This window comes from Mesorhizobium sp. B2-4-18, assembly GCF_006441385.1.
Lineage (GTDB): Bacteria > Pseudomonadota > Alphaproteobacteria > Rhizobiales > Rhizobiaceae > Mesorhizobium > Mesorhizobium australicum.
Genome location: NZ_VFUW01000002.1, coordinates 1 through 55,920, shown reverse-complemented (window position 1 = coordinate 55,920; position 55,920 = coordinate 1). Strand labels below are relative to the sequence as shown.

58 protein-coding genes, 1 tRNA gene and 1 pseudogene (1 of these 60 only partly in view) are annotated in these 55,920 nt (G+C 62.0%); 41 read left to right on the top strand and 19 right to left on the bottom strand.

Annotated features, from left to right (window positions below; all coding sequences use genetic code 11):
* Positions 1–1,218, bottom strand: partial view of a YcjX family protein gene (locus FJ527_RS03835; RefSeq protein ID WP_140821796.1) — the 5' portion only. It extends 261 nt beyond the left edge of the window; only the first 1,218 of its 1,479 coding nucleotides appear in the window; its start codon is at positions 1,216–1,218; its stop codon lies off the left edge, out of view.
* A 76-nt stretch (positions 1,219–1,294) separates the two neighbouring features.
* Positions 1,295–1,798 carry a histidine phosphatase family protein gene (locus FJ527_RS03830; protein ID WP_140821794.1) on the bottom strand — a complete coding sequence of 168 codons (504 nt, stop codon included), beginning with the start codon at positions 1,796–1,798 and terminating at the stop codon, positions 1,295–1,297.
* A 275-nt stretch (positions 1,799–2,073) separates the two neighbouring features.
* Here FJ527_RS03830 and dksA point away from each other — a divergent pair, with 275 nt between their 5' ends.
* Positions 2,074–2,490: an RNA polymerase-binding protein DksA gene (gene dksA, locus FJ527_RS03825; protein ID WP_015317688.1), complete on the top strand. Its 417-nt coding sequence runs from the start codon at positions 2,074–2,076 to the stop codon at positions 2,488–2,490.
* A gap of 148 nt (positions 2,491–2,638) precedes the next feature.
* On the opposite strand, the gene FJ527_RS03820 is transcribed toward dksA, so the two are convergent.
* A complete protein-coding gene (locus FJ527_RS03820) occupies positions 2,639–3,391 on the bottom strand; it encodes a flagellar biosynthetic protein FliO (RefSeq protein ID WP_140821792.1) in 753 nt (250 codons plus the stop codon).
* A 328-nt stretch (positions 3,392–3,719) separates the two neighbouring features.
* On the opposite strand from FJ527_RS03820, the gene FJ527_RS03815 reads away from it, so the two are divergent.
* Together FJ527_RS03815 and FJ527_RS03810 are read left to right on the top strand one after the other, a co-directional pair.
* Positions 3,720–6,296: an ATP-binding protein gene (locus tag FJ527_RS03815; RefSeq protein ID WP_140616513.1), complete on the top strand. Its 2,577-nt coding sequence runs from the start codon at positions 3,720–3,722 to the stop codon at positions 6,294–6,296.
* A gap of 86 nt (positions 6,297–6,382) precedes the next feature.
* The gene (locus tag FJ527_RS03810; protein ID WP_140821790.1) at positions 6,383–7,096 is read left to right on the top strand and encodes a DeoD-type purine-nucleoside phosphorylase; all 714 of its coding nucleotides are present in this window, start codon (positions 6,383–6,385) and stop codon (positions 7,094–7,096) included.
* Here the strand turns inward: FJ527_RS03810 and FJ527_RS03805 are convergent.
* A complete protein-coding gene (locus tag FJ527_RS03805; RefSeq protein WP_015317692.1) occupies positions 7,093–7,392 on the bottom strand; it encodes a ribbon-helix-helix domain-containing protein in 300 nt (99 codons plus the stop codon). The two genes, FJ527_RS03810 and FJ527_RS03805, sit on opposite strands and share 4 nt — an antisense overlap.
* A gap of 246 nt (positions 7,393–7,638) precedes the next feature.
* Between FJ527_RS03805 and FJ527_RS03800 the strand changes: the two genes are divergently transcribed.
* The 3 genes from FJ527_RS03800 to FJ527_RS03790 all read left to right on the top strand — a co-directional run bounded on the left by FJ527_RS03800 (position 7,639) and on the right by FJ527_RS03790 (position 10,261).
* Positions 7,639–8,034: a VOC family protein gene (locus FJ527_RS03800; RefSeq protein WP_140664242.1), complete on the top strand. Its 396-nt coding sequence runs from the start codon at positions 7,639–7,641 to the stop codon at positions 8,032–8,034.
* A gap of 78 nt (positions 8,035–8,112) precedes the next feature.
* Positions 8,113–8,643, top strand: a complete 531-nt coding sequence (locus tag FJ527_RS03795; RefSeq protein ID WP_015317694.1) for a hypothetical protein — start codon at positions 8,113–8,115, stop codon at positions 8,641–8,643.
* Positions 8,644–8,689: 46 nt separating this feature from the next.
* The gene (locus FJ527_RS03790; RefSeq protein WP_140821788.1) at positions 8,690–10,261 is read left to right on the top strand and encodes a GMC family oxidoreductase; all 1,572 of its coding nucleotides are present in this window, start codon (positions 8,690–8,692) and stop codon (positions 10,259–10,261) included.
* Between the two features lie 156 nt (positions 10,262–10,417).
* On the opposite strand, the gene FJ527_RS03785 is transcribed toward FJ527_RS03790, so the two are convergent.
* The gene (locus FJ527_RS03785) at positions 10,418–10,825 is read right to left on the bottom strand and encodes a hypothetical protein (protein WP_140664236.1); all 408 of its coding nucleotides are present in this window, start codon (positions 10,823–10,825) and stop codon (positions 10,418–10,420) included.
* 344 nt (positions 10,826–11,169) lie between these two features.
* Here FJ527_RS03785 and urtA point away from each other — a divergent pair, with 344 nt between their 5' ends.
* The 6 genes from urtA to FJ527_RS03755 all read left to right on the top strand — a co-directional run bounded on the left by urtA (position 11,170) and on the right by FJ527_RS03755 (position 17,365).
* Positions 11,170–12,450: an urea ABC transporter substrate-binding protein gene (gene urtA / locus FJ527_RS03780; RefSeq protein ID WP_224528120.1), complete on the top strand. Its 1,281-nt coding sequence runs from the start codon at positions 11,170–11,172 to the stop codon at positions 12,448–12,450.
* Between the two features lie 110 nt (positions 12,451–12,560).
* Positions 12,561–14,177 (top strand): urea ABC transporter permease subunit UrtB, encoded by a 1,617-nt coding sequence (gene urtB / locus FJ527_RS03775; protein WP_140716860.1) that lies wholly within the window; start codon positions 12,561–12,563, stop codon positions 14,175–14,177.
* Positions 14,174–15,409 (top strand): urea ABC transporter permease subunit UrtC, encoded by a 1,236-nt coding sequence (urtC, locus tag FJ527_RS03770; RefSeq protein ID WP_140821786.1) that lies wholly within the window; start codon positions 14,174–14,176, stop codon positions 15,407–15,409. The genes urtB and urtC overlap by 4 nt, the downstream gene beginning before the upstream one ends.
* A 6-nt stretch (positions 15,410–15,415) precedes the next feature.
* Entirely contained in the window at positions 15,416–16,162 is a 747-nt protein-coding gene (gene urtD, locus FJ527_RS03765; protein WP_015317700.1) for an urea ABC transporter ATP-binding protein UrtD, read from the top strand.
* 69 nt (positions 16,163–16,231) lie between these two features.
* Positions 16,232–16,927, top strand: a complete 696-nt coding sequence (gene urtE, locus FJ527_RS03760) for an urea ABC transporter ATP-binding subunit UrtE (protein ID WP_140616298.1) — start codon at positions 16,232–16,234, stop codon at positions 16,925–16,927.
* Positions 16,928–17,188: 261 nt separating this feature from the next.
* A complete protein-coding gene (locus FJ527_RS03755; protein WP_013531844.1) occupies positions 17,189–17,365 on the top strand; it encodes a hypothetical protein in 177 nt (58 codons plus the stop codon).
* A 37-nt stretch (positions 17,366–17,402) separates the two neighbouring features.
* Here the strand turns inward: FJ527_RS03755 and FJ527_RS03750 are convergent, their stop codons facing one another.
* The 8 genes from FJ527_RS03750 to FJ527_RS03715 all read right to left on the bottom strand — a co-directional run bounded on the left by FJ527_RS03750 (position 17,403) and on the right by FJ527_RS03715 (position 25,487).
* Positions 17,403–18,551, bottom strand: coding sequence for a GGDEF domain-containing protein (locus FJ527_RS03750; protein WP_140821784.1), 1,149 nt, complete (start codon positions 18,549–18,551; stop codon positions 17,403–17,405).
* 182 nt (positions 18,552–18,733) lie between these two features.
* The gene (locus tag FJ527_RS03745; protein WP_140664221.1) at positions 18,734–19,540 is read right to left on the bottom strand and encodes a DUF72 domain-containing protein; all 807 of its coding nucleotides are present in this window, start codon (positions 19,538–19,540) and stop codon (positions 18,734–18,736) included.
* A gap of 28 nt (positions 19,541–19,568) precedes the next feature.
* Positions 19,569–20,078, bottom strand: coding sequence for a GNAT family N-acetyltransferase (locus FJ527_RS03740; protein WP_181166273.1), 510 nt, complete (start codon positions 20,076–20,078; stop codon positions 19,569–19,571).
* Complete coding sequence (gene uvrA / locus FJ527_RS03735) at positions 20,078–22,999, bottom strand: excinuclease ABC subunit UvrA (RefSeq protein ID WP_140664219.1); 2,922 nt, start codon at positions 22,997–22,999, stop codon at positions 20,078–20,080. Before uvrA ends, FJ527_RS03740 begins: the two co-directional genes overlap by 1 nt.
* A gap of 697 nt (positions 23,000–23,696) precedes the next feature.
* A complete protein-coding gene (locus FJ527_RS03730) occupies positions 23,697–23,996 on the bottom strand; it encodes a hypothetical protein (RefSeq protein ID WP_140821783.1) in 300 nt (99 codons plus the stop codon).
* Positions 23,997–24,084: 88 nt separating this feature from the next.
* The gene (locus FJ527_RS03725) at positions 24,085–24,690 is read right to left on the bottom strand and encodes an ATP-dependent Clp protease proteolytic subunit (protein ID WP_140821781.1); all 606 of its coding nucleotides are present in this window, start codon (positions 24,688–24,690) and stop codon (positions 24,085–24,087) included.
* Positions 24,691–24,714: 24 nt separating this feature from the next.
* Complete coding sequence (locus FJ527_RS03720) at positions 24,715–25,176, bottom strand: SRPBCC domain-containing protein (RefSeq protein ID WP_140616308.1); 462 nt, start codon at positions 25,174–25,176, stop codon at positions 24,715–24,717.
* On the bottom strand, positions 25,173–25,487 hold the full coding sequence (locus tag FJ527_RS03715; RefSeq protein ID WP_140821779.1) for a metalloregulator ArsR/SmtB family transcription factor: 315 nt from the start codon (positions 25,485–25,487) through the stop codon (positions 25,173–25,175). Before FJ527_RS03715 ends, FJ527_RS03720 begins: the two co-directional genes overlap by 4 nt.
* 225 nt (positions 25,488–25,712) lie before the next feature.
* Between FJ527_RS03715 and FJ527_RS03710 the strand changes: the two genes are divergently transcribed.
* Both FJ527_RS03710 and FJ527_RS03705 read left to right on the top strand, forming a co-directional pair.
* Entirely contained in the window at positions 25,713–26,237 is a 525-nt protein-coding gene (locus tag FJ527_RS03710) for a single-stranded DNA-binding protein (protein ID WP_023773877.1), read from the top strand.
* A 127-nt stretch (positions 26,238–26,364) separates the two neighbouring features.
* Positions 26,365–26,790, top strand: a complete 426-nt coding sequence (locus FJ527_RS03705; RefSeq protein WP_140821777.1) for an OsmC family protein — start codon at positions 26,365–26,367, stop codon at positions 26,788–26,790.
* A 5-nt stretch (positions 26,791–26,795) separates the two neighbouring features.
* On the opposite strand, the gene FJ527_RS03700 is transcribed toward FJ527_RS03705, so the two are convergent.
* The 3 genes from FJ527_RS03700 to FJ527_RS03690 form a co-directional block, all read right to left on the bottom strand.
* Positions 26,796–27,425, bottom strand: a complete 630-nt coding sequence (locus tag FJ527_RS03700; protein WP_015317712.1) for a MarC family protein — start codon at positions 27,423–27,425, stop codon at positions 26,796–26,798.
* An 81-nt stretch (positions 27,426–27,506) separates the two neighbouring features.
* Positions 27,507–27,899: a VOC family protein gene (locus tag FJ527_RS03695; RefSeq protein ID WP_140821775.1), complete on the bottom strand. Its 393-nt coding sequence runs from the start codon at positions 27,897–27,899 to the stop codon at positions 27,507–27,509.
* A gap of 32 nt (positions 27,900–27,931) precedes the next feature.
* Positions 27,932–28,465, bottom strand: a complete 534-nt coding sequence (locus FJ527_RS03690) for a hypothetical protein (RefSeq protein ID WP_140821773.1) — start codon at positions 28,463–28,465, stop codon at positions 27,932–27,934.
* 85 nt (positions 28,466–28,550) lie between these two features.
* Between FJ527_RS03690 and FJ527_RS03685 the strand changes: the two genes are divergently transcribed.
* Together FJ527_RS03685 and gyrA are read left to right on the top strand one after the other, a co-directional pair.
* Positions 28,551–29,381 carry an AraC family transcriptional regulator gene (locus FJ527_RS03685; RefSeq protein ID WP_140821772.1) on the top strand — a complete coding sequence of 277 codons (831 nt, stop codon included), beginning with the start codon at positions 28,551–28,553 and terminating at the stop codon, positions 29,379–29,381.
* Between the two features lie 235 nt (positions 29,382–29,616).
* On the top strand, positions 29,617–32,415 hold the full coding sequence (gene gyrA / locus FJ527_RS03680) for a DNA gyrase subunit A (RefSeq protein WP_140821770.1): 2,799 nt from the start codon (positions 29,617–29,619) through the stop codon (positions 32,413–32,415).
* 65 nt (positions 32,416–32,480) lie between these two features.
* Here gyrA and FJ527_RS03675 read toward each other — a convergent pair whose 3' ends face one another.
* A complete protein-coding gene (locus FJ527_RS03675) occupies positions 32,481–32,633 on the bottom strand; it encodes a hypothetical protein (protein ID WP_015317717.1) in 153 nt (50 codons plus the stop codon).
* Positions 32,634–32,827: 194 nt separating this feature from the next.
* On the opposite strand from FJ527_RS03675, the gene coaD reads away from it, so the two are divergent.
* Genes coaD through tgt form a run of 7 tightly spaced genes read left to right on the top strand, consistent with a single transcriptional unit; the run spans position 32,828 to position 37,407 of the window.
* Positions 32,828–33,328 carry a pantetheine-phosphate adenylyltransferase gene (coaD, locus tag FJ527_RS03670; RefSeq protein WP_015317718.1) on the top strand — a complete coding sequence of 167 codons (501 nt, stop codon included), beginning with the start codon at positions 32,828–32,830 and terminating at the stop codon, positions 33,326–33,328.
* Between the two features lie 15 nt (positions 33,329–33,343).
* Positions 33,344–33,931, top strand: coding sequence for a peptidylprolyl isomerase (locus tag FJ527_RS03665; RefSeq protein WP_140616324.1), 588 nt, complete (start codon positions 33,344–33,346; stop codon positions 33,929–33,931).
* Between the two features lie 28 nt (positions 33,932–33,959).
* On the top strand, positions 33,960–34,472 hold the full coding sequence (locus FJ527_RS03660) for a peptidylprolyl isomerase (protein WP_015317720.1): 513 nt from the start codon (positions 33,960–33,962) through the stop codon (positions 34,470–34,472).
* Positions 34,473–34,483: 11 nt separating this feature from the next.
* Positions 34,484–34,933 carry a DMT family transporter gene (locus FJ527_RS03655; protein WP_023773870.1) on the top strand — a complete coding sequence of 150 codons (450 nt, stop codon included), beginning with the start codon at positions 34,484–34,486 and terminating at the stop codon, positions 34,931–34,933.
* A 6-nt stretch (positions 34,934–34,939) separates the two neighbouring features.
* Entirely contained in the window at positions 34,940–36,025 is a 1,086-nt protein-coding gene (gene queA / locus FJ527_RS03650; protein WP_140821768.1) for a tRNA preQ1(34) S-adenosylmethionine ribosyltransferase-isomerase QueA, read from the top strand.
* Positions 36,015–36,284: a hypothetical protein gene (locus FJ527_RS03645; RefSeq protein ID WP_140821766.1), complete on the top strand. Its 270-nt coding sequence runs from the start codon at positions 36,015–36,017 to the stop codon at positions 36,282–36,284. The genes queA and FJ527_RS03645 overlap by 11 nt, the downstream gene beginning before the upstream one ends.
* Positions 36,277–37,407, top strand: a complete 1,131-nt coding sequence (gene tgt / locus FJ527_RS03640; protein ID WP_140821764.1) for a tRNA guanosine(34) transglycosylase Tgt — start codon at positions 36,277–36,279, stop codon at positions 37,405–37,407. The genes FJ527_RS03645 and tgt overlap by 8 nt, the downstream gene beginning before the upstream one ends.
* Positions 37,408–37,413: 6 nt before the next feature.
* On the opposite strand, the gene FJ527_RS03635 is transcribed toward tgt, so the two are convergent.
* Positions 37,414–37,833 carry a DUF4864 domain-containing protein gene (locus FJ527_RS03635; protein WP_015317725.1) on the bottom strand — a complete coding sequence of 140 codons (420 nt, stop codon included), beginning with the start codon at positions 37,831–37,833 and terminating at the stop codon, positions 37,414–37,416.
* 319 nt (positions 37,834–38,152) lie between these two features.
* Between FJ527_RS03635 and FJ527_RS03630 the strand changes: the two genes are divergently transcribed.
* From FJ527_RS03630 to FJ527_RS29890, 17 genes and pseudogenes are all read left to right on the top strand, one after another.
* Positions 38,153–38,389, top strand: a complete 237-nt coding sequence (locus FJ527_RS03630; RefSeq protein WP_010909609.1) for an Lrp/AsnC family transcriptional regulator — start codon at positions 38,153–38,155, stop codon at positions 38,387–38,389.
* A 171-nt stretch (positions 38,390–38,560) separates the two neighbouring features.
* Positions 38,561–39,973, top strand: a complete 1,413-nt coding sequence (locus FJ527_RS03625; RefSeq protein WP_181166272.1) for a circularly permuted type 2 ATP-grasp protein — start codon at positions 38,561–38,563, stop codon at positions 39,971–39,973.
* Positions 39,974–40,114: 141 nt separating this feature from the next.
* Positions 40,115–41,056, top strand: a complete 942-nt coding sequence (locus FJ527_RS03620; protein WP_140821762.1) for an alpha-E domain-containing protein — start codon at positions 40,115–40,117, stop codon at positions 41,054–41,056.
* 64 nt (positions 41,057–41,120) lie between these two features.
* Positions 41,121–41,912, top strand: coding sequence for a transglutaminase family protein (locus tag FJ527_RS03615; RefSeq protein WP_140821761.1), 792 nt, complete (start codon positions 41,121–41,123; stop codon positions 41,910–41,912).
* Between the two features lie 31 nt (positions 41,913–41,943).
* On the top strand, positions 41,944–42,675 hold the full coding sequence (locus tag FJ527_RS03610) for a peptidase (RefSeq protein WP_023773863.1): 732 nt from the start codon (positions 41,944–41,946) through the stop codon (positions 42,673–42,675).
* Between the two features lie 114 nt (positions 42,676–42,789).
* The gene (locus FJ527_RS03605; protein ID WP_140821759.1) at positions 42,790–44,202 is read left to right on the top strand and encodes a pyridoxal-dependent decarboxylase; all 1,413 of its coding nucleotides are present in this window, start codon (positions 42,790–42,792) and stop codon (positions 44,200–44,202) included.
* A gap of 127 nt (positions 44,203–44,329) precedes the next feature.
* The gene (locus FJ527_RS03600) at positions 44,330–45,097 is read left to right on the top strand and encodes a DeoR/GlpR family DNA-binding transcription regulator (protein ID WP_015317731.1); all 768 of its coding nucleotides are present in this window, start codon (positions 44,330–44,332) and stop codon (positions 45,095–45,097) included.
* A 126-nt stretch (positions 45,098–45,223) separates the two neighbouring features.
* Positions 45,224–46,750 (top strand): glycerol-3-phosphate dehydrogenase, encoded by a 1,527-nt coding sequence (gene glpD / locus FJ527_RS03595; protein ID WP_140616337.1) that lies wholly within the window; start codon positions 45,224–45,226, stop codon positions 46,748–46,750.
* A 41-nt stretch (positions 46,751–46,791) separates the two neighbouring features.
* Positions 46,792–47,871 carry an ABC transporter ATP-binding protein gene (locus FJ527_RS03590; protein ID WP_140821757.1) on the top strand — a complete coding sequence of 360 codons (1,080 nt, stop codon included), beginning with the start codon at positions 46,792–46,794 and terminating at the stop codon, positions 47,869–47,871.
* Positions 47,872–47,881: 10 nt separating this feature from the next.
* The gene (locus FJ527_RS03585; RefSeq protein ID WP_140821755.1) at positions 47,882–48,949 is read left to right on the top strand and encodes an ABC transporter ATP-binding protein; all 1,068 of its coding nucleotides are present in this window, start codon (positions 47,882–47,884) and stop codon (positions 48,947–48,949) included.
* The gene (locus FJ527_RS03580) at positions 48,950–49,816 is read left to right on the top strand and encodes a sugar ABC transporter permease (protein WP_027044598.1); all 867 of its coding nucleotides are present in this window, start codon (positions 48,950–48,952) and stop codon (positions 49,814–49,816) included. It begins immediately after the preceding gene.
* A gap of 1 nt (position 49,817) precedes the next feature.
* Positions 49,818–50,735, top strand: coding sequence for a carbohydrate ABC transporter permease (locus FJ527_RS03575; protein WP_140821753.1), 918 nt, complete (start codon positions 49,818–49,820; stop codon positions 50,733–50,735).
* 2 nt (positions 50,736–50,737) lie between these two features.
* On the top strand, positions 50,738–51,025 hold the full coding sequence (locus FJ527_RS03570) for a DUF2160 domain-containing protein (RefSeq protein WP_015317737.1): 288 nt from the start codon (positions 50,738–50,740) through the stop codon (positions 51,023–51,025).
* Positions 51,026–51,104: 79 nt separating this feature from the next.
* Positions 51,105–52,832, top strand: a complete 1,728-nt coding sequence (locus FJ527_RS03565) for an ABC transporter substrate-binding protein (RefSeq protein WP_015317738.1) — start codon at positions 51,105–51,107, stop codon at positions 52,830–52,832.
* Between the two features lie 91 nt (positions 52,833–52,923).
* On the top strand, positions 52,924–54,417 hold the full coding sequence (gene glpK / locus FJ527_RS03560) for a glycerol kinase GlpK (protein ID WP_140821751.1): 1,494 nt from the start codon (positions 52,924–52,926) through the stop codon (positions 54,415–54,417).
* A 32-nt stretch (positions 54,418–54,449) separates the two neighbouring features.
* Positions 54,450–54,614, top strand: a pseudogene (locus FJ527_RS29895) (DUF6882 domain-containing protein); the annotation flags it as partial.
* A gap of 40 nt (positions 54,615–54,654) precedes the next feature.
* On the top strand, positions 54,655–54,927 hold the full coding sequence (locus FJ527_RS29890) for a DUF6882 domain-containing protein (protein ID WP_348642612.1): 273 nt from the start codon (positions 54,655–54,657) through the stop codon (positions 54,925–54,927).
* A gap of 105 nt (positions 54,928–55,032) precedes the next feature.
* On the opposite strand, the gene FJ527_RS03550 is transcribed toward FJ527_RS29890, so the two are convergent.
* Complete coding sequence (locus FJ527_RS03550) at positions 55,033–55,503, bottom strand: BA14K family protein (protein WP_015317740.1); 471 nt, start codon at positions 55,501–55,503, stop codon at positions 55,033–55,035.
* Between the two features lie 255 nt (positions 55,504–55,758).
* Here FJ527_RS03550 and FJ527_RS03545 point away from each other — a divergent pair.
* Positions 55,759–55,834: transfer RNA gene (locus tag FJ527_RS03545), tRNA-Lys, on the top strand.
* The last annotated feature ends 86 nt before the right edge of the window (positions 55,835–55,920 follow it).

Genomic DNA, 55,920 nt, shown 5'->3' with positions numbered 1-55,920 from the left:
GATCGGCGTGCCGATGATAACAGGCAATGTCTCGCGGCCCTGCTTGACGGTGCCTTCGCGGGTGGCGCGCACCGCCGCCATGGCGACGACGTCGACATCGGCGCCGGTGAAATTTGCCCGCGCCACGGCGCGGTCGGCAAGGCGCCGTACGATCGCCTGCAACCGGTCATGGCTTTCGTGGTGCAGATGATCGGCCTTGGTCGCCGCGACCAGGATGCGGTCGATACGCCGGGAGAACAGGTCGGTTATGAAGCTGCCCCGGCCGGGGCGAAAACAGCTGAGGATCTCGGTGACGGCGCGCTCCAGGTCGGCCATGGCACCAGGCCCGGCGTTCAGCGCCTGCATGGCATCGATGAGCACGATCTGGCGGTCCAGGCGCGTGACGTGCTCGCGGAAGAACGGTTTGACGACATGCGTCTTGTAGGCCTCGTAGCGCCGTTCCATCATGGCGTGCAACGAGCCGTTGCGCGCGCGCCTGTCGCCCAGGCCGGCCAGCGGCGCGAAAGTCAGCGCGGGCGAGCCTTCGAGATCGCCGGGCATCAGGAAACGGCCGGGCGGCAAGGTCGAAAGCGCCCGTTCGTCGAGCTTGCATGCCTTGAGATAGGCGGCGAAGCTTTCAGCCAGCCGGCGCGCCGTCATTTCCTCGGCGTCGGCATTCGGGTCGATTTCCGCCGAGATCGCTCGCCAGGCCAGCGAAAGATCCTCGCGCACCGGCAGCGTGGCCATTTCGAGGGCTTCGCGCGAAAAATCGGCGAAGGATTTGCCGAGCAGCGGCAGGTCGAGCAGCCATTCGCCGGGGTAGTCGACGATGTCGACCGACAGCTTGCCCGACGAGAACATGCGGTTCCAGCCGGAAGCCGATTCATATTCGATCGTCAGCCGCAGTTCCGAAATGGCGCGGGTCGAGTCCGGCCAGACGCGATCGTTGACCAAAGCGGCGATGTGGTCCTCGTATTGAAAACGCGGCACGGCGTCATCGGGCTGCTGTTCGAGGAAGGCGCGCGCGATACGCCCCGATTTCTGCGCCTCGAACAGCGGCAGACGTCCACCGTGGATCAGATTGTGGACGAAGGCCGAGATGAAGACGGTCTTGCCGGCGCGGGAGAGACCCGTGACACCCAGACGCAGCGATGGAGAAAAAAGTCCGGTGGCACGTCCCGACAATGTGTCGAGGGCAATTCTTGCCTCGTCGGTGAAGGTGGTCAGCGATGATGCCAAAATATGATCTCTCGGGCTTGCGTCCGCCCGATATAGGCGCTGGAACCCGGCTTTGAAATGGCGCTGGAAATCGGCATCAGGGATCGGCCGGTGTCAGGAACGCTTCGAGATAGCCCGCTCCCTGGGTCGCTTTCGCCAGATCGCCGGGGAAACGGACGACCGCAAGGCCCGAGGTTGGAAAGCCGTGATTGAGCATTGCCCGCTCCGCCTCGCCGCCATCGCCCGAAACCGCCATGGCGAGATCCTCCGTCATCGGGTTGTGCCCTATGACCAGCAATGAACCGGGCCCGCCATGATCCCGGACGAGGCGGAGATAGCAGGCCGCGTCCTCGCTGTAGAGCGCATCGAAAAACAGCACCTTGCCTGTGTCGGTCTGGCCGGCCAGACCCTCGAGGGTTTCCCTGGCGCGTTTGGCGTTGGAGCACAGCGTCAGGTCCGGCACATAGGAGCGGGAACGCATCGCGGTCCCCATTTTTTCGGCATCGGCGCGGCCGGATGCGTCCAACGGACGATCGAAATCACGCATGCCCGGCACGGCCCAACCGGCCTTGGCGTGTCGCAACAGATAAAGCCTGCTCACCCAACCTCCAACGGTGCCCGAGAGCTGAAGTCCTGCCGCGATTAGCCACGAGAAAAGCCGCACGCACAATGGTGCGCGTGCTTCAGCGCGGCGAATCACTTGCAGGGCGATGGGCGAGGATAGTCGTACTTTCGCCATCAAAAGAGATTTATGCCGCTCCGGAGAAGGCTGGAGACGCACTTTAACAATTGCGTGAGTCGGTGGCTGATTGCGCTTGTGCAGGCGTCTGGTGGCGAATATATAGGCGCCAAATTTGGGGCTGTTGGGTGAGTCGAATGAACGACATCGTTACCGCCGATTACGTACCCTCCGAAGACGAGCCGTTCATGAACGAACGGCAGAAATCCTACTTCCGCCAGAAGCTCGTCACCTGGAAAAATGACATCTTGCGCGAGGCGCGCGAAACCCTCGAAATCCTGCAGCAGGAAAACGCCAACCATCCCGACCTCGCCGACCGCGCCTCTTCGGAAACCGACCGCGCCATCGAGCTCAGGGCCCGCGACCGTCAGCGGAAACTCATCTCAAAGATCGATTCGGCGCTGCAGCGCATCGATGAAGGCACTTACGGCTATTGCGAAGAAACCGGTGAGCCGATCGCCTTGAAGCGGCTCGACGCGCGCCCGATCGCCACCTTGTCGATCGAAGCGCAAGAACGGCATGAGCGCCGTGAAAAAGTCTATCGCGACGACTGATGGACCGCCTTTGCATTGATTTCCAAATGGCCGGTTATCCGGCCATTTCTGTTCGATGCGTGCCACCTTCAATAGATTTGAACACGCTTGAACGCCGGCCAGCCTAGTCACTGGCAGGCGACAGTTCATCTCTTGACCTAGGCGCAGTTCATCTCTTTTGGCTTGAAAGTTCGCCCAACAGCCTGGTCATTTCATCGTCGAGCGAGGGCGGCGCCTTGGCTGCCGGTTTGCCCACCGGGCCGCCGGAGCGGGGCTGGTCGAGCGAAACCTCGAGTTCTTTCATCAGCGTGTCGTCGATGCTGTCCTGCGTCGGCGGTGGCGGCGTGTGCCTGGCGGCATTGACGTTGGCGGAGCCATAGGCAGGCAGCGGCGTGACATTGGTCGATTGATAGGTTTGCGCCGCTGGTTTCGGTGCGGGCGCCGGAGCCGGTGGTGGCGCCGCCGGACGCTGGCGGGCAGGCTGTGCCATGGCCACCGGCTGCGGAGCGGGTGCTTGTCTCGGAGGCACGGGAGCGGGCTGCGGCGACCGAGGCTTCGCAGCCGGGGCGGCGGCCGCCGGGACAGGCTGCAGGCCGCCATCTCCAGTCAACGCCGGACGGCGCGGCGCGGCGAGGCGGATGTCGCGTTCGACAACGACGTCGGTCGGGCCGCCGATCAGAAGCAGATGTTCGATGTCGTCGCGTCGCACCAGCACCAGTCGGCGATGGCTGTCGACGGCGGTTGCGTCCATGACGGCGAGCCGCGTCTTGCGGTTGCGGCCGCCGGCGACAAACGTGCCGAAGGTCAGGTTGCGCACGAGCCTGACGATGATGAGAACGATGACCAGCAGGATCAGCGCCGCGAAGGTCCACAGGAGTGCCGCCGCATAACCGGGACCCGCCACGCTATCCAGCCACTGCATTGGTTTCCCCCGAACGGTTTGGAAAGTGACGCGACACTAGACCGTTGCGACTGGCTACCGCAAGTTGCCTTTCACGCATCGTGAACAGCTTGAAACACAGGGAAGGCCAGCCGACAGCATTTTTATCCGACATTTGCGGCCCGGGCCTTTTCCAGACCAGGAGAATGTGATTCAACCGGCTAAAGCGCGTCGCGCTGAAACGGATTCATGCGACGCGTTTCAGGTCCGTGTTTTTCATGCATGTCGTTTTCCCAAAACCGAAGTCATTTTTGGGCGACATGCATTGGGGGCGGGTGTCGGAACATCGGATTTCATGAGCAGGGGGCATATGGCCAAGGAAGCGCGCGGCGATTTCTATCCGGCACCGATCGTCGACCAGAATACGCGACCGGGCGCGGTCACCCGGCTTATCATCTTCATCGTCGTCCTGACGGGCGCCGCAATCGTCTTCGGCCTTTTCCGCGAGCGCCTCGGCGATCCGTTCCTGCTCGGCATGCTCGGCGTACTGGCGATGATCGGTGTCGGCTTCCTGTTCGCGACCGCGATCGGCTTCGTGCAGATCACACCGCGCTCGACGGGCGACGAACTGTCCAAGGCCTTCGTCGATTCGATGTCGCAGGGCCTGCTGGTCACGGACACCAAGGGTCGCGTCGTCTACGCCAACCGCGCCTATGCCGATATGACCGGCGCCTCATCGGCCGCTGACCTGAAGACGGTCGAAGGATTGCTCTCCGATGTCCCCGAAGCCTCGGTGACCATTTACCGGCTGGCGTCCGGCTTGCGTGACGGGCAGCCGGGCGACGGCGAGTTCCGGCTCGCGCAATCGATCCGGCCCGGCGCCGAACCGGGCGCGCGCTGGTACCGGGCACGCGCCCGCGCGTTCAGCGTCCCGGGCCAGCGGCTGCCGATGCTGGCCTGGCAGCTCGCCGACATTTCGCAAGAGCGGGCCGAGCAGGAGCGTTTCTTCCTCGATCTGCAGAAGGCAATCGACCACCTCGACCACGCGCCGGCCGGCTTCTTTTCGGCCGACCAGGACGGCCGCGTCACCTACATCAACGCCACGCTCGCCGGATGGCTGGGCATCGATCTCGCCAGCTTCACCCCCGGTGCCGTCGCCTTGCCCGATATTGTTGCCGGCGACGGCATGGCGCTGGTGCGCTCCGTCAAGGCGGACCCCGGCACGACGCGCAATGCGGTCATCGATCTCGACTTGACGACGATGACCGGCGAGGCGCTGCCGGTGCGCTTCATGCATCGCGTTTCGGCCAGCCGTGAGGGCGTCGGCGGGCCAACCCGCACCATCGTGCTCAACCGCACACAGGGCGAGGATGCCTCGGCCGACCTGCGCGCCTCGGAAGTGCGCTTCACCCGCTTCTTCAATTCGACGCCGATGGCGATTGCCGGTGTCGATGCCAGCGGGCGCATCCTGCGCACCAACGCACCGTTCCTGTCGCTGTTTTCCTCGGTCGTCGACCGCGATGCCGTGGATCGCCGCGTGCGGCTCGACACGGTGATCCATGACCGCGACCGGCCGGCCTTTGCCGCGGCTTTCGAGAAAGCCCGGCAGCGGCAGGCCGACATTGATCCGATTGAGACCGTGCTGCCCGGCAATGATGAGCGGCATATCCGTTTCTACGTCAACGCCGTGGCCGATGGCACCGGCGGCGAAGGAGCCGAGGAAGCGGCCATCGTCTACGCCGTCGAGACGACCGAGCAGAAGGCGCTCGAAGGGCAGATGGCGCAAAGCCAGAAGATGCAGGCCGTCGGCCAGCTCGCCGGTGGCATCGCGCACGACTTCAACAATGTGCTGACCGCCATCATCATGGCGTCCGACCTGCTTTTGACCAATCACCGGCCGTCGGATCCGTCCTTCCCCGACATCATGAACATCAAGCAGAACGCCAATCGCGCGGCCTCCCTGGTCAGGCAGTTGCTGGCCTTCTCGCGCAAGCAGACGCTGCGGCCGGAAGTGCTGAACCTCACCGACGTGCTCGCCGATCTCAGGATGCTGCTTGCCCGCCTGGTCGGCAACGACATCAAGCTCAAGGTCGATCACGGCCGCGACCTGTGGCCGGTCAAGGTCGATATCGGGCAGTTCGAGCAAGTGGTGGTCAACCTGGCGGTCAACGCGCGCGACGCGATGCCGGCGGGCGGCGATCTCACCGTGCGCACCCGCAACGTGACCGCCGAGGAATGCAAGAGCTTTCCCTACCGCGAACTCGCGGCCGCCGACTATGTGGTGGTCGAAGTCGAGGATACTGGCTCAGGCATCGCGCCCGACGTGCTGAAGAAGATCTTCGAGCCGTTCTTCACCACCAAGGAGGTCGGCAAGGGCACGGGCCTTGGCCTGTCCATGGTCTACGGCATCATCAAGCAGACCGGCGGTTTCATTTTCTGCGATTCCGAAGTCGGCAAGGGGTCCACCTTCCGCATCTTCCTGCCGCGTCACATCGTGGAAGCGAAAACGGCAGCCGAAGCCGGTGAAGCGCCGGCGGCAGCGGCAGTCAAACTGGCCGATAGCACCAAGGATCTGTCCGGGTCGGCGACGGTCCTGCTGGTCGAGGATGAGGATGCCGTGCGCATGGGCGGCATGCGGGCACTGACCTCGCGCGGCTATACCGTTCACGAGGCATCCTCGGGCGTCGAGGCGCTGGAAGTGTTCGAAGCGCTGGGCGGCAAGGTCGACATCGTCGTTTCCGACGTGGTGATGCCGGAAATGGACGGGCCGACCCTGCTCGGTGAGTTGCGCAAACGCCAGCCGGACATCAAGTTCGTTTTCGTCTCCGGCTATGCCGAGGACGCTTTCGCCAGGAACCTGCCGGCGGAGGCGCATTTCGGCTTCCTGCCAAAGCCGTTCTCGCTCAAGCAACTGGCCACGATCGTCAAGGATGTCCTTGAATCCTAGGTGCTTCCAATGCCGCGCTCTTGCACAACGCCGTAACAACGCCATGATTGTTGAAAATACAGCAGGCGGGCTTGGGGGAGCGGCTGTTGACGCCACACATCGAGGCAGGCAAGGGCGATTACGCCGACACGGTTTTGTTGCCGGGCGACCCGCAGCGCGTGGAGTGGATGGCGCAGACATTCCTGGACGCGCCGCGCTGCGTCAATCGCCGACGCGGCGCTCTCGGCTTTACCGGCTTGTTTCGCGGCAAGCCCGTCAGCATTCAGGCGACGGGCATCGGCGTTTCATCCTTCCTGATCTACGCCCATGAACTGCTTGACTTTTATGGCGTCCGAACACTGATCCGCACCGGTACCTGCGGCAGCCTGAGCGCCGAGGCAAAGCTGCGCAGCCTTGTGATCTCGCAATCGGCACGGCCTGAAAATACCGAGAGCGGTCGAGTTTTTGGCCTTTACGTAGCCGATGTTGGCCCGGATCCGGCGCTGCTGGCTAGCGCATTGAGCAAGGCAGCCGCACTTGGCATCGACCACCACGCCGGCCTGACAGCCTGCACCGATATATTCTACCATCCTGAAGCGCGTGCCCGTTATGCCGACGCAAGGGCGCTCGGGGCGCTGGCGGTAGACATGGAAACCAGCGCTCTCTATCGCATATCGGCCCATTTCGGCGCGAGGGCGTTGTCGCTGCTGACCGTCGTCGACAATCTGCTTACCGGCGAACAGACCGACTATTCCGAACGCCAGGCGCTTTTCACCGACATGAGCCGGCTCGCGCTCGAAGTCGCCACGGAAGGGCGCTAGGCGGCCTCTCGCTTCAACACCTCCTCCATGGATGGTCGGTGGCCGCGTAGATAGAGTGCGCAAGTGGTGCGCAGCATCGACGCGAAATTAGGGATCTCGCCGTTGATCTCGATGGCTTCGTCGTAGAGCTTCGAGATGAATTTCGGCGTCGTCAGGTTCTGGCTTTCGGCGATTTCGTCGAGCAAGGCCCAGAACGTGACCTCGAGCTGGATGCTCGTCGAATGTCCGTCAATGCGGATCGACCGGTTGATCTGACGATAGCCTTCCGGATCCTGTGCGGCAAAGACTCTGCACATCGTTACCTCCCGTTTTTGTTGGTCTTGGGCGCCGACGGGGCGGTCGGTGCCTTTTGAACACTGCCTGCGGTTTCATCATCGACCGGAAGGTCGTCAACGGCAATCAGACTTTCGTCCTTGGCAGACTTACGTCCTTGGGATGGGCATATCCGTTTTTCCAACCCCATGCGTGGTAGTCGGCTGCCACCACCTTTCTTCACCGGCGCGCATAATCACCTTCGAAAGCATGAAGCTGCGGAGTCTGATTTGGCGAAGGCAATCCACACCATGATCCGGGTTCTCGACGAAGCCCGCTCCATCGATTTCTACACCAAGGCATTCGGCCTTGAGGTCGCCCAACGACTGGACTTCGAGACCTTCACGCTGGTCTACCTCAGCAATGCCGATGCGCCTTTCGAGGTTGAGTTGACCGTCAACAAGGGGCGCGCGGAGCCCTATGCGCTGGGCGACGGCTATGGTCACCTCGCGGTCTCGGTCGCCGATCTCGACAGCGAACATGATCGGCTCGGCGCACTCGGCCTCAATCCGAAGAAGATTGTCGAATTCAGCCGCGACGGGTCGCTCATCGCCCGCTTCTTCTTCATCGAGGACCCCGACGGCTACAAGGTCGAGGTCCTGCAGCGCGGAGGGCGCTTCCAATAGGGACAACCGGCCGCGCGGACCGGCGCGGCGCCAGCAACGGCACTCTTTCGAGTGCGAACAGCAAGCAGGGAGGAAAACATGGTCACGATCCACGAGGGGAAGCCCGGGCTTTCACGGCGCGAACTTCTCAAACGCGGCGGCGTCGGCGCGCTGCTCGTCATTTCCGGCAGCGCCGTCATCAGTCCGCAACATGCCTGGGGGCTGGAAACCTCGGCTCTGAAGCCCGAGACAATGGCGACGCTGATCCAGCTGGCGCGCGATATCTACCCGCATGACCAAGTCCCTGACAAATATTACGCCGTCGCGGTCAAGGGCCATGATGAGATGGCCGCCAAGGACAAGGCTCACAAGGAGCTTATCGAAAACGGGATCGCCGATCTCGACAAGAGAGCCGGCGAGGGCGGTTATCGCGGGCTCGGCTGGGAAGAGCAGCGGGTCGCGTTGCTCAGGGACATTGAGGGTACGGCCTTCTTCCAGGCGGTTCGCGGCGGTCTTGTCGTCAGCCTCTACAACCAGAAGGAGGTCTGGCCGATCTTCGGCTACGAGGGCGAATCCTATTCCAAGGGCGGCTACATCGCGCGGGGATTCAGCGACATCGAGTGGCTCTGACCCGCTTCGCCTCAACCGCATTCAGTTGATTTCATGGGAGGAAACCATGGCAGCAGCATTTGATCTGAAAAACGACGGCGTGGTCGTCATCATCGGCTCCGGCGCCGGCGGCGGCACGCTCGGCAACGAACTGGCGCAGAAGGGCATCGATGTCGTCATCCTCGAGGCCGGTGCCCGCCACGAATATGAGGACTTCATCAACGACGAGTGGGATTCGTTCGCTCAGCTCGCCTGGACGGACAAGCGCACCACATCCGGCGATTGGCGCGTGGCCAAGGATTTTCCCAACCTTCCGGCCTGGATCGTCAAGTCGGTCGGCGGCTCGACCACGCACTGGGCAGGCGCATCGCTGCGCTTCCAGGAGCATGAGTTCAAGACGCTGTCGACCTACGGCAAGCTGGAAGGCGCCAACCTTTTGGATTGGCCGGTGACGCTGGCCGAGATGGAGCCCTATTACGCCAAGGCGGAAGCCAAGATGGGCGTCACCGGCACCAATGGCTGGCCGCGCCTGCCGGGCAACAACAATTTCAAGGTGCTAAAGGCCGGCGCCGACAAGCTCGGCTACAAGGAATGCCATACCGGCAACATGGCGATCAACTCGGTGGAGCGCGACGACCGCAATTCCTGCCAGCAGACCGGCTTCTGCTTCCAGGGCTGCAAATGGGGCGCCAAATGGTCGACGCTCTATACCGAAATCCCGAAGGGCGAGGCGACCGGCCACCTCGAGGTCCGGCCGAACGCCATGGCGATCAAGATCAACCATGACGCCTCTGGAAAGGTCACCGGCGTCGTCTATGCCGACAAGGACGGCAAGCTGCAGGAGCAGAAGGCCCGCATCGTGGCGGTCGCCGGCAATTCGATCGAGAGCCCGCGCCTGCTGCTCAATTCCGAATCAGCCAAGTTCCCGCACGGCCTTGCCAACTCGTCGGGGCAGGTGGGCAAGAACTACATGCGGCATACCACGGGATCGGTCTATGCCATCTTCGACAAGCCAGTGCACATGTATCGCGGCACCACCATGGCCGGCATCATCCGTGATGAGGCGCGCCATGATCCGTCACGCGGTTTTGTCGGCGGTTACGAGTTCGAGACGCTGTCGCTCGGCCTGCCCTTCATGGCTGCCTTCCTGAACCCTGGCGGCTGGGGGCGTTCCTTCACCACCGCGCTCGACCACTACGACCACATGGCCGGCCTGTGGATCGTCGGTGAGGACATGCCGCGCGAGGAGAACCGCATCACGCTGCATGGCGACGAGAAGGACGAGCACGGCATGCCGATCGCCGATGTGCATTTCGACGACCATGCCAACGACACGGCGATGCGCAATCATGCCTACAAGCAGGCCACCGCGCTTTACGATGCGGTCGGCGCCACACGCACCTTCCCGACGCCACCCTATCCCTCGACGCACAATCTCGGCACCAACCGGATGAGCGAGAAGGCCGCCGACGGCGTCGTCAACAAGCATGGCCAGGCACACGACATCAAGAACCTGTTCGTGTCGGACGGCAGCCAGTTCACGACGGGTGCGGCCGAAAACCCGACCCTGACCATCGTGTCGCTGGCGATCCGCCAGGCCGACTATATCGCCGCGCAGATGTCGGCGAAAACCATCTGACCTCCCGACTGCCTGCTGGCGCGGAACTTGACCAGTTCCGCGCCTTTTTTTCATGGCCTCAGGCGCCGACCGGCTGGCGGTCCTTCGGCAACATCCAGATGAGATGAGAAGACGGGCAGGGTTGCAGACCGAGGCGGTGTCATTGCCAGGGAAGATCTATTGATTGCTTCCCCTGGTGCAGGTCGTGGCGGTGAAGGCGCCGTCGGGCTGCTTCATGATGATGTCGAAGGAGGGCGGACTCTGGCCGTCCAGCGTTGCCTGGGTGAGCGAGAGCGAGTTGCCGCCAGTGGTGTAACCGCCAACTGGTCCCAACCAGGAGATCACGCCGTTTGCATCCATCTGGTAGTTGTAGCCCTGCTGCGCGGTCCCGAACGTGACCGGGCCGCTATAGACGTTTCCCTTGATGGTGATGTCGCCGAGGTTGAGGAACATGCCGAGCAGGTAGGCCTCGCAGTGATAGATGCCGTCGGGCATCCTGCCGTCGCTGAAGTCGGCTCGGGCCGCTCCGGTTGCCGCCGCCAGAGCCACTATGCCGATGAATATGCGTGAAATGGCTGATGTCATGATGCCGTCCGCTTGAACGACCAAGCTTGCCCTATTTTTGCGCCGCGCCGCAACATTTGCCGTCGGCGATCTGCCTCCAAGATCAAAATATAGGCATCTAGAGAAAATGGGCAAAGCTTAGGCATATGCCTTGTGCATTGCGCAAATTTCCCTCAATCAATTTTTAACCGGCTCTCTTTGTTTCGTTCAATCTAATGTAGCAACGCACTGATAACATGTGTCTATTTTGCGCTTTTCCGCATGCCTTCAGCGGTTGGCACGGGGGTTGCATTGCATAGTTGCGGTGCAATCAAACCAGCTTGGGAGTCTTCCGCATGAGGGGTAATTTCTCGACAATAGCAAAAATGTTCTCGGCGAGCGTAGTTGCCGCCGGCCTGGTGATGTCTGCTCCGGCCAGGGCCGCCGATGATACGATCAAGGTCGGCATTCTTCATTCGCTGTCGGGCACGATGGCGATTTCAGAGACGACGCTGAAGGACGCCATGCTGATGCTCATCGACGAGCAGAACGCCAAGGGCGGCCTGCTCGGCAAGAAGCTCGAAGCGGTCGTCGTCGATCCGGCTTCCAACTGGCCGCTGTTCGCCGAAAAGGCGCGTGAGCTGATCTCGAAGGACAAGGTCGCCGCGGTGTTCGGCTGCTGGACCTCGGTGTCGCGCAAGTCGGTGCTGCCGGTGTTTTCCGAACTCGACAATATCCTGTTCTATCCGGTCCAGTATGAGGGCGAGGAAAGCGAGCGCAATGTCTTCTACACGGGTGCCGCGCCGAACCAGCAGGCCATTCCGGCCGTCGATTACCTGATGAGCGAGGACGGCGGTTCGGTGAAGCGCTGGGTGCTCGAAGGCACCGACTACGTCTATCCGCGCACCACCAACAAGATCCTCGAAGCCTATCTGAAGGCCAAGGGCGTCGCGGCCGAAGACATCATGGTCAACTATACGCCATTCGGCTTCTCCGACTGGCAGACCGAAGTCTCGGCGATCAAGAAATTCGGCTCGGCCGGCAAGAAGACCGCCGTCGTCTCGACCGTCAATGGCGATGCCAACGTGCCGTTCTACAAGGAACTCGGCAACCAAGGCATCAAGGCCGAGGACATCCCGGTCATGGCCTTCTCGGTCGGCGAGGAAGAGCTGGCCGGTCTCGACACCGCGCCGCTGGTCGGCCATCTCGCCGCCTGGAACTATTTCGAGAGCGTCGATACGCCCGAGAACAAGAAGTTCATCGCCGACTGGCACAAGTTCATCAAGAGCGACAAGCGCACCACAAACGACCCGATGGAAGCTCATTATATCGGCTTCAACATGTGGGTGAAGGCGGTTGAGAAGGCCGGCACCACCGATCCGGACAAGGTCATCGACGCCATGATCGGCGTTTCTGTGCCAAACCTGACCGGCGGCTACTCGACGATGATGCCGAACCATCACATCACCAAGCCGGTGCTGATCGGCGAAATCCAGGCCGACGGCCAGTTCGAAACGGTTTCGCGCACGCCCGGCCTTGTGATGGGCGACGAATGGTCCGACTACCTGCCGGACTCCAAGGATTTGATCTCCGATTGGCGCAAGCCGCTGTCGTGCGGCAACTTCAACGTTGCCACCGGCAAGTGCGGCGGCAAGGGCACAAACTGATCCTCCCCGGGCTGGGCCTTCATGCCAAGCCCAAGACCGCACGCGTCCGGACGGTTTCCTCCACTGTCCGGACGCGCCCATTTCAAATCTTCAAGGGTTAACTCAAGCCGATGACCTTGATCCGCACGATTGGCCTGACGCTGTTGTTCCTGCTGGCGACACTGTCGTCGTCGGGCGCAGGCGAAGCCGATCTGCGCGCCATCATCGCCAAGTTCGCGACCGCCAAGGGCTTTTCCGAGACCGGAGCCGTCGTGCATGACCTCGCCGCCACCGGCGATCCCTTGGTCGAACACCCGCTTTCGGCACTCGCCGATGGCAATCTCTATATCCGCAAGGCGGATTCCCTGGTCTTCGTCGGCAAGGAAACCGGCGAAAGCCTCCAGCTTTTCGATCCGCTCAGCAGCGAAGCATCCGGCGAGGCGGCCAAGGGCGACGTCGCCAAGATCAAGGTCAACAACACGCTGCGCCGCGTCATCCGCGATGCGCTCGGCACGCTGACGCTTGGCGCCAAGGATCCGGCCGTGCGGCTGGCAGCCGCCCGCACCATGTTCAAGACGCCCGACGCAGCCAACATCGAGCCACTCGACACGGCAATCGCCAGCGAGACCGTGGCCAGCGTCAAGGCTCTGCTCGAACAGGCCCGCGCGGCCTCGGTGCTTGTTTCCGACAGGCCCGAGGCCGACAAACTCGCCGCGGTCGCCCTGATCGGCGCGCGTGGCGACCGCGACGCGGTTTCGCTGCTCACTTCGGTCGAGGGCAGTGCCTCCGGCGCGGTCAAGGACGCGGCGACCGCAGCGATCGCCAACATCAATTCGACGCTGGCCTTGTGGGATGCCGGACAGAACATCTGGTACGGGATTTCGCTGGGTTCGGTGCTGCTGCTGGCAGCGATCGGGCTTGCCATCACCTTCGGCGTCATGGGCGTCATCAACATGGCGCATGGCGAGATGGTGATGCTTGGCGCCTATACGACCTTCGTCGTCCAGCAAGTGATCCGGACGTCCTTTCCCGGCCTGTTCGACTGGTCGCTGGTGATCGCGCTGCCGCTCGCCTTCCTGGTCGCGGCATTCGTCGGTCTCGTCATCGAGCGCGGCGTGATCCGGTTCCTCTACGGCCGGCCGCTGGAGACGCTGCTGGCAACCTGGGGCGTCTCGCTCATCCTGCAGCAGGCGGTGCGCTCGATCTTCGGACCGACCAACCAGGAGGTCGGCAATCCGTCCTGGATGTCCGGCTCCTTCGACGTCGGACAATTGGCCATCACCTGGAACCGGCTGTGGATTCTGGTGTTCGCGCTCACGGTGTTCGGCATGTTGCTCTATGTAATGAAGCGCACGCCCTGGGGGCTGCAGATGCGCGCCGTCACCGCCAACCGGCGCATGGCCGCCTCGATGGGCATCAGGACGCCCTGGGTCGACGCGCTGACCTTCGCGCTGGGATCCGGCATTGCCGGTATCGCCGGCGTCGCGCTCAGCCAGATCGACAATGTCTCGCCCAATCTTGGTCGCGGCTACATCATCGACAGCTTCATGGTGGTCGTCTTCGGCGGTGTCGGCAATCTCTGGGGTACATTGGTCGGCGCCTTTTCGCTCGGCATCGTCAACAAGGTTCTCGAGCCCTATGCCGGCGCGGTGCTCGGCAAGATCGTCGTGCTGGTGCTGATCATCCTGTTCATCCAGAAGCGCCCGCGAGGCCTGTTCGCGCTCAAGGGCAGGGCGGTGGAAGCATGATATCGGGACGCTTCTTTGCCGCCGGCGCGGATCGCCGCATCGCCATCACCATCTTCATCCTGCTGGCGGTGGCTATAATCGTGCCGGTGCTTAACCTGGCCGTCTCGCCGACAAGCGCCTTCTACATTCCGTCCTACATCGTGGCGCTGACCGGCAAATATCTCTGCTATGCACTGCTGGCGCTCTCGCTCGATCTGGTCTGGGGCTATTGCGGTATCCTCTCGCTCGGCCACGGCGCCTTCTTCGCGCTCGGCGGCTATGCGATGGGAATGTATCTGATGCGCCAGATCGGCTCGCGCGGCGTCTACGGCAACCCGATCCTGCCCGATTTCATGGTGTTCCTGAACTACAAGGAATTGCCCTGGTTCTGGACCGGTTTCGACCATTTCTGGTTCGCCGCTATCATGGTGCTGGCGGTGCCCGGCCTGCTTGCCTTCATCTTCGGCTGGTTCGCCTTCCGCAGCCGCGTCACCGGTGTCTACCTCTCCATCATCACCCAGGCGATGACCTATGCGCTGCTGCTTGCCTTCTTCCGCAACGACATGGGTTTCGGAGGCAATAACGGCCTGACCGATTTCAAGGATATTCTGGGCTTCAACGTGCAGGCCGATACCACCCGTTCGGCACTGTTCGCGGCCAGCGCGGTGATGCTGGCACTCGCCGTTTTCATCACCTGGGCGATCGTCGGCTCCAAATACGGCAAGCTGCTGATGGCCGTGCGCGACGCCGAGAGCCGCACGCGCTTCCTCGGCTGGCGGGCGGAGAACGTAAAGCTGTTCGCTTTTACCGTTTCGGCTGTCATGGCAGGCATTGCCGGCGCGCTCTACGTGCCGCAGGTCGGCATCATCAATCCAGGCGAATTCGAGCCGGCCAATTCGATCGAGGTGGTGATCTGGGCGGCGGTCGGCGGCCGCGGCACCATTGTCGGGCCGATCATCGGCGCGTTGCTGGTCAATGCCGGCAAATCCTGGTTCACCGGCGTGCTGCCGGAATTCTGGCTGTTCGCGCTCGGGGGCCTGTTCGTCGCCGTCACCTTGCTCCTGCCCAAGGGCATCATCGGCATGTGGGACAGCTGGCGCGGCAATGCCAGGGCGCTGCGCGTGGCGTCCCTCGCTGAAGAAGCCGGCGCCGAGGTTGGCATCGCGTCCGCGACCTCGAAGCCCGCTCGCTCGCCGGCGAGAAACCCAGGCGAGTGGTCCTGGTCCGACCCCGAACCGCAGGCGGCGGAGTAAGCGACCGTGAGCAAATCCAACACTATCCTCTATCTCGACGGCGTCTCGGTGTCCTTCGATGGCTTTCGCGCCATCAACAATCTGTCCCTGGTGCTCGACAAGGGCGAGATGCGCGCCATCATCGGCCCCAACGGCGCCGGCAAGACGACGATGATGGACATCGTCACCGGCAAGACGAGGCCGGATGAAGGCGAAGTGTTCTTCGACGGCCAGGTGGACCTGACCAGGCATGACGAAGCCGAGATCGCCATGATGGGCATCGGCCGCAAATTCCAGAAGCCGACCGTTTTCGAAAGCCACACGATCGAAGAAAACCTGATGCTGGCGCTGAAGGGACCGCGTTCGATCTTCCCGGCGCTGTTCCATCGCCAATCGCCCGCCGAGGCGCGGCAGATCGATGACATCCTTGGCATCATCCGGTTGGGCGACAAGCGCCGCGAACTCGCCGCCAATCTTAGCCACGGCCAGAAACAATGGCTCGAGATCGGCATGCTGCTGGCGCAGGACCCGAAGCTGCTTCTGGTCGACGAGCCGGTGGCCGGCATGACCGATGCCGAGACCGAGGAAACCGCGCGGCTGCTCAGGGATATCGCCCGTGACCACTCGGTCATTGTCGTCGAACACGACATGCATTTCGTCCGCGAACTCGGCGTCAAGGTTACCTGCCTGCATGAAGGCTCGGTGCTCTCGGAAGGGACGCTCGATTTCGTTTCGGCCGACGAGCGCGTCGTCGAAGTCTATCTGGGGAGATGAGCATGCATTGGCGGGTTCAATTCCATCGCTTCGATCTGTCTTTGCTGAGGTTCTGGAGAAGGCGCTGACATGCTCGAGGTTTCCAATGCCACGCTGCACTACGGCGCCGCCCAGGCGTTGCGCGGCGTATCGCTGAAGGCGGGCGCCGGCAAGATCACCTGCGTGCTCGGCCGCAACGGCGTCGGCAAGACCAGTTTGATGAGATCGATCGTCGGCCACCACAGGCTGACGAGCGGAAGCGTTGCCTTCGAGGGGAAGGCGCTCGACCGGAGCGCGGCGTATGACCGCGCCCGGTCGGGCATCGCATTCGTTCCGCAGGGCAGGGAGATCTTTCCGCTGCTCAGCGTGCGGGAAAATCTCGAATCCGGCTTCGCGCCCTTGAAGCGCGCCGACCGCAACGTGCCGGCGCACGTCTTCGAGCTGTTTCCGGTGCTGAAGCAGATGCTTGGCCGCCGTGGCGGCGATCTTTCCGGCGGCCAGCAACAGCAGCTCGCCATCGGCAGGGCACTCGTGATGCGGCCGAAGCTGCTGGTGCTCGACGAGCCGACCGAAGGCATCCAGCCCTCTGTCATCAAGGATATCGGCCGCGCCATACGCTATCTGCGCGACCAGGCCGGCATTGCGGTGCTGCTGGTCGAACAGTATCTCGATTTCTGCCGCGAACTCGCCGACGAGGTCAACATCATGGATCGCGGCCAGATCGTCCACACCGGCCCGGCGGAAGATTTAGACCGGGCCGATGTCCGCAAATTCCTCACGGTCTAGAATCGGTGCCAGACTTCATTGAAGATTTGAAGTTATTGGCAAGTCCAATATTTCCTACATCCATCATCTGCGTCTCTGGCACATGCAATATCGCATGCTAGTCTTTCCGTGGCTTTGTGAGTCGGCCGTTTCCGTATCAGTCTGGTTATCGCAGATCGCGGCGCGGCAAAGGCCCTGCAAGTTCCACGCAAGCAAGGCTTCCTAGCTTCCCGATCTGATTGTCGTTCAAACGCGTTTGGGCACACAGGCTAAGGGACAGCCATGGAACGTTACGTCGAGGACTACCAGAAGCGGCGGCTTACCGAACGCGTCGACATCATCGCCGCCATCAACATTCTGAGGTCACAGGGCTGTGACTACGACGACCTGATCGAGGAGATCACCAAGGTCTTCTATGTCGATCTCGATACCTTCAATGAAATCGTCATGGCGGCCTAATGCATGTCGCCCGGCGGGCTTGGCATGATACGCGCGTTTAGCTCGCGCGTCGGAATGGCGAGGCGGTGACGCGGTTGCGACCTCCCCGCTTGGCGTCATAGAGCGCCTTGTCGGCGGCGCTGAGCACCTTGTCCAGGCTGATGCCCTCTTTGCTGCCAAACGCAAATCCGGCGCTGACCGTACAGGTGAGGGAACCGGTTTCGGTTTCTATCAGTCGCGTCGCGAAAGCCGCCCGGATACGCTCGGCTGCTTCCTCGACCGCCTCCGGCAGCGTGCGCTTCAGTACCAGCGCGAATTCCTCGCCGCCCATGCGCGCGGCGACGTCGGCCGGTCGAAGGTTGGCTGCCAACTCGTTGGCGAACACCCTCAGCACTTCATCGCCCGCCGCATGGCCGAATTCGTCGTTGATGGTTTTGAAGTTGTCGAGGTCGAAGACGACCACCGCGGTAAAGGCGCCGACCGGGACATGGCCATGCATGTCGAACAGCGCGCGCCGGTTGAGCAGGCCGGTCAGGGAATCCGTCTGGGCGTTGCGATGGTGATGCCTCGCCAGACGCCCCTGATTGAGGGCAAGCGACAGCGCGCCAATACCTGTCATGCTGGCGATAACCACGATGAGACTGAGCTCCTCGGCCCAGTTGCTTGGTGCATGTCCAAGCACCAGTTTTCCTTCCCAGGCGAGAACCATGGCGCAGAGCCCGAACGAGGTGGCCGTGGCCGAATAGAGCGCGGTGATGCCGATCGTCAGCGCGGGTGCCTCATCACGGCCCTTCCAGTATTCGAACGCCGTAGCGAACAGGAGCACGGCGGCAAACATGTTCTCCGCCATGAAGCCGAGGCCATCATAACCCAGAGCCATGGGGGGCAACGCTATCGCCAGGGAATAGCAACCCCACAGGGCCCGCGGCAGTGGCGAGCCGCCGGTTCGGAACTGATAGGCCGCACCCAGCATGGTCGAAAAGCCGATCAGCAGAAACGCCGAGGTGGCGATGCCGAGCAGGCGTCCCGGCATCCCGATATAGGCGTCATAGACAAAAATATCGCCGACCACGAACACCAGGCTGATCGCCCATGTCAGCAGGAATTTTTCCGAGCGGGCGGTCAGCCACATGCCGAACAATGTCAGGCTGAGGCAAGCGGCCGAGAAACCGACGGCCAGCAGAAGTGACGTGTAGTCGAGCGACATGCCCTCTTTCCCTGCCGGCGGCGGTCCCAGCTCTGCGGCTTGGCGTCGGCGCATTCATGCGGCAAGGAAGTGTCGATAAGGTTACGATCGTGGCGAAGATGCCCAGGAACAGGCGCTTTGCTACGCTCAATACGCCGGGCGATGTGCTTATTGTGTGCAGCTGGAAACCGACTGACGCCTTTTCAGTCGGCTACGCGCCTCATCAATGCCATCGCCCCGAACGGCGCCCGCACCTTGCCCTCGGTGATGAAGTAGACGAACACGTCGCGTGGCTGGACCGGGGCGTCGCTGGCGGGGTCGGCGCGCCGCAGATCCGCCGGCTGCTTGCCTTGCGCCCAGATCTTGGCCCGCGCCGCCCACTCGTCGAGGCCCTTTGGCGTGTAGCAGTCCGGATTGTCATCCGAGCCGGTCTGCAGCCGGGCGTAGATGAAATCGCCAGTGATGTCGGCGATGTCAGGATATTTGGCATGGTCGGCATAGACGATCGCCGCCTTGTATTTGCGGGCGAGCGCTGGGAATTCCGGCACGATGAAACTGTCGTTGCGCACTTCCAGCGCGTGGCGCAGCGCGACACCATCCTGCTTTTCCGGCAGCAGCTTCAGAAACGCCTCGAAATCGTCCGGATCGAACTTCTTGGTCGGAGCGAACTGCCACAGGATCGGTCCCAGCTTGTCGCCGAGCGCGGCAACGCCGGAACCCAGGAAACGCATCATCGATTCACCGGCCTCGCCCAGCACGCGCCGGTTGGTAACGAAGCGGTTGCCTTTCAGCGAATAGACGAAATTGTCAGGTGCTTCGTTGGCCCATTTGACGAAGGTCGGCTCCTTGAAGCTAGAATAATAAGTGCCGTTGACCTCGATGCTCGGCACCTGCCGGGTAGCGTATTGCAGTTGCTTGGCCTTCGACAGTTTCTCGGGGTAGAAGGACGTGTCCCAGGGTTCGAAGGTCCAGCCGCCCATGCCGGCGCGGATTGTTCCCGATTTGCTCATTGTCGTCCTCCCAGATTTCTAGTGGCGATCAGGCCGTGGTGGACCTGTTGTCGACGGGTTTGGCCATGTCGACGAGTATCCACCCTGGCCGGTAGGGATTGGGCCGGCGACCCGTTTCGCGATAGCCGTAAGCGAGATAGAGCGCGATGTTTCGTTCCATTTTCGCATTGGTGTAGAGCCGTATCTCCGGCAGGCCCCACTGCCGCGCCTGCTCGTCAGCGTGCTTCAGCAATGCAATACCGAACCCCTTGCCCTGGAAGGCAGGCGACACCGCGACGGAGAAGATCATCGCGTGATCTTCATGCCGCTCCAGCGTGATCACTCCGGCAAGTTCATCACCGCTCTCCAGCAGCCAGACCTGGCCCTGGGCAATACGCGGCGCGTAGTCCTCGGTAACCGGGATCGGCGGTGCATCGAGTATGGCATTGTAGGGAGCGTAGGCGGCTTGCGTCAGCGCGATGATTGCGGCGAGATTTTCGGGGCCGGCAAGCCTCACCCCAAAGCTGCTCTGGACCGTGATGAGATCATCCTTACCCATCACTCCGCCGCTTCGCGTTTGCCTCCGGGGCGTCGCTCCAGCAGTTCCTTCAGGAACTGGCCGGTGTAGCTGCGCTTTTCGCGCACGATCGCTTCCGGCGTGCCCGAGGCGACCAGTTCGCCGCCGCCATCACCGCCCTCGGGGCCAAGGTCGAGCACCCAGTCTGCGGTTTTTATCACTTCGAGATTGTGCTCGATGACCACCACCGTATTGCCTTGGTCGACCAGTTCGTGCAGCACTTCCAATAGCTTGGCGACGTCATGGAAATGGAGACCGGTGGTCGGTTCGTCGAGGATGTAGAGCGTCTTGCCGGTCGCCTTGCGCGACAGTTCCTTGGCGAGCTTGATGCGCTGCGCTTCACCGCCGGACAGCGTCGTCGCCTGCTGGCCGATATGGATGTAACCAAGGCCGACCTGCTTCAGCGTCTCCAGCTTGTCGCGTACGCCGGGTACGGCGGCGAAGAAATCGACGCCTTCCTCGACGGTCATGTCGAGCACGTCGGCGATCGACTTGCCCTTGAACAGCACGTCGAGCGTCTCCCTGTTGTAGCGCTTACCGTGACAGACGTCGCAGGTGACGTAGACGTCGGGCAAAAAGTGCATCTCGATCTTGATGACGCCATCGCCTTGGCAGGCCTCGCAGCGGCCGCCCTTGACGTTGAAGGAGAAGCGGCCCGGCTGATAGCCGCGCGCCTTCGCTTCCGGTAGCCCGGCGAACCAGTCGCGGATCGGCGTGAAGGCGCCGGTATAGGTGGCGGGGTTCGATCGCGGCGTGCGGCCGATCGGCGACTGGTCGATGTCGATGACCTTGTCGAGGAACTCCAATCCCTCGATGCGGTCATGCTCGGCCGGATGCTCGCGCGAGCCCATGATGCGGCGCGAGGCCGCCTTGAACAGCGTCTCGATCAGGAAGGTCGACTTGCCGCCGCCCGACACGCCGGTGACGGCGGTGAAAGTGCCGAGCGGGATTTCGGCGGTGACGTTCTTCAGATTGTTGCCGCGCGCGCCGACGATCTTCAGCCGCCGGTTTTTCTTCGCCTCGCGACGCACGCCGGGCGTTGCCACTTCGAGCGCGCCCGACAGATATTTGCCGGTGATCGAATTCGGGTTGGCCATCACCTGCTGCGGCGTGCCCTGGGCGATGATCTCGCCGCCATGGATGCCGGCGGCCGGACCCATATCGACGACATAGTCGGCATGCAGGATGGCGTCCTCGTCATGCTCGACGACGATCACGGTGTTGCCGATGTCGCGCAGGTGCTTGAGCGTGTCGAGCAGGCGGGTATTGTCGCGCTGGTGCAGGCCGATCGACGGCTCGTCCAGCACGTAGAGCACGCCGGTCAGGCCTGAGCCGATCTGCGAGGCCAGCCGGATGCGCTGGCTTTCGCCACCCGACAGCGTGCCGGAATTGCGCGACAAGGTGAGATAGTCGAGCCCGACATCGTTGAGGAAGCGCAGACGCTCGCGGATTTCCTTCAGGACGCGGACAGCGATCTCGTTCTGCTTGTCGTTGAGCTGCGCCGGCAGGTCGGTGAACCATTTGTCGGCGTTGCGGATCGACTGTTCCGTCACTTCGCCAATGTGCTTGCCGGCGATCTTCACCGCCAGCGCCTCCGGCTTCAGCCGGTAGCCCTTGCAGACCGGGCAGGGCGTTGCCGACATGAAACGCTCGATCTCCTCGCGCATCCAGGCGGATTCGGTCTCCTTCCAGCGGCGCTCGAGATTGGGGATGACGCCTTCGAAGGTCTTGGTCGTCTTGTAGGAGCGCAGGCCGTCATCATACTGGAAGGTGATCTCGCGCTCGCCGGTGCCGCGCAGGATCGCTTCCTGGGCTTGCGCTGAAAGATCCTTGAACTTGTCGCCGAGCTTGAAGTCGTACGCCTTGCCCAATGCCTCGAGCGTCTGCGAGTAATAGGGCGAGGTCGATTTCGCCCATGGGCTGACGGCGCCGTCGCGCAGCGACACGTTCTCGTCCGGCACCACGAGGTTGGGGTCGATGGCGCGCTGGCTGCCGAGACCGTCGCAGGTCGGGCAGGCGCCAAACGGGTTGTTGAAGGAGAACAGCCTGGGCTCGATTTCCGGAATGGTGAAGCCGGAAACCGGGCAGGCGAACTTTTCCGAGAACAGGATGCGCTCATGCGTCTCGTTCTTCGACTTGTTGACCGAATCCTCGCCAGTCTGGCTGGCATCGAGCGGCCTGTCGGCGAACTCGGCCACTGCCAGCCCCTCGGCCAGCTTCAGCGCCGTCTCGATGGAGTCGGCAAGCCTTGTGGCAAGGTCGCCGCGAACGACGATGCGGTCGACGACGACGTCGATGTCGTGCTTGTATTTCTTGTCCAGCGCCGGCACATCGGCGATTTCATAGAAGACGCCGTCGACCTTGACGCGCTGAAAGCCCTTCTTCTGCAACTCCAGCAGTTCCTTGCGATATTCGCCCTTGCGGCCGCGCACGATGGGCGCCAGCAGGAACAGGCGCGTGCCTTCCTCGACGGCCAGCACCCGGTCGACCATCTGGCTGACCGTCTGGCTCTCGATCGGCAGGCCGGTGGCCGGCGAATAGGGCACGCCGACGCGGGCAAACAGAAGGCGCATATAGTCGTAGATCTCGGTGACGGTACCGACCGTCGAACGCGGGTTTTTCGACGTGGTCTTCTGCTCGATCGAGATGGCCGGCGACAGGCCGTCGATCTGGTCGACGTCCGGCTTCTGCATCATTTCGAGGAATTGCCGGGCATAGGCCGAGAGGCTCTCGACATAGCGGCGCTGGCCTTCTGCATAGATGGTGTCGAAAGCAAGCGACGATTTGCCGGAGCCCGACAGGCCGGTCATGACGATCAGGCTGTCACGCGGCAGGTCGAGATCGACATTCTTCAGATTGTGTTCGCGCGCCCCGCGAATGGAAAGATATTTATGGTCGGCCATGTCAGGTCGCCGCCTCAGATCTGGAATTTGTGGGATCGGCGGGTTTCCCCGGCCATTCCCTATGTAGTTATTTTTGCCGCCACGTCGAGAGACGCCACAATTCTCGACAGAAGTCGTTTAACCGCCTTTCGCGCGAGGGGGCAAGCGGAAAGAACAAAGGCCGAACACGCTCCTGACAAAGCTGTGCGGAAGCTGACCCGAACGTAAGCTCCCGGCGATCACATTTTTCCGTAACCGGCTATTGATGGTTGACGCGGCCAACTCACGGGAGCAGTCTTGCGAAGTCAGCGAAGCCGGCCGTCTATCGATGGCCTCGCCGCCCCAAGGCGGCCTGCGAGACGCCGCAGGCATTTGCGATTTGCGCTTCACGACGACAATGTCGCAACGGACAAGAGGAGCGGAGCATGACGCCACCGGATAGTCCCCCAGGGCTTCAGTTGTTACTGGAGCCGCGGCAGGCATAAGTGCCAAGGGCAGGCGTTTGCGCCACCCGACAAACCGTGACCTGCCGTATCCCTGAAAATCAGAGACTGCTAGTCGGATCGTCGGCTGAATGCCGCGAAGCATCCGAAATCAAACGCCGGCAGTACACTCCCGGCAAAAATGGATTTGAGATCCAGAAAAGCCCCGTCCGTTTGCCCAAGGCACGGCGGGGCTGTTCTTTTGGCGGGCTCCAGTTGGAAGGCCCGATCTTTGCCTATCTGGGTGGCTTGATCCCGCCAACTCCAACATCGACGGTGATGCTGCCGGAAATCCTGACATTGGTATTGCCGATCTTGAACTGCCCGTTGCCGCTGCTGGGGAACGCGTCGTCGGGTTCGGGCACCGGGGCGGGCTTTGCGATGCGATAGTCGCCGGTTACGCCGGGCAGGGCGCCTTTCCGAACCGACGACGAGGCCTCGTCGGCAAGTGCCGACCTGGACACAAGGCCGACGATGGCAAGCACCATGGCGGCCGTGACACGGTGCGATGTTCTTGATCGATGAGTGTCGGTCATCCCCTTGTTATAGGGGCCTGCCGCCACCGGAGCCAGAGCGGGATCGTCAAATCTTCGACAAGCAGCAGGATTTGACCTCACTCTGGTCCTACGCAGCCTTTTTGCGGGTGTCGAACACATGGTCGACGATGCCCCAGGCCTGGGCCTCGCGGGCGGTCATGAAATGGTCGCGGTCGAGCGTGCGCTCGACGTCGTCATAGCTGCGGCCGCAATGCTGGGCGTAGAGTTCGGTCATGTGGCGTTTGGTCTGGCCGATGCGTTCGGCGTGCCGCTGGATGTCGGAAGCCTGGCCCTGGAAGCCGCCCAGCGGCTGATGTAGCAGGATGGTGGCGTTGGGTAGTGCGATGCGGCGCCCGGCGGTGCCCGCCATCAGCAGGAACGATCCCATCGACGCTGCAAAGCCCATGCATACGGTCGACACCGGGCAGCTGATATACTGCATCGTGTCGTAGATGGCGAAGCCGCTGGTCACCATGCCGCCGGGCGAGTTGATGTAGAGCGAGATCTCCTTCTCGGGATTGTCCGACTCCAGCGACAAAAGCTGCGCGCAGACCAGCGCCGAGACGTCATCGTTAATCTCCCCGTTGACGAAGACGATGCGCTCGCGCAGCAGCCGCGAAAAAATGTCGAACGCGCGTTCGCCGCGGCTCGATTGCTCGATTACCATCGGCACAAGACTGGCAACACCGCCCATTTTTCTGTCTCCAATTTTCCGTGTTCAAGCCGCGTGCAGCAGCAGAAGGCGTGGGGTGTTCGCGGCTATAGGCGTGCCGGTCCCGTGCAGCGAAAGCCGGCAGCCTGCCCCCGCCATGGCCACGGCCGGCATCGCCTTGCGAGCAAAGCCGTCATGGACGATGCGCAGATGCGTGCCGCCGGAAACGGTTCGGGCGAGTGTGAAGGTGACGGTGCTGTCGAGTGGGTGCGCGGCATCGTCCGACCGCTCGCGCCAGGAATAGCGCAGCAGGCGTTCGGGCTCGGCATCGAGAATCTCGCATTCGATCGCCGCGTCTTGACCGGCGAAGGCAAAGCGGCTGCCGGTCTGCGGCCTGATGTCGTTGGGCATCATCCAGGCGGCGAGCAGTTCCGGCACGGTCAGCGCCCGCCAAACCTTTTCCGGCGGCTCGGCAAGATCGTATTCGAACTCAATCGCATCGGGAGAGACTTCGCTTTGGCTGTTCATTGATCCATGTCCTTCAAAACCGTCTTCAGCCTTTCGATGCGCTCCGGCCAGAAGGTACGGTAGCGTTCGATCCATGAGAGCAGCGGGGCAAGCCCCTGCGGATCCACACGATAATAGGCGTTGCGGCCGGCCCGCCGCTCGACCACGAGGCCGGCGCCCCGCAGCACCGCCAGATGCTGCGACACCGCCGGTTGCGACACCGTCAGGCCGCTGCGCAATTCCGATACGCTCATCTCGCTTGTGGCGAGACGCTCAAAGACGGCGCGGCGTGTCGGGTCGGCCAAGGCGCGGAAAATCTCTGCTTCGATCATGACAAAAGCATAAGTCGATACTTATCGATTTGGCAAGCGCTGTTTTGAGACCCATATGCGGCGTTCCGGCATTGCTGCCATTCCTTGACAATTGGCCGCAGTGCATATAGGAACGAAAAGGGAACAAAAACCTTGTGGGAAAAGCCAGCCTTGGCAAGCGGCTGACGTGCGTAGCCTGTAAGGTGCTGCGACAAAAATTTGTTTCGGATAGCGCGGAGAAATATCATGGCGGGTAGCGTCAACAAGGTCATTCTGGTCGGCAATCTCGGCGCTGACCCTGAAATCCGCCGCCTGAACTCGGGCGAGCCGGTCGTCAACATTCGCATCGCGACGTCGGAAAGCTGGCGCGACAAGAATTCCGGCGAGCGCAAGGAAAAGACCGAGTGGCATAACGTCGTCATCTTCAATGAGGGCATCGCCAAGGTGGCGGAGCAGTATCTGAAGAAGGGCATGAAGGTTTATGTCGAGGGCCAGCTGCAGACGCGCAAATGGCAGGACCAGACCGGTGCCGACAAATACACGACCGAAGTCGTGCTGCAGAAATTCCGCGGCGAGTTGCAGATGCTCGACGCGCGTGGCCAGGGTGAGGGCGGTCAGGTTGGCGGCTACAGCGGTGGCGGCAGCAGCCGTGGTTCCGATTTCGGCCAGTCGAGCCCGAACGAAGGGTTCAACCGCGGTGGCGGCAACGCTCCCAGGGGCGGCGGTGGCGGTGGTTCGTCGCGCGAACTGGACGACGAAATTCCGTTCTGATCGAAAGCCGCACCAAATAGCGAATGCCTTTACTTGATATGCCCCGAGGGTCCGCATGGACTTTCGGGGTTTTGCATGGTGGTTTTGAGCTGACGTTGGCGCGATCAGAGACGTAAGAGGACTGGCGATGAAGGCACGGGTAAAATGGGTCGAGGAGCGCACCTTCGTCGGCGAGTCCAGCAGCGGCCACAAGGTCGTGCTGGGCACGGCGTCAGGCCCGGAAGGCAAGACGCCGGGACCGAGCCCGATGGAACTGGTGCTGATCGGCACCGGCGGCTGCTCGGCCTATGATGTCGTCCATATCCTCGAAAAGGGGCGCGAGGCCGTCGAGGATTGCGTGGTCGAGCTCGATTCCGACCGCTCCGAAACCGATCCCAAAGTGTTCACCCGCATCCATATGCATTTCATCATCAAGGGCCGGGCGCTGTCCAGCGACAAGGTCAAGCGGGCAATCGACCTTTCGATCGAAAAATACTGCTCGGCCTCCGCCATGATGGCCAAGACAGCGACGATTACCCACGACTTTGAAGTCATCGATACGACCGCAAAATAAGCGGCCTACGAGGCCATCAACGCCTTGATGCCATCTGCCACGAACTGCACGGCCAGTGCCGCCAGGATAACCCCGAGCAGGCGGGTCAGGATCGAGCGGCCGGTCTGGCCGAGGATGCGGTCGATGCGTTCCGACAGCACGAATACCAGATAGGTTATGACGAGGCAGACAAGAATGATGCCGACCAGGGCCGCCTGCGCCGCAAAACCCTGAAACGAGCCTGAGAGCAGCACCGTCGCTGAAATCGCGCCGGGGCCGGCGATCAGCGGAATCGCCAAGGGGAAGGCGGCGATGTTGTGGATCATGTCCTTGGTGATGGCGACGTCGCCGATCTTTTCCTTGCGGTCCTGCCGGCGCTCGAACACCATTTCGAAGGCGATGAAGAACAGCAGGAACCCGCCGGCGACACGGAACGCCGGCAGGGTGATGCCGAACACCGACAGGATCGACGCGCCGGCCACCGCAAACAGCGCCATTACCAGAAAACCGATGACCGAGGCGCGCACGGAAACCTGGCTGCGCTCCTCGCGGTTCATGCCGCGCGTCACGGCGAGGAACAGAGGCGCCAGCCCAGGCGGATCGATGGTCACGAGAATGGTGACGAAGGCATTGAACAGGCTGTCGAAACTCGGCATCGCTGACCCTCCCGCCGGGCCAAGCCCGTACCCACATTGGTAGAGCAAAGCCCGGTCGGTGGGAACAGTCAGAACCGCAGGTTAGGCGGCAGCGCCGCAATAGGCCTCCAGGCGATAGCCGTCCGGATCGACCACGAAGGCCGCGTAATAGTTCTCGCCATAGTCGGCGCGCAGGCCCGGTGCGCCATTGTCGCTGCCGCCTTCGCGCAACGCGCCGGCATGAAAGGCACCGACGCTATCCCGTGTCGGCGCGGCGAAGCAGAAATGCAGGCCAGATCTTTCGTCCGCCGGCACCGGGCGCGCCGCCTCGTTGACCCACAGCGCGACAGCCTGGGGCGCGACGGTCTGGACACCATAGCCGAGCGAACCCGGCGATTGGCTGACGCAAGTGAAGCCGAGCGGCCTCAACGCGGCATCGTAGAAACGTTTGGAGGCAGTGACGTCGCGAACGCCGATCGAGATATGATCGAACATGGTTTTCTCCATTGTTACTAAGGGTTGTGGGGTCATCTTTCAGATTGACGACGCGCCAGGAACTGGACTTCGAGGTGCCAGTCCGCGCCGTCATGCGAGCGCTCGCCGAGCCATCGGAAGGAATTCCCGGTGATGCGCGAAAAGCTCCAGCGTACCGAGGAACCAGTGCCGTCGGCGCCGACCTGCACGATCGCGTCGCCTTCGGCGCGGCCGAGCTGACGGCTGAAATACTGGTTGCGCGGGTCGCTCCAGAAGATGTGCCAGGCATCGATTCCGGGGTCATAGACCCGCAGCGTCGTGCCGTAAAAGGTCCATTTGCCAAGCGATGGCGAGGGGCCGGCGTCACGCGCGGGCAGGATCCAGACGTCCTGGATGGCGCGGCCTTCCAGCGCCCAGCCGAAGTGCACCTCGCCGCGTCCGGTCAGCACCGTGCCGTCCTCGAGATGGCGCGCGGCGTCAAACGTCCAGGCACCGACGAAGCGGCCGTAAAGGTTCAGTTTTTCGGCAAGCCCTTCGATCGGTCCGGGACTGTGCAAGGCTTCGGCAAATGTGGATTGGTCGGGCATGGCTGCGGCCTCTTCTTGTCAGGAGACCGCGAGGAATAGGTGCCGGCGGGGTTTTGGGCTTGGGAAAAATTGCTATATTTCAGCCATGACGGCGACCGCGAACACCCTTGCATCCGGACCTGGCTGGCACGTGGCGGATGTGATCTGCACGGCCAGCGCCGGCGATCGGCCGTTCGAGGAAGTCCATCGGGATTTTTGCGTCGCGGCGGTCACCAGTGGCACCTTCCGCTATCGCGCACAGCAAGGCACCGCCATGCTCGCGCCAGGCAGCCTCCTGCTTGGCAATTCCGGCACATGCTACGAATGCGGGCACGAGCATGGCAGCGGCGACCGTTGCCTCTCCTTCCATTTCGGGCCGGCCTATATGGACCGGATCGTCGCCGACGTACCCGGCGCTGGGAAGCTCACCTTCGAGACGCCACGCCTGCCGCCGTTACCGGCCATCGCACCGCTGCTGGCCGAGGCGGAAGCCGCGCGCGACATGGCGGACGCAGGTGCCTTCGAGGAAATCGCCCTGCGCATCGCCGGTGCCGCCGTGGCGACAGTCTCAGGCGCAAGGCACGCCAGTCGCGATCCAAGCCGCCGCGACCAGAAAAGGGTTGCCGAGGCGGTGAGGCGGATCGAACTGGATGCCGACGGACCGGTCTCGCTTCCAGCGTTGGCGGATGAGACCGCGACCAGTGCTTATCATTTCCTGCGCACCTTCCGGCAGGTTGCCGGCATGACGCCCTATCAGTACCTGCTCAGGACCCGATTGCATCGCGCGGCGGTGCGATTGCGCACGTCCAACGATGCCATTTCGGCAATTGCTTTCGAAGCCGGCTTCAACGATCTGTCGACCTTCAACCGCCGGTTTCGGCGGGTCATGGGCGAGACGCCTGGCCGGTATCGGTCCGGGCGCGTTGGCAGCCGCTGAAAAGTTGCCAGGAGCTCCAATTGATCGCGCTCGGGGCGTTCGTCTGGGGAAAACGGTCCATTGCCGGCTTTTGCCTTGCTGGCGGCGAAAGGGTCGTGGCCATATCGTCGCAATCAGTGGTATCCACTTGAAATTACCGCTAAAATTGACACTGGAAAAGTGCCCCGGACATTGGAGTTTCGGCCTCGCTTCCTATATAAGCAGTGAGTGATTCCTGATTAGATTGTGATCCGATTTGACCGACCAGAAGACACCGCGCGGCACAGACGGCGGCCCCAGCGGCATCGAGCCGATATCCATCATCGAGGAGATGCAGCGCTCCTATCTCGATTACGCCATGAGCGTGATCGTCAGCCGTGCGCTGCCCGATGTGCGCGACGGCCTGAAGCCGGTGCACCGTCGCATCCTCTATGCCGCCCATGAGAGCGGCTACCACTGGAACCGCAAATATGTGAAATCGGCGCGCCCCGTCGCCGACGTGATGGGTAAATACCATCCGCATGGCGACGCCTCGATCTATGACGCCTTGGTGCGCATGGCGCAGGACTGGTCGCTGCGCGTGCCGCTGATCGACGGGCAGGGCAATTTCGGTTCAATCGACGGCGATCCGCCGGCGGCGATGCGCTACACCGAATCGCGCCTGACCAAGGTCGCGCACGAGCTGTTGGAGGACATCGACAAGGATACCGTCGATTTCCAGGACACTTATGATGCTTCGGACACCGAGCCGAAGGTTCTGCCGGCGCGCTTTCCCAATCTGCTGGTCAACGGTTCGGGCGGCATTGCCGTCGGCATGGCCACCAACATTCCGCCGCACAATCTCGGTGAAGTCTGCAACGCCGCTATTGCCGTCATCGACAATCCGGCGATCGACCTGCCGGCGCTGATGGAGATCATTCCAGGCCCCGATTTCCCGACCGGCGGCATCGTGCTTGGCCGCTCCGGCATCTACAGCGCCTATTCCACCGGCCGCGGCTCCATCGTCATGCGCGGCAAGGTCTACATAGAGCAGCGCGGCAATGACCGCGAATCGATCATCATCACCGAGGTTCCCTATCAGGTGAACAAGGCCTCGATGATCGAGAAGATGGCCGAACTGGTGCGCGACAAGCGCGTCGAGGGCATTTCCGATATCCGCGACGAAAGCGACCGCCAGGGTTATCGCGTCGTCATCGAGCTCAAGCGTGACGCCGTTGCCGACGTCGTCCTCAACCAGCTCTACCGGTTCACGCCGCTGCAGACCTCTTTCGGCGCCAATATGGTGGCTCTGAACGGCGGCAAGCCGGAACTGCTGAACCTGACCGACATGCTGAAGGCGTTCGTCACCTTCCGCGAGGAGGTGATCAGCCGGCGGACGAAGTTCCTGCTGCGCAAGGCGCGGGACCGCGCCCATGTGCTGGTTGGCCTGGCCATCGCCGTCGCCAACATCGACGAGGTCATCAAGCTGATCCGTACCGCGCCGGACCCGCAGACGGCGCGCGAGCAGTTGATGGAGCGGCGCTGGCCCTCGGGTGACGTTGAATCGTTGATCCTCCTGATCGACGATCCGCGCCATCGTATCAACGAGGACGGCACCTACAATCTGTCCGAGGAACAGGCGCGCGCTATCCTCGAACTGCGCCTGCAGCGCCTGACCGCGCTTGGCCGCGACGAAATCGCCGATGAGTTGAATACGATCGGCGACGAGATCAAGGACTACCTCGACATTCTGTCGTCGCGCGCGCGCATCCAGCAGATCGTCAAGGACGAGCTCGCCGCCGTGCGCGACGAATTCGGCACGCCACGCCGCACCGAGCTCACCGATGGCGGCGCGGACATGGAAGACGAGGATCTGATCCAGCGCGAGGACATGGTCGTGACGGTGAGCCATTCCGGCTACATCAAGCGCGTGCCGCTGTCGCTCTATCGGGCGCAGCGCCGCGGCGGCAAGGGCCGCTCCGGCATGTCGACCAAGGAAGAGGATTTCGTCACCCGGCTGTTCGTGGCCAACACCCACACGCCGGTGCTGTTCTTCTCCTCGCGCGGCATCGTCTACAAGGAAAAGGTCTGGCGGCTGCCGATCGGCAACCCGCAGTCACGCGGCAAGGCGCTGATCAACATGCTGCCGCTGGAGCAGGGCGAGCGCATCACCACCATCATGCCGCTGCCCGAGGACGAGACGAGCTGGGGCGATCTCGACGTGATGTTCGCCACGACGCGCGGCACCGTGCGCCGCAACAAATTGTCCGACTTCGTCCAGGTCAATCGCAACGGCAAGATCGCCATGAAGCTGGAGGAGGAGGGCGACGAAATTCTCGGCGTCGAGACCTGCACCGACAATGACGACGTGCTTCTGACGGCGAATTCGGGCCAGTGCATTCGCTTCTCCGTCGGCGACGTGCGCGTCTTCCAGAGCCGCAATTCCGTCGGCGTTCGCGGCATAACCATGGCTGAAACCGACCGCATCATCTCCATGTCGGTGATCGAGCATGTCAATGCTTCACCGGCGGAACGCGCCGCTTACCTCAAGCGGGCGGCGTCGGAGCGGCGGCTTGCCGCCGAGACAGCCGGAGAGGAAGAAGAGATCGCGCTCACCAATGAGGAGATCGGCGAGGAGACCGAGCTTCCAGACGACCGCTACGAATTCCTCAAGGCGCATGAGCAGTACGTGCTGACGGTGACTGAATATGGATACGGCAAGCGCTCGTCGTCCTACGATTTCCGCCTGACCGGCCGCGGCGGCAAGGGCATCCGTGCCACCGACGTGTCCAAGGCAGCCGAAATCGGCCAGCTGGTGGCAACCTTCCCGGTCGGCAATGACGATCAGATCATGCTGGTGTCGGATGGCGGCACCGTCATCCGGGTACCCGTTAACGGCATCCGTTTCGCTAGCCGCGCCACCAAGGGCGTGACCATCTTCAACACGGCTGAAGGTGAAAAGGTGGTTTCGGTCGAGCGGATTTCGGAGCCGCAATCGGACGAGGAAGTGGAAGAGGCCGTCGAGGGTGGCGCGGGGCCGGATTCGAATGACAGCGGTCCAGATAACGCCGAATAGTTCCTGGAGCAGGTTGGACATAGCAACGCCGGCCTGTCGGCCGGCGCGGCAGCAAGTGCGGACTGTTAATAGTGGCGATACGGCTTGCGCAGGCCGAAGCCTTCGAAGCGTTTGGTCGTGGCCTTGACGCGGATGCGCTGCGCTTCCTGATGCAGCCCGAATACTGTGGCGATCAGCATGGCGACGGTCATTGCGGTGGCGAGCATGTAGATCAGCATGTGCGTGTTCTCCTGCGCCTTACAACGGATATATGGGACTTTGGTTTCATCTTATTAAGGGTGCAGCCTAGTGACCGCTGCGTGAAGGCTTCGTGATCAGCGTGTTCATCTGTCGTTCATGCGCCGGAAAAGGTTCATGGGCCGCCTGCCAATCGGATTTGCCTTTGTGATAGAGGCTCGCTAGAAGCTCCGCCATGACCGAACGCATCGCCCTTTATGCCGGCTCCTTCGACCCGCTGACCAACGGCCATCTCGATGTGCTGAAAGCGTCGCTGGCGGTGGCCGACATTGTTTATGCCGCGATCGGCATTCATCCGGGCAAGAAGCCGCTGTTTTCGTTCGAGGATCGGGTGCAGTTGATCGAAGCCGCCGCGAAAGCCGAATTCGGCCGCGACGGCGCCCGCATCAAGGTGGTTGCCTTCGATGGACTGGTGATCGATGCGGCCAGGAGAGAAGGCGCCTCGATCATGATCCGCGGTCTGCGCGACGGCACCGACCTCGATTACGAAATGCAGATGGCCGGCATGAACGAAACCATGGCGCCTGAGCTGCAGACGGTTTTCCTGCCTGCCAGCCCGTCGGTGCGCACCATTACCGCCACACTTGTGCGCCAGATAGCCTCGATGGGTGGCGACATCCGCCCCTTCGTGCCGGCGGCCGTGGCCGGCGCGCTCACCGCAAAATTCGCGAAATAAGCTCGGAGAACCCTCATGCAGCTCAAAAGGCTCGCCTCATTCCTTGTTGTGCTCGCCGGTCTCGTGACCGCATCGGTCTCGGCCTATGCCGCAGATCCGGAAAACACGATGATCATCACGCTGAAAGATGGCGACGTGACCATCGCGCTGCGCCCCGATCTGGCGCCCAAGCATGTCGCGCAGATCAAGAAGCTGGTGCGTGACCATGCCTACGACAATGTCGCATTCCACCGTGTCATCGATGGCTTCATGGCGCAGACCGGCGACGTCAAGTTCGGTAACATGAACAAGGGCTTCAATGCCCAGGCCGTCGGCACCGGCGGCTCCGACCTGCCCGACCTGCCCGCCGAGTTCTCGCAGGCCGAGCATTACAAGCGCGGCGTGGTCGGCATGGCCCGTTCGCAGGATCCGAACTCCGCCAATTCGCAGTTCTTCATCATGTTCGCACCGGCGCCGCCGCTCGATGGCCAGTATACGATCGTCGGCAATGTCGTCAGCGGCATGGACCTGGTGGACAAGATCAAGAAGGGCGACGAGGCGGACAATGGCACGGTCACCGATCCCGACCGGATGATCAAAGTGCGCATCGCCGCCGACAAATAGTTCCATTTTTACAAAAAGGATATCTGACATGGCTGAGATCAAGGACCGCGAGAACGCGCTCATCATGGAAACGACCAAGGGCAAGGTCGTCATCGAACTGTTTCCCGATTTGGCTCCCGGCCATGTCGCCCGCATCAAGGAACTGGCGCGTGAAGGCGCCTATGACGGCGTCGTCTTCCACCGCGTCATCGAAGGCTTCATGGCGCAGACCGGCGACGTGAAATTCGGCAATTCCAGCAAGCCCAGCTTCGCGCCGTCTCGCGCCGGCATGGGCGGCTCGGAAAAGCCTGACCTGAAGGCCGAGTTCTCCAACGCGAACCACGGCCGCGGCACCTGCTCGATGGCTCGTTCGCAGAACCCGAACTCGGCCAATTCGCAGTTCTTCATCTGCTTCGACGACGCCGCGTTCCTCAACCGCCAGTACACGGTCTGGGGCCAGGTCATCGAGGGCATGGACAATGTCGACAAGATCAAGCGCGGCGAGCCGGTGCAGGATCCCGACAAGATCGTGTCCCTAAAGGTCGCGGCCGACGTCAAGTAAGGACAACGACAATGATGGGCGTCGTATGGTCGCTTCTCGGCATCCTGTCCGGCGCCTTCATTGCCATCCAGGCGCCGATCAATTCGCAGCTTGCGCGCGGCTTGGGTCTCCCGGTCGCGGCGGCGGCGTTTTCGTTCCTGTCGGGCGCGGTCGTGCTTGGCATCATCTCCGTCACGGTGGTGAAGCTGCAGGGCATCTCGCTTGACTGGAAGGCGCCCGCGCCCTGGTTGTTTGTCGCCGGCGGCATGCTTGGCGGCTTCTATGTCACGCTTTCGACGATCCTGACGCCGCGCATCGGCGCGGCCGCGCTGATGGCGTTCCTGGTGGCCGGCCAGCTGCTTGCGGGTATGCTCATCGACCGCGTCGGCTTCCTTGGGGTCGCCGTGCGTGAAATCTCGCTCGGCCGCGTCGCCGGCGCGGTGCTTCTGCTGGCCGGAGCGCTGCTCGTTCGGCTGTTTTGAGTCCCGATGCGCGTCGACCTCTTTGACTTCGACCTGCCGGAGGAGCGCATCGCGCTTCGCCCGGCAGAACCGCGCGACAGCGCCAAAATGCTGGTGGTCAAGCCAGGCAAGGGGCTGGAGGACAGGACGGTTGGCGACCTGCCATCCTTGCTCCGCGCCGGCGACGTGCTGGTCTTCAACGACACCAAGGTCATTCCGGCGCAGTTGAAAGGCTTCAGGCGGCGCGGCGAAGCACAGTCGCAGGTCGAGGCCACGCTGCACATGCGCATGGCGCCGGACCGCTGGCTGGCCTTCATGCGGCCGGGCAAGCGCATTGCCGCCGGCGACCGCATCCATTTCGGCCATGACGGCAATTCCTGTTTCCTCGGCCAGCTCGACGCCACCGTGATCGAAAAAGGCGAGGGTGGCGAAGCGCTGCTCGGCTTTGATCTATCCGGTCCTTTCCTCGACGAAGCGCTGCACGCGGTCGGCCACATTCCGCTGCCGCCCTACATCGCCTCGAAGCGCGATGACGACGAGCGCGATCGTGCCGACTACCAGACCATCTATGCCCGGGAAGAAGGTGCGGTAGCGGCGCCCACCGCGGGCCTGCACTTCACGCCGGCGCTTTTCGCGGCGCTGGACGCCAAAGGGGTCGAACGCCGCTTCGTCACCTTGCATGTGGGCGCCGGTACGTTCCTGCCGGTCAAGGCGGACGATACCGCGGACCATAAGATGCATGCCGAGATCGGCTCGGTCAGCCAGGCGACCGCCGATGCGCTCAATGCGGCGAAGGCGAGGGGCGGGCGCGTCATTGCCGTCGGCACGACCTCGCTGCGCCTGCTCGAGAGTGCGGCGCGTGAGGACGGCACGCTGGCGCCATGGTCCGGACCGACCGACATCTTCATCACGCCCGGCTACCGCTTTCGCACGGCCGACATGCTGATGACCAACTTCCATCTGCCGCGCTCGACGCTGTTCATGCTGGTCTCGGCTTTCAGTGGCCTCGACACGATGAGTGCCGCCTATGCGCATGCCATCGAGAGCGGTTACAGGTTCTATTCCTATGGAGACGCCAGTCTTCTGTTCAGGGAGGAGAACGATGGACGATGATCTGCAGACCTTCGACCGCGACAGGCTGATCGCGGAAGTGAAAAGGCTGCGCGCCGGCATTCGCGCGCACCGGGATACCACAGGTCATGATCTCTGCTGGCATCATCCCGATCTGTGGGACCTGCTGCCGGAAAAGACCGAGCCGTCAATCGCGGTGCCGCCCTGGCCAAAATTCATACGCGGCTGCATCCAATACCGTCAGTCGCTCGACGAGCAGGCGCCGGATGCGCCGGTATTCGACAAGGAATTCAATGGCTGAGAATTTCACCTTCAAGGTGTTGGCGACCGATGGCAAGGCGCGGCGCGGCCTGATCGACATGCCGCGCGGCGAAATCCGCACGCCGGCCTTCATGCCGGTCGGCACCGGTGGCACGGTCAAGGCCATGTACATGGACCAGGTGCGCGGCGTTGGCGCCGACATTATCCTGGGCAACACCTATCACCTGATGCTGCGGCCCGGGGCCGAGCGCGTGGCGCGGCTCGGCGGTCTGCACGAATTCGCCCGCTGGCCGCACCCGATCCTGACCGACAGCGGCGGTTTTCAGGTAATGTCGCTGTCGAAGCTGAGGAAGCTGACAGAAAAGGGCGTCACGTTCCGTTCGCACATCGATGGCGCGGCCTACGAGATGTCGCCGGAGCGCTCAATCGAAATTCAAGGTCTGCTCGATTCCGACATCCAGATGCAACTCGATGAATGCACCGCGTTGCCGGCCGAGATCAGGGAGATCGAGCGCGCCATGGAACTGTCGCTGCGCTGGGCGGAACGCTGCAAGACGGCGTTCGGCGACCAGCCGGGCAAAGCGATGTTCGGCATCGTGCAGGGTGGTGACAACGCGGCGCTCAGGGTGCGCTCGGCACATGCGCTGAGCGCGATGAAGCTCAAGGGCTATGCTGTCGGCGGCCTGGCCGTCGGCGAGCCGCAGGCGGTGATGCTCGACATGCTCGACATCACCTGTCCCGAACTGCCAGACGACAAGCCACGCTATCTGATGGGCGTGGGAACCCCGGACGATATCCTGAAATCGGTTGCCCGCGGCATCGACATGTTCGATTGCGTGATGCCGACGCGGGCCGGCCGGCACGGCCTAGCCTATACCAGGCGCGGCAAGGTCAACCTGCGCAACGCCCGCCATGCCGACGATCCGCGCCCGCTCGATGAAGAGAGCGACTGCCCGGCAGCCAGGGAATATTCGCGTGCCTATCTGCACCATCTGGTGCGCTCGCAGGAGGCGCTCGGCGCAATGCTGCTGACCTGGAACAACCTGTCCTACTACCAGAAGCTGATGCAGGACATCCGCGCCGCGATCGAAACCGGCACCTTCGAGACGCGCGGGGCGGGGATCAGCGAAGGCTGGGCGAGGGGCGATATCCCGGCGCTGTAAACCCGTTCAGGTGCTGAGGGAGTTCGACGCCCGCAGGCTGCAGCCGGTGATCTGGAATGTGCCGTCAGGCTGCTGCTGCAGCGTGTAGACCGCCTCATAATCCTTGCCGTCCGGGCCGACGATCAGTACCTGCTGGACGATAGAACCGGGACCAGTCTGCTCGACCTTGCCGAAAGCGTAGGACTGGGGTTTGCGCACAGGCGGGTAGCCATTGGTCACCATATTCATGAAGGCATCGACGGTCGGGAATATCTGCTTCACGTTTGGGGCGGCAAAGCTGTACGCCTTGGCGCCGTCATCGGCGATGAGGGCCTTCAACTGACTGTCGATGACGGCCTGGCCAGCCTTGATCTCGGCATCTCCGGCAGACGCCTGGAAAGCCAGCATGAGCGAAACGAACGCGAATGCGAAAAAGCCGCGGCGCATGGCTTGTCTCCACCGTCCTCGAACCGCCTCCAGAAGTTCCAGGAGACATCCTAACATACGTGCCAGGGCGCCTCACGGTTTCAGCGGCCGCCAATATTCGTCGCGCCTCGGTGCAGAAGCCATGCACGAACGATATTGCAGGGCATGCCCGCGCTGGTGATCGGCGGCAGGCTCTGCAAGCACGGCATGCCGGTTGCGGGGCCGCGCGAGGCGGTGGCCGGGACCCCGCGCCGGCTAAGCGCGCATTCCAGTGCTTGAAAGGCTGCCTCCAGTCTGCCAGAAGGGCCGCTTGGACCTGGAAGTTTAGCGGGACGAAGCCATGAAGGCGTTTTTCGTGCAGATCAAATGCGAGCTGGGCAAATCCTATGAGGTTGCCAGCGCGCTTGCCGACGCCGAGATCGCCTCGGAAATCTACTCCACCGCCGGCAACTACGATCTGCTCGCCAAATTCTATGTCGACGACGAAGAAGACGTCGGCCATTTCGTCAACGAGAAGGTGCAGATTCTTCCCGGCATCAAGGACACGTTCACCGTCGTCACCTTCCGCGCCTTCTAGCAGTGCGAGGCGGTTGCCCGGGCACGAGGCAAAGGCTGATCAAGCTTGTATTTGGGCTGCCTTAATTTTGGGCAGCCGCAACATACTAATCGTCCGCTTCCCCCAAATCACCGATTGCGCTTGATTTTCTCCCGCGACGCCAGTGAAATGGCTTCACAGGGGAGTATGCGATTGGCAGCGTTCGATGAAATGCTTCCGGAAGTCTCCGGATTGAGAAGACCGTATTCGGCTTACGATCGCTGGCTGAAGGAGCAGGATCCAGCCAGGCTTACCGAGAAGATGCAGGACGCCGAACGCGTCTTTCGCAAGACTGGCATTACCTTCGCCGTCTATGGCGAACAGGAAGCCTCCGAGCGGCTGATCCCGTTCGACATCGTCCCTCGCATCATTTCAGGCAATGAGTGGCGGCGCCTGACGCAAGGCATCGAGCAGCGCGTACAGGCGCTGAACGCCTTCCTCGACGACATCTACCATCGCCAGGAAATCCTGCGCGCCGGCCGCGTCCCAAGAGATCTGATCGCCAGGAACGAAGCCTTCCTGCCGGAGATGATCGGCGTGCGGCCGCCGGCCGGCGTCTATACCCACATTATCGGCGTCGACATCGTTCGCATCAGCGAGGACGAGTTCTACGTTCTGGAAGACAATGCGCGCACGCCGTCCGGTGTCTCCTACATGCTGGAGAACCGCGAAACGATGATGCAGCTGTTCCCCGAGCTGTTCCAGAAGATCAAGGTGCGGCCAGTGGAGAACTATCCGCAGCTGCTGCGCCAGTCGCTGGCGGCCGTGCGGCCGCAGAACACCAAGGGTGCCCCGACCATCGCGGTGCTGACGCCGGGCAGTTTCAATTCCGCCTATTTCGAACACGCTTTCCTTGCCGACCAGATGGGTGTGCAGCTTGTGGAGGGCCAGGATCTGCGCGTCGTCGACGGCCATGTCGCGATGCGCACCACCGAAGGCTACAAGCAGATCGACGTGCTTTACCGCCGCGTCGATGATTCCTTCCTCGATCCGCTGACCTTCAGGCCGGATTCAGCGCTTGGCATACCCGGCATCATGGATGTCTATCGCGCCGGCAATATCACCATCGCCAATGCGCCTGGCACGGGTATCGCCGACGACAAGGCGATCTATTCGTATATGCCGGAGATCGTCGAATTCTACACCGGCCGCAAGGCGATCCTCGGCAACATCCCGACCTGGCGCTGTTCGGAACCGGACAGCCTGAAATATGTGCTCGAGCACATCCACGAACTGGTGATCAAGGAAGTGCATGGTTCCGGCGGCTACGGCATGCTGGTCGGCCCGGCGGCGACCAAGAAGGAATGTCAGGATTTCGCCAAGAAGCTGCAGGCCAAACCGTCTAATTACATCGCCCAGCCGACGCTCGCGCTCTCGACCTGTCCGATCCTGACGGAAAAGGGGCTGGCGCCGCGCCATGTCGATCTCAGGCCCTACGTGCTGGTCTCGGATCGCATCCAGATCGTGCCCGGCGGCCTGACGCGCGTTGCGCTGAAGGAAGGCTCGCTGGTGGTGAATTCATCCCAGGGTGGCGGGACGAAAGATACCTGGGTGCTGGATGATTGAGCTGAACCGGTAGGGATTAGTGAGTAGTGAGTAGTGAGTAGTCAGCTACAGAGGGAAAGCGCATGCCACATCTCATATGGATTCAACTATTTACTACTGACTATTCACTAATCCCTACTCACTAGCCCGAAGGGCCTTCCCATGCTTCTCGGCCGCACCGCCAACGGGCTCTACTGGATGAACCGCTATATTGAGCGGGCGGAAAACATGGCGCGGCTGGTCGACGCCGGGCTGCGCATGGCGCTCACTCGCACCCAGAGCGCGTCGGAGGAGTGGAATTCGGTGCTGCTCAGCGCCGGCTCAGACATCACCTTCAAGCAGAAATACCCGGACTATACGGCCGCCAATGTCTCTGATTTCCTCTTGCGCGACACGTCGAACCCATCGAGCACGATGTCGTCGATCGAGACCGCCCGCAACAATGCGCGCATGGTGCGCACCGCGCTGACGCGCGAGACATGGGAGAGCATCAACGAAGCCTGGATGGCGCTGAAACGGATGCTGGCGAGGCCGATCGACGAGCGCGACCTGCCCAACGTGCTCGACGCGATCAAGCGCGAGACAGCGCTGATCCGCGGCTCGTTTTACGGCACCATGCTGCGCAACGAGATCTTCGATTTCTCGCAGCTCGGCACCTATGTCGAGCGCGCCGACAACACCGCGCGCATCCTCGACGTGAAATACTACGTGCTGCTGCCGTCGATCTCCTGGGTCGGCTCGACGCTCGACAACTATCAGTGGGAATCGATCCTGCGCTCGGTGTCGGCGCATCGCTCGTATCGCTGGGTTTATGATGCCGACTATAAGCCGACCAACATCGCCGACTACCTGATCCTCAACGTCCGCATGCCGCGATCCCTGACCTTCTGCTATCGCTTCCTGGCAGAGCATCTGAAGTTCCTGGGCGACGACTATGGCGAGCGCCATGCCTGCCATGCGACGGCGCAAAAGACGCAGGCAATGCTGCAAGCAGGGTCGATCAAGGACATATTCGACGCCGGGCTGCACGAGTTCCTGGCCGGGTTTATTCGCGACAACACCAGGCTCGGCGACGAGATCGCGCAGGACTACAGGTTTTATTGAGCATGATCCCGGGAAGTGGATATCGGTTTTCGCTAGAGATCATGCACGCGAACGGAAGATGGCCATGCGGCTGAAAATCACGCACCGGACCGAATACCGCTACGACGCACCGGTGCAGTATCTGCTCCAGAGGCTGCGGCTGCTTCCCGTGAGCGGGCCGACTCAGACCGTGCTGTCCTGGGCGCTGAAGGTCGACGGTGCGCGCGAGGAAGTGCGATTTACCGACCACTACGGCAACGACAACAGGCTGTTGAGCGTCGAGGGTGACCACGACTTCATCACAGTCGAAGCGTTGGGCGAGGTGGTGACGCGCGATACATCGGGTGTTTGCGGGCCTCATCAGGGCTTCGCGCCACTCTGGTTGTTCGCGCAGGAGACCGCTTTGACCATGATAGGCGGCGGCATCCGTGATCTTACCGAGGCGGTCGGCAAGGGCACCGACCTTGACAGGCTGCACCGGCTGATGGCCGTCATTGGCGAGCGCGTCGCCTACACACCGGGAACAACCAATGCGACGACCTCGGCCGAGGAAGCTTTGGTACTGAAAACCGGAGTCTGCCAGGACCATAGCCACATCTTTGCCGCCGCCGCGCGCGCCATGGGATTTCCGGCCCGCTATGTCAGCGGCTATCTGATGATGGATGCGGTGGAGCAGGCTGCAAGCCACGCCTGGGCCGAAGCGCATGTCGCGGGGCTCGGCTGGGTTGCCTTCGACCCCGCCAACGGTATTTCTCCCGACGAACGCTATGTGAAGGTGGCCACCGGTCGCGACTACCGTGACGCTTCGCCGGTGTCGGGAATTCGACTGGGACAAGCGGAAGAACTGCTTGCGGTCACCGTCACGGTAGAGCAGTAATCCCCAGGGATTACCGCCTTTAAGAGATTCCATGACCTATTGCGTCGGCCTCAAGATCGATCGCGGGCTCGTGTTCATGTCGGACACGCGTACCAACGCCGGTATGGATTCGATCTCGACCTTCAAGAAGATGCATGTCTGGGAACAGCCGGGCGAGCGCGTCATCGTGCTGATGTCGGCTGGCAACCTGGCGACGACACAGGCCGTGGTCAGCCTGCTCGACGAGCGCACAAAGGCGGTGACCGACCGTCATGAGAAGCTGCTCGAGACGCCATCCATGTACCAGACGGTGCGGCTGCTCGGCGACACGGTGAAGGAAGTGATCGCGCAATCGTCGCCCGCGGGCGAGAAGGCCGATTCCTATTTCAATGCCTCCTTCATCCTCGGCGGGCAGATCAAGGGCAGCCCGCCACGCCTGTTCATGATCTACCCAGAAGGCAATTTCATCGAGTCGACCGAGGACACGCCGTTCTTCCAGATCGGAGAAACCAAGTACGGCAAGCCGATCATCATTCGCGCCTACGAAAAGACGATGAGCCTGGCCGAGACGGTGAAACTGCTTCTGGTGTCGTTCGATTCGACGCTGAAGTCGAACCTGTCGGTCGGCCTGCCGCTCGACCTGCTTTTCCTGGAGCAGGACGCCTTTCAGGTCGGCCTTAAAAAGCGGATCGGCCAGGACGACCAGTATTACCGCACGATCTCCGATGGATGGTCGAATGCGCTGAAGACGGCCTTCGCCAGCCTGCCGGATTTTCCTGGCTAGTCCGAATATCTCGCCGCCCGTCGGCGGCTTCAAATATTTCACATGGTGACTAATATCCGATCTTGAGGAGCCGGCGGCTACCACCGGCAGCGAATGACCTGTCGGGAGGACAAGATGAACAATGATGATTTCCGGCAATGGTCGCAACGCGCCGCCGATTGGGGCGCCGACTATCGCAACAATTTGCGTGAGCGGCCGGTGCGGCCGCTGATCGAGCCGGGCGACATTTTCAGGAGCATCGAGGCGTCGCCGCCCGAAGACGCGGAGTCGATGGACAGGATTTTCGCCGATTTCCAAGAGAAGATCGTGCCGGGGATGACGCATTGGCAGCACCCGCGCTTCTTCGCCTATTTCCCGGCCAACGCGGCGCCGGTCTCGGTGGTGGCTGAATATCTGGTGTCGGCGATGGCCGCGCAATGCATGCTCTGGCAGACCTCGCCGGCGGCGACCGAGCTTGAAACGCGGACCGTCGACTGGATGCGCCAGGCGCTCGGCCTGCCGGAAGGATTCTCCGGCGTTATCCAGGATTCGGCCTCGTCGGCGACACTCAACGCGGTGTTGACGATGCGCGAGCGGGCGCTGGACTGGCAAGGCAACAAAAAAGGATTGGCCGGGCAGGGCCGATTGCGCATCTATTCCTCCGATCAGGTGCACACTTCGATCGATCGGGCGATCTGGGTGTCAGGCATAGGCGAGGACAATCTCGTGCGCATTCCTGTCGCCGGCCGTTTTCGCGCCATGGACGCAGCCGCACTCGACGCGGCAATCGTCGCCGACCGCGCGGCCGGCATGTTGCCCGCCGGCATCATCGCCAGCGTCGGCGGCACCAGCACCGGGGGCACGGACGATATTGCAGCAATTGCGGCGGTCGCCGGTCGGCATGGGCTCTACCTGCATGTCGATGCCGCCTGGGCCGGGTCGGCGATGATCTGCCCGGAGTACCGGCATTTCTGGGCCGGCGCCGAGCTGGCGGATTCCATCGTCTTCAACCCCCACAAATGGCTGGGCGCGCAATTCGACTGCTCGATGCAGTTCATTCGCCAGCCCGAGGACCTCGTTCGCACGCTGGCCATCAAGCCCGAATTCCTTAAGACACATGGCCGCGACGGCATCATCAACTATTCCGAATGGTCGGTGCCGCTTGGTCGGCGCTTCCGGGCGCTGAAGCTTTGGTTTCTGCTGCGCGCGCATGGACTGGAAAACCTGCGAACCATGATCCGCACCCATGTCGCCTGGAGCGAGGGCCTTGCCGCTCGGCTGGCAAGGGAGGTGGATTTCGAGATCGTCACCGAGCCGATGCTGTCGCTGTTTTCGTTCCGACACAAGGCTGCCTCGGGCGCAGATGCCGACGAGCACAATCTGCGGCTCGTCAATGCGATCAACGACGATGGCCGCATCTACCTGACGCAAACGAAGGTCGATGGAAAGGTGGCGATCCGCTTCCAGGTCGGCCAGTTCGACGCGACGGCGGGAGACGTCGATGCCGCTTTCACCGCCATTACCGAAATTGCGCGTGCCACGGCCTGAAAAAGCTGGATGAAGGTGGCACCGAGGTTCACCCGTACAATCATCAGATTTCGTTAGCCGGCTTGCACCTTTTCATCGGTTTCGTTTTCTATTATAAGCAAGAAAAACGAAAACGGGAGCTTGCCTTATGTATCTGTCGCCGCGCCATGCCGAGATCATCCAGATGGCCAAGGACAACGGCCGCGTGCTGGTTGATGACCTGGCCACGCATTTCAACGTGACGCCGCAGACCATACGCAAGGACCTCAACGATTTGTGCGACCAGCGGCTGCTTTCGCGTGTCCATGGCGGCGCCTTGTTCCCGTCCGGTATCGAGAACATGGAGTATGAAGCCAGGCGCAAGATCGCGGCCGACGAGAAGGAAGCGATAGGCCGCGCGGCGGCCAGGCTGATCCCCGACAACGCCTCGCTGTTCATCAACATCGGCACCACGACAGAGGCGGTCAGCAAGGCACTGCTCGATCACGACGGCCTGATGGTCATCACCAATAACATCAATGTTGCCAATAGGATGCGCATCTATCCCTCGATCGAGGTGGTGATTGCGGGCGGAGTGGTGCGCGGCTCCGACGGGGGTGTTGTCGGCGAGGCGGCGGTTGATTTCATCAGGCAGTTCAAGGTCGACTACGCTGTCATCGGCGCCTCGGCTATCGATCATGATGGCGCGCTGCTCGATTTTGATTTCCGCGAGGTGAAGGTGGCGCAAGCGATCATCGCCAACGCCAGGCACGTCATCCTGGTTTCCGACCAGACCAAGTTCGAACGCACGGCGCCTGTGCGTATCGGCCATCTGTCGCAGGTCAACACCTTCATCACCGATCGCTGCGACATCCCGTCCGTGCGCAAGATCTGCCAGGAGGCCGAGGTTCAGCTCATCGAGACGTCGCTTGGCTGACGCAATTCACGGTCTTCTCACAGGCGTGTGATATTTCGTTTGACATTCGTTATGAGTTCGAAATAATTCCGCCACGGTTTCGCAAAAGAGCAAAAATGGTGCAATGCGAAATCGTGGAGGAGCTAGGTGGACACATCTTCAGTCCGGGACATTTTCGTCATAGGTGGCGGCATCAACGGCTGCGGCATCGCCCGCGATGCCGTGGGACGCGGGTTCTCGGTCTTTCTCGCCGAAATGAACGATCTCGCCAGCGGAACCTCGTCCGGTTCGACCAAGCTGATCCATGGCGGGCTGCGCTATCTCGAATTCTATGAATTCCGCCTGGTGCGCGAGGCGCTGATGGAGCGCGAGGTTCTGTGGAAGAACGCTCCGCACATCATCTGGCCGATGCGCTTCGTGCTGCCCTATGCCAAGGGCCTGCGCCCGGCCTGGCTGATCCGGCTCGGCCTTTTCCTTTACGACCACATCGGCGGGCGCAAGTTGCTGCCGGCGACCAGAACGCTCGACATGGCAAGCGACCCGGCGGGCAAGCCTTTGAAGCCGCTGTTCAAAAAGGCTTTCGAATATTCGGATGGCTGGGTCAACGACGCGCGGCTGGTGGCGCTGAATGCTCGTGACGCCGCTGACCGGGGCGCAACGATCCGGACTCGCACCAAAGTGGTTGGAGCGCGCCGCGAGGGCGGAATCTGGGCGATAAAGATCGAGGACCTGCGGACCGGCGAGACCGACGAGGTCAAGGCACGGTTGCTGGTCAATGCGGCGGGTCCTTGGGTCGACCACGTGCTGTCCGGCGTCGTCGGCCTCAACGACGTGCACAATGTCCGCCTCGTGCAGGGCAGCCACATCGTCATCGCCAAGAAGTTCGACGACCCGCGCGCCTATTTCTTCCAGAACAGGGACGGCCGCATCATCTTCGCCATCCCCTACGAGGACGAGTTCACGCTGATCGGCACCACCGACCAGGATTATCCCGGCGACCCACATGATGTGAGGATCAGCGACACCGAGATCGACTATCTCTGTGCCGCGGCGAGCGAGTATTTCGCGGTTCCCGTCAAGCGTTCCGACATCGTCTGGACCTATTCGGCCGTGCGTCCGCTCTACGATGACGGCGCCTCCAAGGCGCAGGAAGCGACACGTGACTATGTGCTGAAGGCGGATGGCGGCGACGGCGCCGCGCCGCTGGTCAACGCGTTTGGCGGCAAGATCACCACCTATCGCCGGCTGTCGGAATCGATGCTGGAGAAGATCGAAGGTTTTCTCGGCAAGCGCGGCAAGCCGTGGACATCAGATGCGCCGCTGCCGGGCGGCGATTTTCCGGCCACGGGTTTCGATGCGCAGGTGGCGAAGCTGAAAAGCGCCTATCCTTTCCTCGACCAGCGCTTGGCGCGCCGGCTGACGAGGCTCTATGGAACGCGTGTACAGGTGCTGCTCGGCTTGGCCAAGTCGATTGCCGATCTCGGCCGCAATTTCGGTGGCGATCTCCACGAAGCCGAGGTGCGCTATCTCGTTGAAAACGAATGGGCTGTCACGGCGGAAGACGTGCTGTGGCGGCGAACCAAGCGCGGCCTGCATCTTAACCGCGAGCAGGTCGCGGCACTCGATGAATTCATGCGCGGCATAAGCCGGCAGCACGTCGCGGCCGCCGAATGAAGAGGTTTTGAGCTGATGCGGAAAGCCTGGGAGGAGGCGTCATGCTGGAACTGAGGAACGTCACCAAGACGGTCGGTGCGGTCGAGCACATCCGCGACGTGTCGCTGACGCTTCAGCACGGCTCGCTCAACGTTTTGCTCGGGCCCACACTTTCAGGCAAGACCAGCCTGATGCGGCTGATGGCCGGCCTCGATGTGCCGACCTCCGGCTCGGTCTGGTTCGACGGCCGGAATGTCACTGGCACGCCTGTGCAGAAGCGCAAGATCGCCATGGTCTACCAGCAGTTCATCAATTATCCGGCGATGACCGTCTATGACAACATCGCCTCACCCCTCAAGGTGGCCGGCGTCGAGCAGGGCAAGATCGACAGCCAGGTGCGCGAAGCGGCGGCACTCCTCAAACTGACCCCCTATCTCGACCGCACGCCGCTCAGTCTGTCGGGCGGGCAGCAGCAGCGCACCGCGCTGGCGCGCGCCATCGTCAAGAATGCCAGCCTTGTGCTGCTCGACGAACCCCTTGCAAATCTCGACTACAAATTGCGCGAGGAATTGCGAGCCGAACTGCCGAGGATATTCGCGGCCGCCGGTACCATCTTCGTCTATGCCACCACCGAGCCACATGAGGCCCTGCTGCTCGGCGGCAATACGGCAACGCTGTCGGAAGGCCGCATCACCCAGTTTGGGCCGACCATCGACGTGTTCCGCAAACCGGTCGACCTGGTGACGGCGAGGACCTTCGCCGATCCGCCGCTCAACACCATCGTGCTGGCCAAGAAGGGGGCGGATTTTCTGCTGGAGGGCGGCGTCAAGCTGCCGGTGCCCGCTGATCTCGTCGACATCGCCGATGCGAACTATACGGTCGGCTTCCAGCCGCACCATCTTTCGCTCGACCGGCCCAATGCCTCCGCGGTGCCGGTGCGGGCGAAAGTCACCATCACGGAAATCACCGGGTCCGAAAGCTTCATCCATCTCGACTTTGCCGATGTACCCTGGGTGATGTTGACCCATGGCATCAGGGATTTCGAGACAGACGCGGTGGTCGAAGTGTTCATCGATCCACGTCACATCATGGTCTTCGACGAGCACGGCCGGGCCGTGACCGCGCCGAAGCTGGCGGCTTGAGGAGGACGATATGGCGCGCATCGACGTCAACCATGTCAGGCATTCCTATCTACCGAACCCGCGCAAGGATGCCGATTTCGCGCTGCGCGAAGTGCATCACACTTTCGAGGATGGTGGTGCCTATGCGCTGCTCGGACCGTCCGGCTGCGGCAAGACCACGCTGCTCAACATCATATCGGGGCTGCTGCATCCCTCGCATGGCCAGTTGCTGTTCAACGGCAGGGACGTGACCACCCTGTCGACGCAGGAGCGCAATATCGCGCAGGTGTTCCAGTTCCCGGTCATCTACGACACCATGACGGTCTATGACAATCTGGCCTTCCCGCTACGCAATCGCGGCGTACCGGAGGCAGATGTCGACCGCAAGGTGCGCGAGACGCTGGAGATGATCGACCTGGCGTCCTGGGCCAAGAAGAAGGCCAGGGGCCTGACCGCTGACCAGAAGCAGAAGATCTCGCTCGGCCGCGGCCTGGTGCGCTCCGACGTCAACGCCATCCTGTTCGACGAGCCGCTGACCGTCATCGACCCGCATATGAAGTGGGTGCTGCGCTCGCAATTGAAACAGCTTCATCGCCGCTTCGGCTACACGATGGTGTATGTCACCCACGACCAGACCGAGGCGCTGACCTTCGCTGACCAGGTCGTCGTCATGTATGATGGCGGCATCGTGCAGATCGGCACGCCGGCCGAACTGTTCGAGCGGCCGCGCCATACCTTTGTCGGTTATTTCATCGGTTCGCCGGGCATGAACGTCATGCCTGTGGCGATCGACGGCAAGACGGCGACGCTCGGCTCGCAGCGTATCGAACTGCCGGGCGCGCCCAAAGCCGCCGGCGGCGCCGTCGAACTCGGCATTCGCCCCGAATATGTGCGGCTCGGCCGGGACGGCATGGCCGTCTCGATCACCAAGGTCGAGGATGTCGGCCGCCACAAGGTGGTTCGCGCCAAGCTGGAAGGCAGGGACATCGCTGCCGTCATCGGTGAGGACGAGACCGTGCCAGCCGAACCGAAGGTGCGGTTCGATCCGGCCGGCATCAACATCTATGCCGGTTCCTGGCGTGTCGAGATGGGGGCATAGATGGACAAGACCTGGAACAACAAGGCCTGGTTCCTCGTGCTGCCGGTGCTGGTGCTGGTGGCCTTCACCGCCGTCATACCGCTGATGACGGTGGTCAACTATTCGGTGCAGGACACGTTCGGAAACAATGTCTTCACCTGGGCCGGCACCGAATGGTTCGAGGAACTGCTTTCATCCAGCCGCTTCTGGGAAGCGATGGTTCGCAACCTGATCTTTTCCTTTATCATCCTGGCGATCGAGGTGCCGCTCGGCATCTTCATCGCGCTCAACATGCCTAAGAAGGGCTGGGGCGTGCCGGTCTGCCTGGTGCTGATGTCGCTGCCACTGCTGATCCCGTGGAATGTCGTCGGCACCATCTGGCAGGTGTTCGGACGCAACGACATCGGACTGTTGGGCTATTACCTCAACGCGATCGGCATCGACTACAATTACGTGCAGGATCCGTTCGATGCCTGGGTGACGATCATCGTCATGGATGTCTGGCACTGGACCAGCCTCGTCGTGCTGCTCTGCTATGCCGGGCTGGTCTCGATCCCCGATGCCTTCTACCAGGCGGCAAAGATCGACGGGGCCTCGCGCTGGGCGGTATTCCGCTACATCCAGCTGCCGAAGATGCAGCGCGTCCTTTTGATCGCCGTGCTGCTGCGCTTCATGGACAGTTTCATGATCTACACCGAACCGTTCGTCGTCACCGGCGGCGGGCCGGGCAACTCGACGACCTTCCTGTCGATCGACCTCGTCAAGACGGCGCTCGGCCAGTTCGACCTTGGCCCGGCGGCCGCCATGTCGCTGGTCTACTTCCTCATCATCCTGTTGTTGTCATGGGTGTTCTACACCGTGATGACCAATTACGACGCGGAGCGCTGAAATGGCTGGCGCCAATGAACGAACCGAGCGCAATGCGATGAACGGGACCGCCTCGGAAAGTCTCGCCGGTACACTGTCGCAGAGCGATCTCGACAGGCGCATGCGCCGGCGCGGCGAGGAATCGCACTGGTGGTGGATCGTGCCGACGCTCTACATCATCGTACTTCTGCTGCCGATTTACTGGCTCATCAATATGAGCTTCAAGACCAATGCCGAGATCGTCAACTCGATGACGCTCTACCCGCACACGCCGACAATCGCCAACTACGTCACCATCTTCACGCAGAGGGCTTGGTATTCCGGCTACATCAACTCGATCACCTATGTCGTCATGAACATGTTGATTTCGGTGTCGGTGGCGCTGCCTGCGGCTTACGCTTTCTCGCGCTATCGTTTCCTCGGCGATAAGCATCTATTCTTCTGGCTGCTGACCAACCGCATGGCGCCGCCGGCCGTGTTCGCACTGCCGTTCTTCCAGCTCTATTCGGCCTTCGGCCTCATCGACACGCACATTGCGGTGGCGCTGGCGCACTGCCTGTTCAACGTGCCGCTGGCGGTGTGGATCCTCGAAGGCTTCATGTCGGGCGTGCCGAAGGAGATCGATGAAACCGCCTATATCGACGGCTATTCGTTCCCGCGCTTCTTTGTCAGGATATTCATGCCGCTGATCGCCAGCGGCATCGGCGTCGCCTGCTTCTTCTGCTTCATGTTCTCATGGGTGGAACTGTTGATCGCGCGCACACTGACCACCACCGACGCCAAGCCGATCGCCGCCACCATGACGCGCACCGTATCGGCCGCCGGCATGGACTGGGGCCTCCTTGCCGCAGCCGGCGTGCTGACGCTGATCCCTGGCGCGCTCGTCATCTGGTTTGTCCGCAACTATATCGCCAAGGGCTTCGCCCTGGGGAGGGTATGATCATGAATCTCGACCTCTCCTGGATGGCGTGGACGTGGCCGACGGCCGCTTTCTTCGCCACCATTCTTCTGTTGCTGTGCGGCATGGCCGCTTGGGAATACGCCTCGCCAGGCGGCAATCCGCGCGTCGGCATGCTGCGCTTCGAGACGACACGCGGCGATCGCCTGTTTCTGTCGCTGCTTGGCAGTGCCTTTATTCATCTCGCTTGGCTGGGTCTCGTCGGATCCAACCTTTGGTGGGCTCTCGCTCTCTCCGTGGTCTACGCCGTCGGCGTGTTCCGCTACGTATAGAGGGGGAAACTGTTGGAGCGGCCGCGTGCCGGCGACTGCTCCAGATCGCACTTGAAACTTAAAACTGTGGAGGAAACTAATGCGACGGCAATTTTTAACGTCAACGACCGCCCTTGTCCTGTTGCTGGGGGCAGGCAATGCCTATGCCGGAATGGACGAAGCCAAGTCCTTCCTGGACAAGGAAATCGGCCCCCTGTCGACGCTTTCGCGCGCCGATCAGGAAGCCGAAATGCAATGGTTCATCGACGCCGCCAAGCCGTTCGCCGGCATGGACATCAAGGTCGTCTCTGAAACCATCGCCACCCACCAGTATGAATCGCAGGTGCTGGCGCCGGCCTTTACCGCCATCACCGGCATCAAGATCACACATGACGTTATCCAGGAAGGCGACGTCGTTGAGAAGATCCAGACGCAGATGCAGACCGGCCAGAACCTCTATGACGGCTGGGTCAACGATTCCGACCTGATCGGCACCCACTGGCGCTACCAGCAGGTGCGCAATCTGACCGACTGGATGGCGGGTGAGGGCAAGGACGTCACAAATCCGAACCTGGACCTGAAGGACTTCATCGGCACCTCGTTCACGACGGCTCCCGACAAGAAGCTCTACCAACTGCCCGATCAGCAGTTCGCCAACCTCTACTGGTTCCGTTACGACTGGTTCAACGACGAGAAGAACAAGGCCGACTTCAAGGCGAAATACGGCTACGACCTCGGCGTTCCGGTCAATTGGTCGGCGTATGAGGACATCGCCGAATTCTTCACCGGTCGCGAGATAGACGGCAAGAAGGTCTATGGCCACATGGACTACGGCAAGAAGGACCCGTCGCTGGGCTGGCGGTTCACCGACGCCTGGCTGTCGATGGCCGGCAATGGCGACAAGGGCCTGCCGAATGGCTTGCCGGTCGACGAGTGGGGCATCAAGGTCGACGAGAATTCACGCCCTGTCGGCTCCTGCACCGCCCGCGGCGGCGATACCAATGGTCCTGCGGCGGTCTATTCGATCCAGAAGTATCTCGACTGGTTGAAAGCCTACGCGCCTGCCGAAGCGCAAGGCATGACCTTCTCTGAATCCGGCCCGGTGCCGGCGCAAGGGGCGGTTGCCCAGCAGATCTTCTGGTACACCGCCTTCACCGCTTCGATGGTCGACGCCGGCGCCAAGGCGGTGCTGAACGACGATGGCACGCCGAAGTGGCGCATGGCGCCGTCGCCGCACGGCGTCTACTGGAAGGACGGCATGAAGCTCGGCTACCAGGACGTGGGTTCCTGGACGCTGATGAAGTCGACGCCGACCGATCGCGCCAAGGCCGCCTGGCTTTACGCGCAATTCGTCACCTCGAAGACCGTGGACGTGAAGAAGAGCCATGTCGGCCTGACTTTCATCCGCGAGAGTACTATCCACGACAAGAGCTTCACCGAACGTGCGCCGAAGCTCGGCGGCCTGATCGAGTTCTACCGCTCACCCGCCCGTGTGCAGTGGTCCCCGACCGGCACCAACGTGCCTGACTATCCGAAGCTGGCTCAGCTCTGGTGGCAGGCAATCGGCGATGCGTCGTCCGGAGCCAAGACGGCGCAGGAAGCGATGGACTCGCTCTGCGGCGAGCAGGAGAAGGTCATGAGCCGCATCGAGAAATCGGGTGTCCAGGGCGATATCGGCCCGAAGATGGCCGAAGAGCATGATCTCGCCTACTGGAACGCCGACGCGGTCAAGAAGGGCAATCTCGCGCCTCAGCTCAAGATCGAGAACGAGAAGGAAAAGCCGGTCACCATCAACTACGACGAACTGGTCAAGAGCTGGCAAAAGTAAGACGATCTATGCGGGCGTTCGCGCCCGTGTGAAATTGAGGGAGGCGGCGCGTTGCCGTCTCCCTTCTTTTTGTTAAGGCGGAGGATGCAGAATGAGCGGTTTGGTGCTTGCGATCGACCAGGGAACGACATCGACACGGGCGATCCTGTTCGACGGCACGATGAATGTCGCAGGCAGCGGGCAGAAGGAATTCGCCCAGCACTATCCGGCCTCAGGCTGGGTCGAACACGACCCGGAGGAGATCTGGTCGAGCGTCATTGAGACGGTGAGGGCCGCGCTGAAGAATGCCGGCCGCGACGCTTCGGATGTGGCTGCGATCGGCATCACCAACCAGCGCGAGACGGTCGTCATCTGGGACAAAGCGACCGGCAAACCGATTCACAACGCCATTGTCTGGCAGGACCGGCGCACCGCTCCGCTATGCCAGAAGCTCAGGAAGCAGGGGCTTGAGAAGAAATTCACCCGCAAGACCGGCCTGCTGCTCGACCCCTATTTCTCCGGCACCAAGATCGCCTGGATGCTGGACAAGGTGAAGGGCGCGAGGAAGCGTGCCGAGAAGGGCGAGCTGCTCGCCGGCACCATCGACAGCTTTTTGATCTGGCGGCTGACCGGCGGCAAGGTTCACGCCACGGATGCCACCAACGCGTCGCGCACGCTGGTCTACAACATTGCGGAGAATGCCTGGGACGAAGAGCTGCTGGCCATCCTGCGCATCCCCGCCGCGATGCTGCCCGAAGTCAAGGATTGCGCCGATGATTATGGAATAACAGAGAAAAACCTGTTTGGCGCCGAAATCAGAATCCTCGGCGTTGCCGGCGACCAGCATGCCGCGACGATTGGCCAGGCCTGCTTCGAGCCGGGCATGATGAAATCCACCTATGGCACCGGCTGTTTTGCGTTGCTCAACACCGGCAGCGACCTGGTGCGGTCGAAGAACCGACTCTTGACCACCATTGCCTATCGGCTGAACGGCAAGACCACCTATGCGCTGGAAGGCTCGATCTTCATCGCTGGGGCTGCCGTGCAATGGCTGCGCGACGGCATCAAGGTGATCGGCAAGGCAGAACAGAGCGGCAAACTCGCGGCGGAAGCCGATCCGACGCAGAACGTCTATCTGGTGCCGGCCTTTGTCGGGCTCGGTGCGCCGCACTGGGATGCCGAGGCGCGGGGCGCGATTTTCGGATTGACCCGCAACACCGGACCGGCGGAGTTTGCCCGCGCGGCACTGGAATCCGTCGCCTACCAGACCCGCGACCTGCTCGACGCCATGCACAAGGATTGGAAGGGCGCCAAGGCAAAGACGGTGCTCAGGGTCGATGGCGGCATGGTGGCATCGGACTGGACCATGCAGCGCCTGGCCGACATTCTCGACGCGCCGGTCGATCGGCCGACAATTCTGGAGACGACCGCGCTGGGGGCGGCATGGCTTGCCGGTTCGAAGGCCGGCGTATGGCCGAAGGCGCGGGAATTCGCGAAGACCTGGGCCCTGGAGCGGCGGTTCGTGCCCGAGATGGAATCCGCTACCCGGTCCGTCAAATTGATGGGCTGGCGGGACGCTGTGCGCCGGACATTGAGCGTGCCATAATCGCCTTGAGGTGAGGGCTTGGCGAGGGGGAAATGACGCCGGAATGGTATAGCAACTGGTGCGCGGAGGCATTCGAACAGCTTACCGCGAAGAACGCCCGTCTGGAGAAGGATTTCCACTTGGGGCACTGGCCGCGCTATGACTACGACCTGACAGCGGGGAAGCTGCTGTTTTCACAGGAAGGGAAGGTCGCGGTCGTCGCCGAAATCCAGATCGCGGGTTCCACGAGCACAATGGCTGGCAACTGGCTGTGGGGCCTGGGCGAACTCCAACCTGCCCGACGAACTCCTTGCGGACGCAAAGCAGGTCCGATCCTTCGGGGAACAGAACGGCATCGACGAGCTGGCGCAGGCTTACGTGGTCGATACCGACGACGACCTCGAAGCACTCGGATGGGAACTCAGCGGGGCTATGGTACGGATTTGCGACGCTGTTGGAGCGTACCGCTCTCCCCGCGGCAAAGGTGGCGGTCTTTACCTGGTTATCAAGAGCCTGAGCTGGGCCAGCTGACAAACGCGACCACTGCCAACCATGTTAGGATAGACGCGACAAGGCCCGCGTCTTCTACACGCGGGCCTTTACTCACCATTACCAGCTACTGATACTCAATACGGATCAGTAAGGGGAGCGGCACTCCCGACGAGGACCATTGTTCGGCTGGAAGGTGTTGTCGGAAGCGCGGTAGCTCCGATAATGATCGTAGCACCACTGAACGTGCGAGTTGCCTTCATAGACGCGGTTGTTCTCGTTGTTGACAATCGCGCCGGTGATCAGCGCGCCAGTCGCGAAGGCGGCCAGCGGGAACCAGTAGTCGCCATGACGGCGATAGCCGCGGCGATATTCACGATAGCCGCGATGCCCATTCCAATACATGTCACCGTTGCGGCTAAAGCTTCGATTGCGCGAGAAATTGCGGTCGAAGGAGCGGTTTCTCCTCCACTCCCGGTATTGCACCGTCTGCACATCCGGCGCTGCCGCCTGGGAGAGTGGCACGAAGTTGGGCTGGGCGTTGACCGGCACCACCTCCGCCGCGACGAATGTCGCCGAAAGGGTGGCGGCAAGCAGGCCCGTTGTGATTCTATTCATTGGTATTCTCCTCGAGGGTTGGCGAACGTCCCTTTGGCAAAAAACGACAGTGCGTCGGATTTGTTCCGCCGTGTAGGCAGCCGTTCCCGCACGAAACCCAAACCGCCGGGCTGGTCGCCAGAACCCGGGGGAACAAGCAAGGGGCAGCGAATTAGGGCAAAGAGCAGGTTTGGAACCCCTCTTTTCCGGTTGACCGGTCGCGGCACTCTCCCTATGTTCCGCGCAATTTCGAGGGCGGCCTTTTCGAGCCCGCGGGAGCGCGTAGCTCAGCCGGTAGAGCAACTGACTTTTAATCAGTAGGTCATGGGTTCGAATCCCATCGCGCTCACCATCGTCAAATGGTCCGTTCCGGACACATAGGTTACGGTTTATACCGGAGACATGGGTAACACTTTTGGCCCGAAGGGGTTTTGGAGT

Bases quoted from the DNA above. Each gene is read 5' to 3' on its own strand.
- FJ527_RS03665 (WP_140616324.1), top strand. From the start codon at position 33,344: ATGCAGCTCAAAAGGCTCGCCTCATTCCTTGTTGTGCTCGCCGGTCTC.
- FJ527_RS03750 (WP_140821784.1), bottom strand. From the start codon at position 18,551: ATGTCGCTCGACTACACGTCACTTCTGCTGGCCGTCGGTTTCTCGGCC.
- FJ527_RS03590 (WP_140821757.1), top strand. From the start codon at position 46,792: ATGCTGGAACTGAGGAACGTCACCAAGACGGTCGGTGCGGTCGAGCAC.
- urtC (WP_140821786.1), top strand. From the start codon at position 14,174: ATGATATCGGGACGCTTCTTTGCCGCCGGCGCGGATCGCCGCATCGCC.
- FJ527_RS03725 (WP_140821781.1), bottom strand. From the start codon at position 24,690: ATGGGCGGTGTTGCCAGTCTTGTGCCGATGGTAATCGAGCAATCGAGC.
- FJ527_RS03805 (WP_015317692.1), bottom strand. From the start codon at position 7,392: ATGTGCAGAGTCTTTGCCGCACAGGATCCGGAAGGCTATCGTCAGATC.
- FJ527_RS03610 (WP_023773863.1), top strand. From the start codon at position 41,944: ATGACCTATTGCGTCGGCCTCAAGATCGATCGCGGGCTCGTGTTCATG.
- FJ527_RS03745 (WP_140664221.1), bottom strand. From the start codon at position 19,540: ATGAGCAAATCGGGAACAATCCGCGCCGGCATGGGCGGCTGGACCTTC.
- uvrA (WP_140664219.1), bottom strand. From the start codon at position 22,999: ATGGCCGACCATAAATATCTTTCCATTCGCGGGGCGCGCGAACACAAT.
- tgt (WP_140821764.1), top strand. From the start codon at position 36,277: ATGGCTGAGAATTTCACCTTCAAGGTGTTGGCGACCGATGGCAAGGCG.
- FJ527_RS03755 (WP_013531844.1), top strand. From the start codon at position 17,189: ATGGAACGTTACGTCGAGGACTACCAGAAGCGGCGGCTTACCGAACGC.
- FJ527_RS03620 (WP_140821762.1), top strand. From the start codon at position 40,115: ATGCTTCTCGGCCGCACCGCCAACGGGCTCTACTGGATGAACCGCTAT.
- FJ527_RS03645 (WP_140821766.1), top strand. From the start codon at position 36,015: ATGGACGATGATCTGCAGACCTTCGACCGCGACAGGCTGATCGCGGAA.
- FJ527_RS03605 (WP_140821759.1), top strand. From the start codon at position 42,790: ATGAACAATGATGATTTCCGGCAATGGTCGCAACGCGCCGCCGATTGG.
- glpK (WP_140821751.1), top strand. From the start codon at position 52,924: ATGAGCGGTTTGGTGCTTGCGATCGACCAGGGAACGACATCGACACGG.
- FJ527_RS03695 (WP_140821775.1), bottom strand. From the start codon at position 27,899: ATGTTCGATCATATCTCGATCGGCGTTCGCGACGTCACTGCCTCCAAA.
- FJ527_RS03635 (WP_015317725.1), bottom strand. From the start codon at position 37,833: ATGCGCCGCGGCTTTTTCGCATTCGCGTTCGTTTCGCTCATGCTGGCT.
- FJ527_RS03585 (WP_140821755.1), top strand. From the start codon at position 47,882: ATGGCGCGCATCGACGTCAACCATGTCAGGCATTCCTATCTACCGAAC.
- FJ527_RS03550 (WP_015317740.1), bottom strand. From the start codon at position 55,503: ATGAATAGAATCACAACGGGCCTGCTTGCCGCCACCCTTTCGGCGACA.
- FJ527_RS03820 (WP_140821792.1), bottom strand. From the start codon at position 3,391: ATGCAGTGGCTGGATAGCGTGGCGGGTCCCGGTTATGCGGCGGCACTC.
- queA (WP_140821768.1), top strand. From the start codon at position 34,940: ATGCGCGTCGACCTCTTTGACTTCGACCTGCCGGAGGAGCGCATCGCG.
- FJ527_RS03655 (WP_023773870.1), top strand. From the start codon at position 34,484: ATGATGGGCGTCGTATGGTCGCTTCTCGGCATCCTGTCCGGCGCCTTC.
- FJ527_RS03675 (WP_015317717.1), bottom strand. From the start codon at position 32,633: ATGCTGATCTACATGCTCGCCACCGCAATGACCGTCGCCATGCTGATC.
- FJ527_RS03575 (WP_140821753.1), top strand. From the start codon at position 49,818: ATGGCTGGCGCCAATGAACGAACCGAGCGCAATGCGATGAACGGGACC.
- urtB (WP_140716860.1), top strand. From the start codon at position 12,561: ATGACCTTGATCCGCACGATTGGCCTGACGCTGTTGTTCCTGCTGGCG.
- FJ527_RS03570 (WP_015317737.1), top strand. From the start codon at position 50,738: ATGAATCTCGACCTCTCCTGGATGGCGTGGACGTGGCCGACGGCCGCT.
- FJ527_RS03615 (WP_140821761.1), top strand. From the start codon at position 41,121: ATGCGGCTGAAAATCACGCACCGGACCGAATACCGCTACGACGCACCG.
- FJ527_RS03815 (WP_140616513.1), top strand. From the start codon at position 3,720: ATGGCCAAGGAAGCGCGCGGCGATTTCTATCCGGCACCGATCGTCGAC.
- FJ527_RS03710 (WP_023773877.1), top strand. From the start codon at position 25,713: ATGGCGGGTAGCGTCAACAAGGTCATTCTGGTCGGCAATCTCGGCGCT.
- FJ527_RS03720 (WP_140616308.1), bottom strand. From the start codon at position 25,176: ATGAACAGCCAAAGCGAAGTCTCTCCCGATGCGATTGAGTTCGAATAC.
- dksA (WP_015317688.1), top strand. From the start codon at position 2,074: ATGAACGACATCGTTACCGCCGATTACGTACCCTCCGAAGACGAGCCG.
- FJ527_RS03580 (WP_027044598.1), top strand. From the start codon at position 48,950: ATGGACAAGACCTGGAACAACAAGGCCTGGTTCCTCGTGCTGCCGGTG.
- urtA (WP_224528120.1), top strand. From the start codon at position 11,170: ATGTTCTCGGCGAGCGTAGTTGCCGCCGGCCTGGTGATGTCTGCTCCG.
- FJ527_RS03730 (WP_140821783.1), bottom strand. From the start codon at position 23,996: ATGACCGACACTCATCGATCAAGAACATCGCACCGTGTCACGGCCGCC.
- FJ527_RS03685 (WP_140821772.1), top strand. From the start codon at position 28,551: ATGACGGCGACCGCGAACACCCTTGCATCCGGACCTGGCTGGCACGTG.
- FJ527_RS03690 (WP_140821773.1), bottom strand. From the start codon at position 28,465: ATGCCCGACCAATCCACATTTGCCGAAGCCTTGCACAGTCCCGGACCG.
- FJ527_RS03795 (WP_015317694.1), top strand. From the start codon at position 8,113: ATGGTCACGATCCACGAGGGGAAGCCCGGGCTTTCACGGCGCGAACTT.
- FJ527_RS03715 (WP_140821779.1), bottom strand. From the start codon at position 25,487: ATGATCGAAGCAGAGATTTTCCGCGCCTTGGCCGACCCGACACGCCGC.
- FJ527_RS03705 (WP_140821777.1), top strand. From the start codon at position 26,365: ATGAAGGCACGGGTAAAATGGGTCGAGGAGCGCACCTTCGTCGGCGAG.
- FJ527_RS03660 (WP_015317720.1), top strand. From the start codon at position 33,960: ATGGCTGAGATCAAGGACCGCGAGAACGCGCTCATCATGGAAACGACC.
- FJ527_RS03700 (WP_015317712.1), bottom strand. From the start codon at position 27,425: ATGCCGAGTTTCGACAGCCTGTTCAATGCCTTCGTCACCATTCTCGTG.
- urtE (WP_140616298.1), top strand. From the start codon at position 16,232: ATGCTCGAGGTTTCCAATGCCACGCTGCACTACGGCGCCGCCCAGGCG.
- FJ527_RS03565 (WP_015317738.1), top strand. From the start codon at position 51,105: ATGCGACGGCAATTTTTAACGTCAACGACCGCCCTTGTCCTGTTGCTG.
- FJ527_RS03740 (WP_181166273.1), bottom strand. From the start codon at position 20,078: ATGGGTAAGGATGATCTCATCACGGTCCAGAGCAGCTTTGGGGTGAGG.
- FJ527_RS03785 (WP_140664236.1), bottom strand. From the start codon at position 10,825: ATGACATCAGCCATTTCACGCATATTCATCGGCATAGTGGCTCTGGCG.
- coaD (WP_015317718.1), top strand. From the start codon at position 32,828: ATGACCGAACGCATCGCCCTTTATGCCGGCTCCTTCGACCCGCTGACC.
- FJ527_RS03630 (WP_010909609.1), top strand. From the start codon at position 38,153: ATGAAGGCGTTTTTCGTGCAGATCAAATGCGAGCTGGGCAAATCCTAT.
- FJ527_RS03600 (WP_015317731.1), top strand. From the start codon at position 44,330: ATGTATCTGTCGCCGCGCCATGCCGAGATCATCCAGATGGCCAAGGAC.
- FJ527_RS03790 (WP_140821788.1), top strand. From the start codon at position 8,690: ATGGCAGCAGCATTTGATCTGAAAAACGACGGCGTGGTCGTCATCATC.